The sequence below is a fragment of the Priestia sp. TRN 1309 genome, from assembly GCF_050846875.1.
GTDB lineage: Bacteria > Bacillota > Bacilli > Bacillales > Bacillaceae_H > Priestia > Priestia zanthoxyli.
Genome location: NZ_JBOZGM010000001.1, coordinates 739264 through 796934 on the forward strand (window position 1 = coordinate 739264; position 57671 = coordinate 796934).

Consider the following 57671-nt stretch of genomic DNA (forward strand, 5'->3'; position numbering starts at 1 on the left):
CAGGTACGTTATCCCAATATACGATATCACCTCTACAGCGGAAACGAAGAAGATATAACGGAACGGCTTGACAAGGGGCTGCTTGACTTTGGCATTTTAATTCAACCGGCTGATATTTCAAAATACAATTATCTTAATATCCCTGCCAAAGATGTTTGGGGCGTTGTGATGAGAAGAGACAGTCCTCTTGCCCTCAAAGAAAGCATTCAAGCTGCGGATTTATTGAACGCTCCACTAATCTGTTCACGACAGGCCATGAAGCAGACATTTTCAAAAAATGAATTTTCGGATTGGTTTGGCGAAGACTTTCATAAATTAAACATCGTTACTACATACAATCTTGCATATAATGCGGCCATTATGGTTGAAGAAGGCATTGGGTATGCCATAACACTTGATAAAATAGTCAATACGTCTACTAACAGCAACCTTTGTTTCAGACCGTTACAGCCAAGACTTGAATCAGGTTTAAATATTGTGTGGAAAAAGCATCATGTTCTTTCAGCTGCAGCTGATGCGTTTTTAAAAGAACTGCAGGGGGAATTTTCACAAACTCTAAACTGACAGCGCGTCGGTCTAGTTCAAACAAATGGAGTAAAAAGACTTATCTATACGGTATGGTAGATAAGTCTTTTTACTGCGGGTATGGAGGTGATGTTAAGAGCCTTAGGATGTTTTATTAGGATGTATTAACTCCCATTCGCCAGGGTTAGTGTCATCTGGCGATAAACCGTTAATAATATCAAGATAATGATTAGCTTTTTCGTCCATATATTTTACAGTTCTTTTAGCTTCCTTTACGGAGAGCGATTGAAGGTAAAAGAGACGTACCTAAAAATAGCAGGCTTGAACGAGTAAGCGCTGATTAGAGACCGGTTAACTTTCATAGATCTTAATGGAATATAGATGTATAAAAGCGTAGCCTGTCACGAGTTCACGCTTTTATAGTGAGAGCTTAAAACGTAGACTTCATTTTTCAAAGAAGAAATTTTTAAAAAGATAAGTGAGACGAACATTTCACTAATTTTTCACTATTAGATGCTAGTATAAATATCAGTAATGCAATACAACATTTTCTATAGAACTCCCCTATTTAGGCTGACCTTTTAAGGTGAGCTTTTTTTGTGTCTGCAATTAATATGCTCCATAGAATATGGAAAAAAGTAAATATAGGCACTCCAATAAAAGCGATAAAAGCTGAAGCAATAAGAGAAGCAATCCAATAAAACTTCCATTTGCTAAAGAATTGGTAAACTAATGTAAGTATAACCGGGATAACTGCAAAATCAACGGAATTAAAACGATGAGTAAAGACCAATAATTGATGAGGGTAGCTCCATACGCCAAAGAACTTTCCGAGTTCATCCACAGTACCAACTAAAACAAAGCTAATGAAAAATACTAAGAGAATAAATATTATTCGTTGTCGGTCAATGAGGAGATAAAAAACGAATAGAAAAGCGCACTTAAAATGATAATTAGCCACCATTGAGCACTAAATAAATCATGATGAAGCCAGTAATCGTATTGTTTATCATTAACACGCTGGGTAAGAACTTCTAACTGATTAACCATAAACACCACCTCCTTACGAGTATGTGTGAAAAAGAGGTGGTTCATGCAATTAGTCACTTCGTTAGATTTTTTCTTTTTATGGGTTTTGTAATGTATTAAATAAAAAAGGAAATCTACAGCGCTTGTTCTGAGCTTACGTTATTTTGTTTAAATGTCGTATGAATCATAAAGGCAATAAGAATGGAGGCTAGGACTAGAGAAGAGCCTGCCGTACCTAAGTCTAAACCACCTTTTTCATGTGGCTTTGTCAAAAGATCTCCAAATGTTGCTCCGAAAGGGCGAGTCAAAACGAATGCTACCCAAAATAAAAATACACGAGAAATCTTTGTATAGAAGGTACATATAACAATGAATGCTAGTAAGCTGCCAATTAAAATAGCTCCACCTATATATCCAAGGCCAGACGTATCAGACAAAAAATCTCCTAAAGCTGTACCTAATGTGTTTGAGAAAAGGATGGCAATCCAATAAAGTATTTCAGCCTTGCGGTTTCTAATATAGTTGATATTTAATGAACGCTCGCTAAAATACCAGTATGCAAATATCGACAACAATATAGTGATTAATATCATCGAGCCTTTTGCGTAACCTAATGCCAGTGTACGATCCATAAAATCAGACATAGTTGTGCCAGCTACGCTAGTTGACAGAATAACAGTCCAATAAAGGGCCGGAATATACCTCTTAGAGCTTAGTTGAGCTACAAGTGTAATTAAAAATATGCTAAAAAAGATCAGCGTACTAACTGCATATCCAACTCCTAATGTTTGTGCTAACAAGTCACCTGCGGTTTCACCCAGTGTCGTAGCAGAAATCTTCATAATCCAAAAAACAAGGGTAATTTGTGCAATTTTATTCATTGGCAAAGATGCTTGCATTTTTAATTTTTTTCTCCTTCCTGTGCTAACTGTTTATTCTCTTAAATAAACGGCACACTTGCCTAACGTTTTTCTTAAAGAAATTTTTAAAAAGCTTCATCGCTGCAATTCAAACTGTACAGTCTTTTTCTAAAATCAAAATGAAAAATAAATAAGAATTTAATGAGATTTTTATAAAAAACTTTTTATTAATGTTTTATCAACTCTGTTGCACCATGATGTTTTTATAAAAATAAAATATTTATTTTTTATCGAATTCTCATTTTAATTTCATTTAAATTTCATTACACAGTATTAAATTTAAATTATGTGAGCCAAGTTTTTTAAACATAACGTTATGCCTTCAGCTTTTGAAACTAGAAAATAAGTACAATTCATTAAAAGAAGGAGAACGTTGAACAGTTGTTAAGAGGTCAAAGATGATGATACTTAAGAAATTTTTAAGAAACAGCTAGTAAGATTATAAATAGCATGACTATTGGTAGGAAGGTGCCATTTTGATACGTTTTCAAAGAAAGAAGAAAAGACATACATATATTTTGATAGGAGGGATTCTTACTGTAGGAGGACTTATTTTTGTTGGAACCTTGTACAAAGGTAGCTTACTTTCTTTAGACAAGCTTTCTTGGAGTGAACCTCAACAAGTGAGTCAATTATTTTCCACTTACAAAGAAAACTCTATCTTAAAGAATAAGCTAGCCACTGAAAATCAGGAGGAAGCAAATGCTTATAAGTTGGAATATGAAAACAAAGTCTTAAAAAAAATTTTAAAAACAGAAGATCAGGTGAAAACCTATAATCCTGTAACAGCTACCGTAATTGGCCGCTCAACGAACAACTGGAACAATGAATTAACAATTGATAAAGGAAAGAAGCAGGGGTTAAAAATAGATATGAATGTGCTAGGTACAAATGGAGTCGTTGGGAAGGTATCCAAAGTTTTTTCGTCAACCTCTATCGTAGAACTAATTAGCTCAAACCTTAGGACAAATCGTATGGCGGTAATGTTAAAGGATAGGAAAAGCGTGAATGGAACATTAGAAGGCTACGATGATAAAAAAGGTAATTTAATTATTAGAAAAATCCCTAGTGAGGCTGAGGTTAATGTAGGAGATAAAGTTCAAACCTCTCCTATCAGTTCAATCTTTCAAAGGAAGTTAGCCTTAGGAAAAGTCATCAAAGTAAAGCCTGATGAATATGGATTAACGCAATTGGCCGTTGTAAAACCCTCATCCAACTTTAATGATATTAGTGAAGTAATTGTTATTAAAGCAAAGAACAATGGGTAGGGAATTTAATATCACATTCTAATAGAAGTCTTTTATCTTATGTTTTTATGTTCAGCACTTAAAACTTCTTATTGTCCACTGAGATGTTGGTTTGTGATAGCTATACACTTCTCTTTATTATTGGAAAGAGCGATCGATATGCAAAGCAAAAATATAGAGATTGAAAAGAGGGGTTAGTTAGATGAAAGAAAGTATTTTAATTGTGGAAGATGAAGTAGAAATAGGCAATATATTAAAAATGGAACTTGAACATGAAGGTTACCAAGTGAAAATTAAAAACAATGGAAGAGATGGTCTCGAAATGGCCTTATCAAATATGTTTGATTTAATTTTACTTGACATTATGCTACCGGAAATGAGTGGTATAGAGGTCTTGCGTAAAGTAAGAAAGAGAGAAAATTACGTGCCTATTATTCTTTTGACAGCTCGCAAATCAACTCTAGACAAAATACTGGGGTTAGATCATGGCGCAAACGATTATATAACTAAGCCATTTAAAACTGAAGAATTGCTGGCTCGGATACGTTCTTTACTACGTTATAAGCACCTTGTTATTAGGAATAAGGTAGAAAAAGACTCGTTATTATTAATTGAAGATATGGTTATAAATACTGAATCAAGAGAAGTAACTAGAGCTGGGCAAAAAATCAGCTTAACCCCTAAAGAGTATGATTTATTAATTTACTTAGTCATCCATAAAAATAAGACGGTTACTCGTGAAGGAATCTTACTAAATGTATGGGGATATGAATACGAAGGAGATACAAATATACTTGATGTTTATATAAGTTATTTGAGAAAGAAAATTGAAGAAGGATTTAGTCCCTCACTCATTGAGACTGTTCGAGGTATAGGATACACCATTAAAGAAAATTAAAGAAACAAGGAAAGCAACTTTATATGATTCATTAAAGAAGATTAAGAAATAAATTCATTTATTCTTAATCTCTTTTTTATTCAAATCTAATTTTTATTTGATAAATTGAAGAAAAGCCTATAAAGAAGAAAGTCATAGAAAACTTATTTCATATTTCTTCTTATTATCTTTCAAAATTGAGGGATATAGTACTAGTACTCATATTCATTTGTAGAAGCAGTTTTTACGTTTTTAATTTTTAGACAAAGGAGAGTACTTTATATGCAAAAGGTACTAATTGTAGAGGATGAAGAAGGATTAGTAGAATTTTTAGAATTAGAACTAAAATATGAAGGATATTTAGTTGACGTAGCTTACGATGGTCGTACTGGTTTAGATAAAGCAACCAAGCAGAAGTACGATATTATATTATTGGATTTAATGATGCCTGGATTAAATGGAATTGAGGTATGCAGAAGACTAAGAACAACTAAGGATACTCCTGTTATTATGCTCACAGCTAAGGATAGTGTCATGGACAGGGTAATGGGGCTTGATAATGGAGCTGACGATTATTTGTCCAAACCATTTGCAATTGAAGAATTATTTGCAAGAATGCGAGTCATTTTTAGACATCAAGAAAACAACAAGATGCTGAATCAGAAGCTACTATTAACATTTAAAGATATTGAACTTGATTTGGAATCAAGAACAGTGATAAAAGAAAAAAAACTAATTGAACTCACGAATAAAGAATTTGAACTCCTAGCCATTTTTATGCGTAACATTAACAAAGTATTAACGAGAGACATACTTTTAGAGCAAGTGTGGGGGTACGATTCAGTTGTTGAAACGAATGTTGTCGATGTATATGTTAGATATTTAAGAAATAAATTAAGTGCGCAGGACAAAGAGTTATATATTCAAACCATCAGAGGGGTTGGGTACGTGATGCGTGATGCGTGATGTTTAAATGAGAAAGTGGATAAATTGTATAAAAGATTTACCTATAAGATGGAAGATAACGTTATGGTCTTCCATGTTTTTATTTTTTCTTTTTCTCTCTTATAACCTCTTTCAATACATTGTGATCGATAACGGTATTTTAAATTATGAGAAGCAAAATGGTATTCATCAATTAAACGAGGTTCTCGCTTTTATTCAATCTGATGATGAACCTTTATCCTTAAAACAAATTGAAAACAGTGAAGGATACTTATCGAAAATTAATGAAAAGAATCAGTTGATTCGTGTTCTTGATAGGAAAGGGAACATTATAACCAGTACCTCAAACAATGTTTCACCAAACTGGCAGCAACCGAAGGCGGTGAAGCACAAAGAGTATAAAGTGATTCGAAACCACGATGAACGTCTACTCGTTCTTCGTTCTCCAATTGTCACCGACAACTTCACTGGAACGGTTGAAATTGTTAGAAATATGGAGATGTCTGATGCTTTTATGGACAAGATTTTTTTATTAATGCTTGCTGCAGGGATAGGCTCACTAATCTTTAGTATTCTAGGTGGAACCATTCTAGCAAAGAAAATACTATCTAACGTTCAAGCGTTAACATTGACGATGAAAAAAATAAAAACAAATGGCCTTGAAGAACGTGTTCCAGTTAATGAAAAAAACGATGAATTTGCTCAATTAGGCAGTTTATTTAATGAGTTGATGGATAGCCTCGAAGACTCTTTTTTACAGCAAAAACAGTTTGTAGAGGATGCTTCACATGAATTAAGAACTCCGTTAGCCATTATCCAAGGACATTTGACATTGTTAAATCGCTGGGGGAAAAATGATGCAGCAGTATTAGATAAATCCTTGAAATCCAGTCTGAAAGAAGTAGAGCGTTTAACGAATCTTGTGCAAGAATTATTGGAGCTATCCCGAGCTGAAAATAGTCTGATAAATCCTGTAGATGTTGAACCTATTAACGTATTGGCCACTGTTCAACATGTTGTAAGGAATTTTGAAGTACTGTATAACAACTATGAGTTTAAAATAAGACACTCACATGAAAATCTGTACGTGAATATTTCTTCTCGCCATCTAGAACAAATATTAATCATTTTGTTAGATAATGCAGTCAAATATTCTAAGAAGGAAGAGAAAGAGGTAGTTATAGACTGTTCTCTCATCAATGAAAAGGTATCCCTTAAAATAATGGATAAAGGAATTGGAATTCCAGAAGAGGATATACCTTATATTTTAAATAGATTTTACCGAGTGGATAAGGCAAGGAGCAGAAAACAAGGAGGACTTGGCTTAGGACTGGCTATAGCCAAACGATGGATTGAAAAGTACCACGGTACGATTAACATCGAGAGTAAAGAGGGCGAAGGAACAAATGTAACGGCTGTATTGCCTCTGTTTACTAACTCTCTATAAATGTGCATATAAAACAAGCTCTTTATTTTTAATACTCCTAACTTCAAAAGCAAAGAAGCATCAAAATCTAAAAGTAAAAAGACCTTATCACATTTCATCAAAAGTAGCTTGATAAAGCACAGAAAGTAGAGGTGTCTAGTATGAAGTTGAAGTTTCAATTTACACTTGCTTTTATATTAAGCTTGTTGTCCCTTATTTGTTTTAGTGGGATGGCTCTTTTAATTAATGGATCAAAAATTGTCGCATTTGATCGGTCTATTATATCGCTAATTCAAGGGTTCGAAACTCCTGGGCTAACGACTATTATGAAATGCTTTACTTTTATTGGCTCTACGCCATCTGTTGCAGTGATTTCTCTCTTTAGTTTGTTTTTTCTCTATAAAGTATTAAAACATCGAACGGAGCTTATTTTATTTATCGCGATTATTGTAGGTTCTCCAATCCTCAATGAGCTGCTAAAACTACTTTTTCATCGTGCACGTCCTGATTTCCATCGATTAATCGAAATCAATGGTTATAGCTTTCCAAGTGGGCATGCTATGAGTGCTTTTGCTGTTTACGGCGTCCTTTCATTTTTGCTCTGGCGTCATATTTCTACTCGCTGGGGACGTACACTTCTAATCGTTATTAGCACTACAATGATTCTAGCAATAGGTATTAGTCGTATTTACTTAGGCGTGCATTATCCTAGCGACGTTATTGGAGGCTATTTTGCTAGCGGCTGCTGGCTAGCTATTGCTATTTGGTTCTATCAACGCTATCAGGAGAAGAAGATTGAGCAAAGAAGATCTACTCAAAGTAAAGAATGAATACGATGATATATCAACGCGGAAATAACCATATACCATATAGGGTACGGATGCAAGTGACTGGCTTCATAATTAAGTGTGGATTATCAAAAGTACTGATATGAACAGCCAGCATTGATTTATGGACGTTTTTTCAGTAGGGGGAATAAAAAACGAATTTATAAGAACTGCATTTTTTATAAAGATGATACACCACCTAGGAAATTAAATTTTTGATAGCATTCTACTTAAAACAGTCATAAAATTGACTGTTTTTATTATTAGAAAATGTAAAATAACGGTTACTTTTTTCTTGAACTTATTACAAAAAAATCAAATGAAACTGATCCATTTCTATCGATTGTGGCAGAAATTGTTAAATTTTATCTTAAAAAGTGATATTCTTACAGTAATTCAATCAATATACTTTCAAAGCTATTTGTGGATTGAATTTTTACAGTATAAAAAATATTGAGAGTCATGATTACTGTATTACTCTGAGACTAAGGATGAGCAATGTATGAACAAACTTATAATACCAGCCATACTCGTTATATTCGCTTTGTGGATCTTATTACAATTAGCTTTAGACGGGAATATCTTTAAAAACCCGCTAAATTATTTTATCTTAATTACGGTTTTCTTTTTATTTATCAAGCAAGCAAAAGAAAAATAGCCTGACATCGCTGCTGAGTAGTCTATAGTTATAGGCTGCTTTTTCTTTTGGCCGCGTTAAAAATAATTTCATATATAAGCTAATTAGAAAAAGAAGGTTGAACCTTGCTTTATAAAAAATGCCTTACGACTGTAAAATGATTAAAATTTAAAAAATATTAAACAGTACCTTGCAATAAACAATAGCTGGTGATATATTGTAATTATTAGGAAGTTATTATAAATCAGTACTATACAATAAACAGTAGTGGACTGTGAAAAGAAAAGGGTGAAGAGCAGTGAACGTGCAATTTAAAAAAGGGGTTTTAGAGCTGTGTGTCCTTGTGTTACTTGATAAGAAAGACCGCTATGGATATGAATTAGTTCAAAAAATCTCCGATCAAATTGAAATATCAGAGGGGTCGGTATATCCTCTTCTGCGCCGATTAACAAAAGAAGAATATTTTACAACGTACTTAAAAGAATCTACAGAAGGTCCTTCAAGAAAATATTATCAGCTTACAGCTAAAGGAAGGGAGTATTTATACGAACTTATCGATGAGTGGAACGAATTTTCAAGAGGTGTTAATCAATTAATTAAAGAAGGTGTGAACAATGTCGAAGAGTAAATTTTTACAGCAATTAAATGAATCCTTAAAACCATTGTCCTCAAAAGAACGAGCGGATATTTTACAAGATTATGAAGAACATTTTTCCATTGGCTTAGAAGAAGGAAAAACAGAAGAAGAAATTGTAGCGTCGCTAGGATCCCCGAATCAAATAGCCAAAGAATTACTGGCAGATTATCACGTTGAGCAAGCAACAGCTAAGGCAACAACTCAAAATATTTTGAGAGCCACTTGGGCCGTAATTGGTTTAGCTTTTTTCAATGTAGTAATTGTTCTTGGTCCGGCCGTTGCATTAGCTGGCTTTATTTTATCAGCTTGGGCCATAGGTCTATGTTTCTTGCTATCTCCTATTCTAGTTCTCGGTGAAGCTATTGTACATTCAAGCGGCTTTTTTCTCTTTAATTTATTTATGTCGTTAGCATTTTGCGGAATTGGATATTTTATTATGCTAGGTATGTTTGTTGTAACGAAGCTAGCTATAAAAGGCTTTGTACGTTATCTGAAATACAATGTATCACTGGTGAAAGGCGGTTTAAAACGTGCTGAATAAAAAGAAACTCTCCGTTCTTGCAGGCATTCTCATTCTTATTGGGGTTATAGGAAGTCTCCTTACTTATCGTGCTATTGATCCTGAACCTATTTCAAAAGAAAAAGTTATTAACAGCAATCAAGTATCAAAGGTAAACATTAATACGGATAATACTCGTGTTCATGTGTACCCTATCAAAGGCAGTGATATCAAAGTAACGTTAAAAGGCGAAACATCTTCTAACATAAAAAGAGACTTCACTACTAATGTTAAAAATTCAACCCTTTTTATCTCCTATAATGAACAGCAGCGCAGCTGGGTCAATTTTGACATTGTTAGTGTATTAAAACCGCTATCCATCAACGTTTATCTGCCTGAAAAACAGTATAATTCATTGGGGATTTCCAGCAACAACGGATATGTGTCTGTTAAAAAATTACGCGCAGCAGATGTTTCTGTTCGTGCAAACAATGGACGTGTAGAATTAGAGGACATTGATTCACAAAACCTGAACACTAGCGTACATAATGGACTTACAAGCATAAAAAATGCTGCAGCCACAACAGTTCAAGCAAAAGGAAATAACGGAAAAATAACGCTGAGTAACGTGCAAGGTAGTTTAGAAGGTGAAACCCATAACGGAAGTATCGCTCTTGAAACAGAAGAACTTGATCGAGACATTGACTTTAAAACGCACAATGGAAAGATTACGATTACGACAGAAAAAGAACCAAGAAACGTTCAATTTAACGTTTCTGTTGATAATGGAAAAGTCGATATTCTGAATAAATATGATCGTAACGCTGTTATTGGAAATGGAAAGAATATCATTAAACTAGCTACTCATAATGGCAATATTTCAGTAATAAAGTAACTGTTTGAATAAGCTTGCCTACAAAAAAGCAGAGACACAGCTAGCCTGAGATAATCAAAAAAGGGTTTCACTCATTGAACGTTGATGAGTGGAACCTTTTTTCTATGCAAGATTAATAAGCTAAAAGCTTGTTACTACACAAAAAATAGATAGTAATATTATATTATTTTGAATTTTTATTCATTTTAATTTATAATTTGGTAAGTGAATGCAGAATAAGGTTCTAATAGAACAATTACTCCAAAACTTGCGTGCTAGAAAAACAAGCTGTATTCATTTTAATCTGAATATTATTAATAGTTTAATTAATTTTGATATCACGCAGGAATGAGAGGGAGAAGCATTCAAAAAAACGACTTTAGGGGGAACAACATGATATTCGGTGTATTGAAAGATAATAAAGTGGGAGAGTATCGAGTAATTATGACGCCTGTGGAGGCTGCTGCTATTAAAGATGATGGTCATACGGTTCTTGTTCAAAAAGATGCGGGCGCATTAGCGGGATTTACGAATGAACAGTATGAAAAAGAAGGGGCGGAAATAGTAGAAACAACAGAAGAGATGTATGAAAGATGTGACTTTATCGCAAAAGTTAAAGAGATTGAAGAAAGTGAATATAAGTTGCTTAAGGAAAACCAAATTATCTATACGTGTATACATCCAGCTGCACACAAAGAGCAGGTACAAGCTATACTCGATAGCAAATGTATTGCATTCACAGCAGAGGATTCTCATAGATTTGGTTCAGTTAACTGTGAAGCAGCGGGAAAACAAGGTGCATTAATGGGTCTGCAGGCAATGCTGACGATTAACGGAGGGAAAGGAAAATTTGTTAGTGGCTTAGCCGGAGCCCCTGGTATGAAGGTGCTTATCCTTGGAGGAGGACTAGTAGGAAGGTCGGCGCTGCAAGTGCTACATTCTTTAGGCGCGTGGTGTACTGTAATGGATATCAATTACGGAACATTAAGAGATATTGGCAAAACGTATAATGAAAAAGTAAATACGCAGCTATCAACTAAGCAAAATATTAAAAAATTGCTTCCTGAAATTGATATGGTGATTAACTGTGTTAAATGGCCAAAGGAACGCGAAGATTATTTAATAGATCGTGATATGCTCAATTTAATGGAAAAAGGATCAGTTATTGTAGATATTAGCAATGATACTGACGGTGCGATTGAGTCCTTCCGTGAAACAACTCATGAAAATCCTACATATATCGAAAATGGTGTCGTTCATTATTGTGTCAGCAATATTCCTGGAGCTATTGCTAATTCTACTTCTGTAGCTTATGCGGCATCTGTATTGCCACATATCCAATCCATCCTAAATTCAGGTGTGAAATCAGCCTGTATTAAAGACGGATTTTTAAGACGAAGCTTAACCGCTTATAAAGGATACCTTACACATGAAGAAACAAGTGCTATCCAAAATAGACCTTGGATCAAACCAGAAGACGTATTACATATAAAAGAAGAAAAACTAGACCCAGCACCACCGGCTACATCAACAAGATCAACTAATTTTTTAAGCATGTAACGTTACGAAAGGAGGATATGAATGACTGTATATACGATACTAGTAGATTTTGCTTGTGCCAGCGTCCTGATTCTAATAGGCATGCTGCTTCGCGCAAAATTTAAATTTATTCAAAGAAGCTTTATTCCAGCAAGCTTATTGGCAGGTTTTTTAGGTTTAGCACTAGGACCTAGCTTTCTAAATGTTCTACCTTTTTCTGAAGATATTAGCTCCTATGCAGGAATCATCACCATCTTTGTATTTGCGGCAGTTGGGATAAACGGGTTTTCTTTTTCACCAGGCAACATGAAAAAGGATATTAATCGAATGGGCGCATATGCCACTTATAAAATTCTTTGTATAGGTCTTCAAATGTCTATTCCAATTGTTTTTTCAATTTTAGTGATTTCAAAGTTTGCCCCGGAGATTAATAACGGATTTGGTTTACTTTTAGCAGCTGGATTTTATGGAGGTCATGGAACGGCGGCAGCGGTAGGTACAACCTTTGAAAATTTAGGATGGGAAAATGCGACTGACTTAGGAATGACAGCTGCTACTGGCGGTATTTTAGCAGGTATTTTTGGCGGATTGATTTTTATAAAATGGGCAACTCGAAAAGGTTATACTCATTATGTAAAAGATTTTTCAGAAATTTCGGAGGATCTAAAAACAGGATTAGTTCAGCCTAAAAATAGAACGGCAATGGGGAATGACACGATTTCACCAATTGCCATGGACCCATTAGCTTTTCATTTAGCATTATTAGTTGTGCCGTCAGGTTTGGGCTATCTATTAAATAACTATATTGCTACTGCTTGGGGACTAGAATTCCCGACGTTTACAATAGCATTTTTGATAGCACTGCTTATGTACATATTGCTAGGCAAAGGAGAAAAAGGCGTTTACAAATACGTTGATAGTAAGATAGTCGATCGTTTAGGAAGTGCAGCAACCGATTTTCTTGTATTTTTCGGTGTAGCGTCAATTAAATTACCGATTGTTGTTGAATATGCACTTCCACTTGGTTTATTAATGCTTTCAGGCATAGTAGTAGTGGTGGTGATGCTAGTCGTAATTGGACCTGCTATGAACTATGAAAGCTGGTTTGAACGTTCTATATTTGTGTATGGCTACTCAACAGGTGTATTCGCTATCGGACTTACATTACTAAGAATTATTGATCCTAACAATAAATCAAAAACACTTACAGACACAGCGGTAGTTGGACCGCTTAATACGCCGTTAGAATTATTTGCATGGTCAGCGGGCCCTGTTATGCTGCTAAGCGGACAGCACTGGACGTTTGTTGGGATCTTTGCAGGCATATCTATTCTATGTTTCGTCATCGCTCGAATCTTCAAATGGTGGCACTGGAAGGTTCCTTTAGGCGAGCGCCCTCCTGTTCCATTAGATAGAAATGAAGGCTTTATTCGGATATCGGGAGAACATATTGAAAAATAACGTAGGTTAAATAAAATATGTATACTTGACTAATTATATTTATATTTTATGAACGAGAAACAAGAGCCCGTAAACATATGTTTACGGGCTCTTACAATCCGATGAGAAGTTTGTGATGGAGAAGGATAAATTCGTCCGTTTTCTACCATGATTTATCTCTTGTTTTTCTTAATTAATGGATTGTTAGTGCTTGACCTATATTAAGCCAATTGTCTAGAAATTTGTAGTCTCCGTAGGTAGAGATCTTTAAAAATATACCTTCTTTTACTCGGAAACCGGAATATTTTTCAGAGTTGTACGATACTATTTTCTGATACAACCTATTCTTACAACAGGTGGTTTCTTTGTTTTACCTATAAATCGCTATTGAAAGGAGCAAAAGTAAATGAAACGAAATGTTGTGTATGGCTTATTACTAACAGTGTCTTTAATATTTGCGCTTTTTTTAATTGTTGATTGGCGTCAATATGAAACTGGGTTAGAACACGCTATTAAACCTGCTGATCAAAACTATGAAAACAGCGAAAACTATATTTCTGACAAACGTATGATAGATGTAATTGTAAAGCTAACGGAAGAAAGTCCTGCAACATTTGGAACGAGATTAAAAAGTGCGCAAAGAATAGATGAGAAGCGTGTCCATGTGAATACCAATAAGCTAGAAAGCGTTATCGAGTTAAAAGATATAGAAGGTAAGACCTTGGTATGGCGTGTGCTAGACGCCACATCCAATCATTTAATTATAGAAAGCAAGAACTGGGGAAATGAATAAGGGACCTGCTGATGTTTCTTCTTATGAAAACAGGCTGAGACAAAAGTATGCTAGTGGTGGTGTCTCGGCCTGTTTATACTTTTGTTACCGATTGTTCTTAAAGCACCAAAATAGAGGAGGAGAGATATTTTTGATTAATACTCATTAAAATATTCTTGAATCTTTTTAGGATCCTTTGTTTTCGTTAAAGCAAGCATTAAAAGAATACGGGCTTTTTGTGGATTTAATGAATCCGATGTAACAAACGTATCTTTATCATCTGATTCTTCATGTGTCACAACCCCGCTTCCTACGCGGCTAGATCTCACAATAACTACGCCTTTTTTTACCGCATCTCTAGCACCTGTTAGGGCAGCATCCGATAGCAGCCCATTTCCTGCTCCTGCGACGACTATTCCTTTTGCTCCGGCTTTTACGGCTGCGTCATAAAAGTTCCTAGAGTCGTTTTGATACCCATATATGATGTCTACTCGAGGAAGCTTATCTAATTTTGATACATCGAATAGTGATTGCGTTGTATGCTTACGAGTTGCTTTATTATAAAATAATACCTGATCTCCAGCTATTTCTCCTACATATCCCTGTTCAGGGGATTTAAACGTATCCACTGCCGTTGTATGTGTTTTCGTTATATAACGAGCTGCGCCAATTCGATCGTTAAGCGCTACTAAAACGCCGTTATTTCGTGCTTCTTTTTTAGAAGCAATTTTCACCGCATTATACAAGTTTAGCGGTCCATCTGCACTTATAGCGGTAGCTGGTCTCATTGAACCAACCACAACCACAGGCTTGTCACTCTTTACTACTAAGTTTAGAAAATAAGCTGTTTCCTCCATCGTATCAGATCCGTGTGTCACGACAATCCCGTCAACATCCTTAGACGCTAATAGTGTATTAATTCGTTTGGCTAACTTTAACAAAATGCTGTTATTTATATTTTGACTTCCGATATTTACGACCTGTTCTCCGCTTACATTCGCTAGTTTTTTTAACTGAGGAACAGCTTTAATGATGGTTTTAATATCAAGGGCTCCTGATTCATATCCAGTTGTGTCTGTGCTGCTTTCAGAAGAACCTGCAATCGTACCTCCAGTGGCCAAAATCTTTATATTGGGCAACTCTTCTTTCACTGAATGTTTTACAGTCATTTTAGAATCATTTACTGATGCATTGACCAATGATAAAGGTCCCGAAAATAAGATAACGCTTGATAAAAAGGTGACGCCTATTATTCTTTTCAGTTCCATTGTTACGTAGCTCCTTTTACGCCAAAGACATGTAACGGTATTATTAGTAATTTGAGTTTGAAATATCCAATCATTTGTCCGCACGAAGAATAAATAGATAAACGCATTATTTTTATGAGATTTCTTTTTGCTTTTTCTCTTAACAATTTTCTAATCTCCTCACATAAGTGAACTTGGGAATCAAAAATCTTTATTTCGTTTATATCTTCCATTTGTTTAGACATGAGTTGGGCTCCTTTATAACATTTTAAGGAACTATTCTGTTCTAAAAAATGGAAATCATTTCGCTTTTTTACCCATTTAACATAAGGTAGTCTCTATATAGGGATGAAAATAATGATTTTAATAGGAACGTTTATAAAAAAAATCCTTGCTGCCGCAGGTAAGGAGTCATTATTGATATAAGACATGCTTGACATTTATACGGTGAGAGTTGTCTTATTTACTAAAATTCAGGTATATAATGCTTGTTCAAAGTCACATATTACTATAGTATTTGAAATTAAATTTTAAGATTTTAAAATAATTGTTGAAATTTAATTTCAAAGACGTTATTCTGTACTTGAGAACGATTTCAAACAAAAACAAAGATAGGATGATAAGTAATGCTTGAACATTTAACTACTGAGACTCGTAATGAAAAAACAATGAATCTAGATGAACTGTCCATTTTTGATTTTCTTACAACCATGAATGAAGAAGATGAAAAAGTTGCGAGTGCGATAAAAAAAGAACTTCCTTCTATTGCAAAAGCTGTAGAAGCTATTATAGAAGCTAAGAAACAAGGGGGGCGCCTTATTTATATAGGTGCAGGAACCAGTGGCCGCATCGGCTTGCTTGATGCTGTTGAGTGTCCGCCTACATTTGGTACAAACCCAGATGAAGTAATAGGCTTAATTGCCGGCGGAGAAAAAGCTTTTATCAAAGCAGTAGAAGGAGCAGAAGATAGTAAAGAGTTGGGCATGGAAGACTTACAAAACATTCGACTTACTAAGGTAGACATTGTTGTAGGGATTGCAGCAAGCGGTCGTACACCTTATGTCATTGGAGCATTAGAATATGCTAACTCAATTGAAGCTCGAACAATAGCAGTTAGCTGTAATAAGGGCTCTGATATTGGAAAAGTAGCAAACATTGCAATTGAAGTAGTAAATGGTCCTGAAGTATTAACAGGTTCTACTCGCTTGAAAGCCGGAACAGCACAAAAATTGGTTTGTAACATGCTTTCGACAGCTTCTATGGTAGGTATCGGAAAAGTGTATGGAAATCTAATGGTAGACGTTCAGCTGACGAATGAAAAGCTCGTAGAACGCGCAAAACGAATTGTGATGGAAGCAACTTCATGCACGTATGATACGGCAGAAGAGTACTTAGCAAAAGCAAATTGTAATTCTAAGCTTGCTATAGTCATGATTTTAACAGGACTTTCATATGAGGAATCTTTACATCGTTTAGAACAAACACAAGGGTTTATCCGTCAAGCAATCGTGAATTAAGTAGCGAAACTATAAGGGAGATGGGAACAGCTATGAGTAAACATCATCAAACAGCTAAAGAACTGCTTCAAGCTCTTGGAGGCAGTTCTAATATAGCAAATTATACACACTGTATGACAAGACTCCGTGTCACCCCAGTGAATCATAATAGAATCGATGAAGCGAGTATAAAACAAGTGAAAGGAGTGGTAGGGGTTGTCGATGATGATACGTATCAAATTATTCTAGGACCAGGAGTAGTTACGAAAGTTGCTGAACAATTTGGTATTGTACTTCAAGAAGATTCTGCAGCTCCTTCACAAGAAAAAGCTTCATCTGAAGGTTTGACGTCAAAAGGTGCAGGTATGAAATCTGAGCTAAAAAAGAAAAACAATACGCCATTTAAAAATTTTTTACGGAAAGTTGGAAGTGTTTTCATCCCTCTCATTCCAGCTTTCGTAGGCGCAGGTTTAATAGCTGGCATTGCTTCTATTTTAGCCAACAGCATAACCGCGGGAGACCTTGATAAAGATAATTGGCAACAATACGTTACGATTCTTAATGTAATTAAAAATGCAATCTTCAGCTATTTAGTTATTTATGTAGGTATTAACGCAGCAAAAGAGTTTGGTGCTACTCCGGCCCTAGGTGGAGTTATCGGAGGTATCACCCTTTTAACGGGAGTTACAGAAGAATTCCCTATTATGAATATCTTTACCGATCAGCCTCTAACTGCTGGGCAAGGCGGGGTTATCGGAGTTTTAATTGCTGTATGGTTACTTTCATTTTTAGAAAAATTCTTACGTCGATTTATTCCTGATGCAATCGATATTATTGTTACACCTACAATTGCTCTTCTGATTGTCGGATTACTAACGATTTTCTTTATTATGCCTTTTGCAGGTCTAATTTCTAGTAATTTAATTGGAGGCATAGATTGGACTCTTGAACGTGGAGGGGTTTTTGCAGGTTTTGTACTAGGAGTGGCATTTTTACCATTGGTGATGCTAGGTCTGCATCAAGTATTAATCCCTATTCATATTGAAATGATTAATACAGCTGGTATGACCATCTTGCTTCCGATTCTTGCCATGTCTGGTGCTGGACAAGTAGGTGCAACTTTAGCACTTTGGGCTCGTTGCCGTAAAAATAAATCACTTGTTACCATTATTAAAGGGGCTCTTCCTGTCGGAATATTAGGTATTGGAGAACCACTTATTTATGGAGTTATTCTTCCATTAGGACGCCCATTCATTACTGCTTGTATCGGTGGAGGAATTGGAGGAGCTGTAATTGGAATGTTCGGAAACGTTGGTTCCATTGCTATCGGTCCATCTGGCCTAGCTTTAATTCCATTAATTGCTCATGGTTTATGGCTGAAATATATCATCGGCTTACTTGCAGGATATGCTGGAGGATTCATCTGCACATATTTATTTGGCATACCAAAAGAGGCTATTACAGAAGGATCTAATAATAAAGAAGTATCTGAAACAAAAGCAAAAGCTGAAGTTGCTGCAACAGGTGAGAAAAAAGAAATGAACGATACAACTTTAGAAAGCGCATTCAAACTTCCGTTTGATGGATATATTGTGCCTCTAGAAGAAGTCCCTGATGCCGTTTTTTCTTCAAAGATGATGGGAGACGGTTTTGCCATCGAACCAACTAATAATACTCTTGTTTCTCCTATCAACGGGGAGGTTGTTAGCATCTTTCCTACAAAACATGCCATAGGTCTAAAAACAGATCAAGGTCTAGAGTTATTAATTCACGTAGGGTTAGAAACAGTGAACTTGAATGGGAAAGGGTTTACATGTCTAATTAAAGAGGGAGAAAAGGTTACACAAGGAACCCCGCTTTTAAAAATAGACCTAAACTACATTAAAGAAAATGCTAAATCACTTGTTACACCAATCATTTTTACAAATTTATCTGAACATAATCAAATACAGTTATTAAAAACAGGGTACAATGAGCAAGGTATAACAAATATTATTGAGTTAGTTTCTAAAAAACAGTAAGTTAATTAAATCTAATTGATTATTTAAGGGTACTTTTCTAAATAGAAGAGTACCCTTTTTTACTGGCGGCAAGTCATCACTTCTAGAGAGTAGCCAGGGCTGGATTGGCTATTAGTTCGTTTTTGTAATATTAAACATTAAGTAATGATAGGTTACTTTTACGCCATTTTCGTCACGATGATTATTTTCGTATAGGTTGATTAATTTACGAAAAAAGGAAGGGCGCTGACAGTAGCTTTCCTCGTTACTGTTACTTGCTCCAATCTTTTTTATTGATGTAAAAAATGCCTTAACCGTCGGAAAGTATTGAACCTCTAGCTCCTCCGTTTTTGATAGTTTAAATGGATGCTCTCTCAATGGAACTAATGCTTGTTCACAAATTTGAGACAACTCTTCAAGAGAAAAAAACGATTGGCCAGGTGAACTGTTACTGAAAAGACCAAGCTTTTGTTTCACATGGCTGTAGCATGAATGAAGCTCTTGAAACGTACGGTTACCAAAGGTTGAAAATAGCAGGTTGCCTGTAGGCTTAAGTTGTTTATACAATTTTTTAATTGTCGTATGAAGACTATTAAACCACTGAAATGTTGCATTAGAAATAATAAGGTCATAATGTCTTTCTATACTTAGTTCCTCGATATCTCCGCATATGAAAGAAATTCGATCTTCCCTTACTTTTTCCTTTGCTAACTCAATCATTCCTGATGACAAATCAACTGCTGTAATAGCAGCCTTAGGGAATTTTTTGCACAATAATTGTGTTAAATAACCCGTGCCGCAGCCAATTTCAAGAATAGCTATTTCCTCGTTAAAGAAATTGGTGGAAAGCTGATCTATTAATTGGTTTGCCATGCTTTTTTGTACATCGGCATAAGCATCATAAGTTTTAGCATGATTATTGAACCTTTTCTTTAAAAGTTGCTTATTAATCATAAATGAGCTCCTTTTCGATAAATTTTTCTATAAGTTGCGTACAGTGCTGAGGCTTTGTAAAAAAAGGAATATGGCCAGCTTTTTCTAGAATACACAGCTGCGCTTTTCCACCAATTCTTTCAGCTATGAAAGAAGAAGACTCAGGTAAACATATTTGATCATCTTTTCCATGGATCAACAAACAAGGAGTTTGAATTTGATTGAGTTGCATTCTAACATCTTTTTGGAGTAAATAATCCAGCCCTGTAAGGAGGGAGTACATACTGTCTCCTTGATAATCACGCTGAACAACTTCCATAAATTGATGATGAAATTCTTCTTCTTTTTCAGATTTAGTGAACATAGCGTTATAAAATGAAGTAAGGGTTTCTTCTTTATTACGCTGTAGTTGTTTTTTCATACGTTCAACGATGCGTTGCTCCCATCCAAATGTATTATGCATGTCGTTTATAAAGCGACTAGTTCCGCCAATTAATATGAGTCCTTCTATCTTGTTAGGGTATAAATTTGCAAGTTCAAGCGTTACAAGAGAACCTAATGACCAACCCATTAAATAAACAGTACCTGGAGTAGAAATAAGCAATTGGATTGCTCGTTCTCTAAAGTCACTTAGTTCTTTTACGCCTCTCCAGTCTGTACACAAAACGTTACATATAGTAGATAATGATTTTATGATTGGTTGAAACGCTGCTTTTTCCATTCCCCATCCGGGAAATATTATAATAGTGGATGGTTTCATTGAATCACACTCATTTCTTTTCCAATTAGAGAAATTCTCTTTATGGCCCAATCTAAATCTTCTCGCGTATGATCGGCTGTTACAGTAAAACGAATTCTTGCTTTATTTTCAGGAACAGTAGGAGGCCTAACTGCAATAGCAGCAATTCCTTCTTTCTGTAAACGCTCTGCAAACTGCATTGTTCTTTTGTTTTCTCCCGTTAAAATTGGAATGATTTGAGATTGACTATTACATGTGTTAAATCCTTCGTATGTAAGTGCCTTCCTAAAAAATAGTGCATGTTCTTGAAGAAGTGCGCGGCGCTCTGTGTCTTGTTGCACCTTTTCAATTGCAGCCGTTATTGCACCGAGTATAGCAGGGGGAAGAGCAGTTGAATAAATGAGTCCTCGCATTCTATTTTTCAAATAATCTATGAGCCACTGTTTTCCCGTAACATAAGCTCCAAATGACCCTAGCGCTTTACTAAACGTTCCCATTTGAATATCAATTTTATCTTGCAGATTAAGAAAATGTGCATATCCTTCACCATTTCTTCCGTATACACCGCTTGCATGAGCCTCATCAACCATTAGTAGGGCGTTATATTGCTCTTTTAATTTAACAAGCTCCTTGAGCTTGGCGAAATCACCATCCATGCTGAAAACAGTATCTGTTACAATTAACTTCCGTGACTCCAAGGGAACTTTTTTTAATGAATTTTCTAGGTGGTTCATATCGTTATGGCGATAGCGCTGAAGTTTTGCACGGCTCAGTAGGGCCCCATCAATGATGCTTGCATGATTTAACTTATCGCTGAAGATGAAGCCATTACGCGGAACCAAGGCTGAGATGATTCCTAGGTTTGCATTATAACCACTATTGATAATAAGTCCTGCCTCAGCTTTTTTCCAATTAACAAGTGCTCTTTCTGCTTTCTCGTAAAGAGAGTGATTTCCTACTATTAAGCGTGAAGCTGTTGCTCCTACTCCATACGTCATCACAGCATCACTCATTGTTTTCTTCAGTCCACTATCTCCTGCATAGCCTAAATAGTTATTAGAGGCAAGGTTTAACATTTTACGGCCATTGACTGTAAGCCATGGTTGTTCAGCAAATTCTGTAGTAACAAGGTGCCGTTTTTGAAAAATTTTATCTAAATAGGCAAGTTCTCTCTTAATATCTTCTTCCCAATACAATACACTCTCACCACCGACAATGAAATTAGTTAACTTTAATTTTTAAGCAGTTAACATATATATCTAATCACTCCTTTAGAAGAGTGTCAAGATGAGAGAGGTTATAAAAACTCTTGAATAAAAGAAGCAAACTCCTAACGGTAGGGAGTTTGCTTTTTTTGTTCTTTAAATATTCCTGTTTAATAACAAACGTCTTTTCTAACATGTTTTGGATTTATTTACACGCATCATATTAATCTAGCAATTTTATTTGCTTTACTAAACACTTCATATTGATTATCCTCATTTTCTTAGTTATAATGTAATTGTTACATTTGTAATAATAATGTAATATAATTGTAACTTATATACATTTTTACGGTGTTAGATAGAATGGTAGCTAATTTTAAAAAATGAAAAGCTATTTATGGATAAGCCCTTAGCGATTGTGGAAGCAGCCGCGAGGGGAAAACTTTAGATAAAAAGGTGAGGACGATGTTGAAAAAAATATTTATTTTAGTTGTTCTAGGGTATATATTCTTGAGTAGCAAGTATTTTCTTCAAAATTATGTGTATGCGGGCGCGTATGAGCAGGATATAAAGGTTAACGATGACTTAGTGTCGAGTCTTCTTTTAGAAGAAGCTGTTTTTTGACGGCTTTTAAGGCGCTAAATTTTATATAAAGAGGTAATGGGTAGAGCTGTAATTTCTTAATGTTGTCGATCTCTTCCCTTATCTTCACAGGTAAAAAGCAGGCGGTAGTTAACATAATTGCAGGACTTCGGGTCCTAATAGATTTTTACATTGCCTAGACAACAACGAAGTAGAGAAGAACGATGTAGTTGAGAAGAGAAGGCTGAGGGAGTAAGAATAAAATGAAAAACTATTTAAATGTGGAAGAAGGAAAAAATAGCTGGAAGCGTTATGTAAGTACAACAATCCTTGCTTCTGTGTTTATGCTGTTAGGATCCATTATTTATATTATTGCTGAAATGATAATGGTTGCAGCTGATGAAAGTGGAAAATCATATGTTGATTTTGATAGCAGATTAGCTGTAGGAATCAATGCTAATCTTGATTTTCTGTTGTCTCATATTATGTACATATGCTGGATTTTTGGTTTATGGATCGGGATTCGTTTTATTCACAAACGAAAAATGAAATCACTAATCACTACTAACAAACGTGTGAACTGGAAGAAAGTAATATGGTCTTTTGGAGCTTTTAGTCTGTTACTAATCGTTTCACAGTTAATTGATGTCGTGTTTAACCACTCGGATTATTCATGGAATCATGTAAGTTTAAAAGAGTATGCCCTGTTAGTACTGATCACGCTTTTATTAGTACCTATTCAAACAACAACCGAGGAGCTGTTTTTTAGAGGTCTTCTTCTTCAATGGGTGGGTAAGAAAGTGAAGCGTCCAATTTTACTTGCGATTATTGTGGGACTAATGTTTTCAATAGGTCATTTTGCTAATCCCGAAATGAATAAATCCATTATATTGGTGGGACTAGATTATATTGTAGCTGGTTTTGCTCTTACATATATCGCGGTTAAAACAAAAAGCTTAGAAATTACCATTGGCGCACACGCAGCCAACAACATGTTTCTCGCTCTGTTCCTTACAACGAATGATTCTGTTTTCGGGTCTATACCGAGTTTGTTTAAGGTAGCTAACACTGAGCCAGGAGCTAACCTTATTTGGTCGATTGTTATGTTCAGTGTTTTCTATATCTTATGTAGAGGGAAGATAAAAAAGGAAGAAGCAGCTGACAAAGATCAGCTTATTGCTTAAATTGGCAGAACCAATACCTAAACAGGATAGGAGATGTAACAGAGTGAGTGGAAATCACGATGAAAATAAACCATTGACTCGTGCAGAAATGAAGCGGGGCCACTTAGCTACTCAACATCGTATTTTAAATGTGCTTATCGTTCTTGCATCGATTGCTGCAGTATATCTAGTAATAAAAACCATACTTTAAAAGAGCAGCCTTAAAGGCTGCTCTTTTTATTTTGTAAAAACACGCGCACGCAACTACCAATTGAAAAAAGCTTTTAACGAAATCATTGTAGCCGCGTAGACAAGAGATGAGATTAAAAAGGTTGGCAAATGCGCATGTTTTTCAAAAGGGAGCTCTTTACTGATGACGTTAAATAACATTGCACCTGAACTAAAAGCAATCATCGACTCAATAAGCAGGCCTGATGAGGGGCCAAAGACGCCCAAAATTGACCCAAGAAAAGTTGCTCCGGCAAGCATATAGCGACCTCTATTTTTGTGTAAGCGCGGATGTTTTTTTCCTAGATGGTAAGACCACCCGATAAAATGAAGGCTGATAGCCAGTCCGTAGAATACTGATTCAACTCGCTTAACATCGGTTGAAAACACGACATAAGAAATGATAAAAGAATAAATCATAAAAAAACTAGCCTGTACCATATAAACGGTCAGTTCCGTTAGGTGAGTGGCTGCTTTTGTCTGAGCAAATGAATACACTGAAAAATAGACGAGTAAGCCGAGAAGACCAAGAAAATATAGTTCAGTATCAAGGGCTAGCGATCCTCCAAACTCTTCTTGTTTCTTATGAAGCGTCGGTAAGATATAAATAAATACATAAGCAATAGCTACACCACCTGATAATGAGAGCAGCTTTTGCTCCCCGATTGGAGAACGTTCGACAATCGTTAATGCGTATAATTGAATGAGGATAAAAACAATACCTATGATAATTGATTCAATTGTAACCATGGTGGTCTCCTTTTAAGGTTCACTTTTAGGGTTTAATTCCCTTTAATAGAAGAAGAGAAACCATGATTTAGATGGAAACATTGCTGAATTATAGGTAGATGTTCGTAAACGTCAGACTTTTAAGAATGGTGTTAGTTTATAGTATATACATATTTTACTTACTTATTATTAGCTAGAGAAAGGGTATTTATTATAAAGGAAAGCTGTTGAGTTCGTGGGTGAAGGCATATTCATTCTGTATTTTGGTATAGCTAGAACGTTTAAATGGCCGCCCTGAAGGTTTCCTTTAAGAGAACACTTTCCTATTCCTTTTATTTATTATGTTAACTAAGAAACAACATTATGATATAAAATATAGAAAAAATGTTATTATATAGATATTATTCTGAAAATAAAATGATGTATGGGGGATATCAGCTAATATGTTTTTTGTCATTATAGGATTTATAGCCGTCTTTATCACTTTATGTTCGTTAGAAGCTAAGCTAAGAACGATAGTGAAACAAAATGATAGATTAATTAAATTACTTGAAAAAAAGAACAGATACTAACAAAAAATCACCTAATAGGATAGTTGGGTGCTTTTTTATCGTGTAGGAGGATTTAAATTGAAAAGGAAGTTTTTGTTTTTAGGACTTATATCTATTTTTTTATTAGTATTGGGTAGCTGTGGCAGCAAAGAAGAAAGTGTGCGTTTCGAAGGTGAAGGAGATCATTGGAAAGCTTTATATCTTTTAAATAAAGGAGAGAATACTGAAAATGGGCAAGGCAGTATCATCTATAAAGGAAAAGACAAGGAGAAAGTAGGAAAAGTTTCTTATGTTGTTGAAGGGGAAACAAGCAAATTATCAGGTACGGATGACGAGACAGAAGGGAAAATTAATTTAAATGGAAGCTGCAGCGGGTGTTCGACTCAAAGCAGCAACGCTCCTTATCACGTGACAATAAAATGGAATGGGAAAGAAGATAAATTTGATTTAACATCAAAGTAGAACGATAAAACGTTGTATGTATATGAAACTAAAAATCTGGCCACGTTAATAACATATTTTTCCTATTCTAATCAAGTTAAAAATCCTTTGCCTACATCAGGGAAGGATTTTTTTAAAAAATTTTGCATTTATTGGTTGTTAATCTGAATAAAGGGGAATTACATCTAGTAAGAGCATACAAAGGGGATAAATAGTAGTGACAAATTATAGGTACTATACGGGATCCCTGTTCGTCAGGGAATTAGAACGTTTAAAAGAAGAATATATTCAACTTGATCTCGATGATATGAAAAGAATGGTTGAAGAAGATATTTTACTGTTGGAAAAAGCGGTTAATATGCTGTCTACGAATACCATTTCTTAAGTTAAGCAACTTACTCAAGAAGCAATAAAGCATTATTTAATGACTGCTGTTCATTCAATTTTTAAAAAAAGCTACCTCTTTTGACTGGGAAGAGGTGGTCTTTTTCAATTTCTAGACTGGATAGGGCATATGAAATAAAAAAAGCGTTTGAAAGAAGTTTTATAACATTTCCTAGTTTATAACAAATGTTGCCCAAACAAAAAAAGGACATTTCTTCTATGCCCTGTTCCCTCATATCAGCCCCGCCTACGCTAAATACTATGACAGCCACTCATGCCATCCAACCTATACTTAGTATAAACGAAAACGTTTACAAAGTAAAGATATTAATGAAATATTCTGTCTATTTTTTTAGATTAAACGTATCTATTTGGAATAATATCAAATATAATAGATGAAATTTTTAATGTCTAGAGATTAACTCACTCATTAATCTGTTTAAAGCAATGTGTAATATATCATGTTCTGTATACTCTTGTTCAAAGGCTAGACTTCTTTTTTCTTTTTTCCTCAACAACTTTCTAATTTCCTCACATAAGTAAATTTGAGAATCCAAAAGCTTTATTTCTTTTCTATCTTTTGTTTGTTTAGACATGAAATCAACTCCTTTATGATTCTTTAAGGAACTATTCTATCTTAAAAAGTAAAAATCCTTCTTCTATTACATCGGATTAACGTAATGGGGTTTATTAGAAGGACCAACCTTAGATTAGAGAAAATTGATTTAATAGCTCAAACCGATGAATTAACCCTAATTAAAGACAAAGATTAACTATACGTAAAATGTAAGAGAGGGTTTTTTTATTGATTCCAGAATTATATACAAAAGTGTTCTATTTAAACAGATTAATGGCTTCATTCAATTATGCACCTACTTATTTTAATTTGGCTGTTGTATATCGTAAGTAGAAATACACATTTACCTTTGTCAGCGATATTTATGGAATCAAGTATGGAATGAATTGTAATTTGTGGTTGCATTTCTTTAGAAGGAGAAGATAAATCAATGAGTACAAAAAGAATACATCTTACGCCATTTGAAACTACTCACATTCAATACTTACATAAATGGTTAAATGATGAACGGGCAATACGAATGATAGGCAGAACACCTTTAACTTATGAAGAGGTGGTACAAGAAGTAGAAAACAAAAGAATGAACAACGATTTAATTTTAGGAATTGAAAGCGATGAAAAAGAATTAGTCGGATGGGTATTTTTGAAGGATATAGACTATGCACATGGAAGAGCTAGTATAGGAATTCTCCTATCTTCAGAATCTAGAGGTCACGGATATGGTCGAATGGCTATGGAGCAAATGATTGATTTAGGGTTTAAACAGCTCCGTCTAAATAAAATCTATTTAACCACAAGAGGAATAAACGAACAAGCCATTGCACTATATGAAAAGATTGGTTTTGTTACCGAAGGAAAATTAAGAAACCATGCCTATGTGGATGGGAAATACGTAGATACATATTTTATGGGTATATTAGCTTCAGAGTGGAATAAGTAAGCTTACCGGCCATGATGAAATTTTTAAAAATAGTGCTTCTTAAGGTATGTATTTGATTTTAGACAACGGGAGGGGTATAAATGAAATCTTATAACTATTTTTGTTCTACTCAAATTGAGGTAGGAATGGGGAAAGCTAGAGAATTACCAGAAATGCTGACATCTTTAAATATTGGTTCATCAATTTTAGTCGTGAGTGACCCTGGTGTAGTTCGTGCAGGATTAGTTTCACCAATTGTAACTGCCCTGGAGAATTCTGGTTACCGGGTGCTGGTATTTGATTCAATTGAACAAAACCCTCGAGATACGAACTGCTTGGAAGGTGCTAAGTTATTTCGTGACTTTAGTGCGGAGGCAGTTGTGGCCATTGGTGGCGGGAGTGCGATGGATACAGGAAAAGCTATTGCGCTGTGCGGCCCAAACGGCGGGGAACCATCTGACTATGCAGACGGCCGACTTCTGTATTCAAACATTGCACCAGTTATTTGTATTCCAACTACTTCAGGTACTGGCTCAGAGGTTACTCGGTCTGCTGTAATTACGGAAGCATCTACACATCGAAAGATGACGCTCAAACATGCTTCATTAAGACCTGTCTTGGCGATTCTTGATGCTGAACTAACATTAAGTCTTCCTCCTTCTGTTACGGCTGCGACTGGCATTGATGCACTCGTTCATGCGATTGAAGGTTATACATGTAAAGTAACAAATCCTATTTCACAAGCGCTTGGGGCTCAAGCAATGAGAACGATTGTTTCAGCATTGCCTATCGTTTTCCGCGATGGTAAAAATGAAGCGGCTCGTCAAGATATGCTGGAAGGAAGTCTCTTAGCTGGCTTGTGTTTCGGATCTGCAGATGTTGCTTCGGTACACTGCTTAGCAGAAGCGCTTGGAGGGCTTTATGATACCCCGCATGGAGTTGCTAACGCAGTGTTTTTACCATACGTATTACGTTTTAATTCTATGGAGAATAAGCAGCTGCATGCTACATTAGCAAGGTATATGAGTTTTGCCAAAGATTTAGATTCAGATGAAATAGCTGTTGAAAAATTAATTCAAGGAATTATAGAATTAACAGAATCATTAAATATTCCTAAATTAAAAGAGCTAGAGGGTGTAAAGAAAGAAGACTTTCCGAGCATTGTAAAGTTGGCTATGCAAAACAACTCAACGCCAAGTAACGTCCGCTTAATTACCGAGGCTGATTATATGCAAATTCTTGAACAAGCTTACTTTGACCGTGTAGATAAAAAACGGCATTCTGAAGTAGAGAGCTTGAAGTAAAGAATGAAAATTAAAAACTAGCCCTAATTGTCAGACAGTGTCTAACGATTTGGGGCTAGTTTTTAAGTAGTGTCTATTTTTAATAAGAAGATACGTAATACCAGTTCTTATGTACTTTTTCTATCTGTTTAAAATCTCCGTCAAAATCGCTTTTTGAAGGTTTATGATCATTTGGGTCATAAACAAATCCTGAGAAATTGTCTAGCATCCCGCGGTACGTAAAGAAAAGAATGGATGTCGACTTTCCTTTTGTTTCTACTTCAATGTCGCCTCCGCCTTTAGACAATTGAGTATACTCTTTTGGCAATTGAATAAGTGATGGACTATCGGGTACGTTAGGTTTAATCACGCCATTTTCTATTTTAGCCGCAGCTTCTTCTCTCTTCTCTTGATGGATTTTAAAGTTCAAATCCAAGTTGACTTGAGTAAAGGGAAAGAAGAACCATAATATAATAGTAATGAGCTGAATAACAAGCGGCTGCCACTTTCTATTTTTAAAAAGATGAATCAATGCCCATACAGTTATGATGATAAAAAAGGCATATACAAATAACCAAACAGGCAACATTAAAAATTCCGTTATCATATCAACCAGATCCCACTGGAACAACGATACTGAAATAATTAACAAACTACTCATTAACGATAAAAGCAACAAACGACTACGTTTCACACATTTTCCTCTTCCTGAAATCATTCTTTTTTAGTGTTCATTATATATCAAAATCCTTATAAAGACGTATGTATTATAATGTAATTTGTCGATAGAAACAAAAGCAGATCTTTAATTAAAGATCTGCTTCTTTTCTTTGGCAAAAACTAAATATGTTCCCACTATAAGCATAATGCCCAAGCCAATAAAACCTAACCAATATACCCAAGGGTAACTATACGAAACTGTCACTGCTCCCGTATTGTTATTCACTGTTGTAGTTGTATAAGGAGTATAAATCATATTAATAGTTAAGTACGTTAATAAAGCTTGAGCAATAAGAAATATTCCTATTGCACGTTTCATTACCTTGCCTCCAGACCCATCGATATTTCTATGTACAGTTTAACATAGGACTAGTGGATGTTGGTTCCTATAATACGCATTAGTCCCATTAAAAAAGGATCTTTCGTTAGAAGATCCTTTTATCTGCTTATTTATTTACTTAAAGTGTCTTTAGAAATGAAAGATAAAGGCCGATACAACCAAGTAAGCTAATGAGAATAAACTCAACAGAAAAACAAAAGATGCAAAGAGTAAAACCTTTGACTTTTTATTGATGGTTGTACCGTTTTTGAATAAGGTAGAGAACCCTAATAACAAACCTCCTAAAATCGATACTAACCCAAAAAATTGGTGAACCGTACTTGCCGTCCACATCCCTACAACAAGGACTATTAAAGCAAAAAATGGATTAAAAATCATATTTACAGCCATATGAATCTATCCCTTTCCAATAAGCTTTTCTTATCTTTTACAACTCAAATAACTCCTCTGGATTATTTCACAATAAAAACGATCCGAAAGTAAATTGCTAATGTCAAATAAATCGGTGGATTAGCTTTACCCAGCCCAAGTAGGAGATTCCTAAAATAAAAGCCCAAAGAAATGCTACACGAATATTTCTAGGTATAGAAATCCATAGCTTTAACATGTTCCAAAGTAAGTGATCTTTATTCGATTTTTTCATAGTTCGTCGATCCTTTCTTAACTAAGGCGTTCTAAACCATTCTTGCTTACGTAATAGACTAAGTTTCTTTTTAGCAGCCATTGTTTCCTTGGAAGGCAAAAAGGGTAGTGTTCCTCCAAATAAATCTTCTATCAACAAAATCACCTCTTATACAGTTAAAGGTAATTATATCATTAATTACCATAAGTGGAGTTCTTTTTTTATTAACTATCATATGAATTCCTTAAAATGTAGTATGTACAGCAACGACATAATAAAATTCTTGTTTTTTCACACATTGTTTACATATATACCTTACTAGAAGGGGATTCTTTCTATCTAAAATTGTATGACAACCTTTCAATTAATATGCTATAGTTATTTATAGACCTAATCTTTCTTAAACTTTTGCAATGCTTAAAATTCGAAAAAGCCATCTCACTTTTTAATATCAAAAGAATGAGGTGGCTTTTTATTTTATTTTATGATGTAGTTTATTCCTCTTCAGGAATCTTAATTAAAATAGTGATAGCAACTGTTGTCAGAAATATAACCCCTAAAATGATCAATAGATTTGTACTCATATGTCCCATCTGCCCTTCTGCTATAATCCCTATAATTTCATTGTAACAAAGGAAATGAGTTAATAGAATAAAAAAATGAAAGCGTTTTATTTTTTGTTTTTATCCATGAACTCTTTTGAAAAGATATATACTTTAGTTCCATATATTATTAATAGAAGAAACTCATCAAAAAGAAGCCCTTGCTACAATTAGCAAGGGCTTTCAAAATTACGAGAATCACATTTAATAAATATTTTTCCTTGTTCTAAGCAGTAAGCTTTGAATCATTATTATCTTTAGATGCTTGATTGTTGTTTCTTAAAAGAAATGCACCAAATAGAGTAAAGACAGTCACGATAACTCCCATGATTAAGTATGTGTGACGAAAGCCAATGGAATCGTATAGGTTTCCTACAATAGGGGAGAGTATAACCGCTCCTAGTTGCATTGCGAATTGGTATCCAACTAAATATAAGATGGAAGAGAATTTCGTATCAAAATGTGTAGCCAGATATTTAAATACAGAAACGATGATAATGGCAAACTCTGGTGCGTTAAGAAGCTTGATAAAGGAAATGCTGTATGGATCGGATACTAGCCCTGAACCTACTACGCGTAAAATCATAATGATTCCCGCTAAAATTAAACCGCCTTTAGGACCTACTTTGCGCACAATGAATGGAGCAACTAATAACATCCCGGATTCTAAAAAGACTTGACCTGCATTCAAGTAACCAAAGATTTGATTTCCTAATTGTTCTGTTGGGAACAGGGAGGCATAATATACAGGAAATTGCTGGTCAAAAACATTATAAATGCAGCCAGTCCCGAGCATAAAAATCATAAAAATCCAGAAGTCTTTTCGTTTAAATAAGCTACCTAAATCTTGAATAGAAAGGGACTTTGCTTTCTTTTCTTCAATAGTGGATACTTCTACTTTTGTAAGGAAAATCACAAGTAATAAGATAATGCCTGATCCCGATGCAATCCAAAAGTTGATATCAGGGTTAATATTAAGCATTCGTCCTCCAATAGCAGCAGCAACGGCAGCTCCTATTGATCCCCAAAGTCTTGCACGACCGAATTCAAACGCATACTTTCTGCCAACTTTTTCGATATATGACTCGATGACTGAGATTCCAGCTAAAAAGGTGATGGCAAGATAAGCTCCGCCTGTCAGAGCTCCTACCCAAAAATTCCAGTTTAAAAGAGGTTGATAGATGAAAATTAGAAACGGTCCAGATAAAATAACTAAAATTGAAATGAAGTATAATAAATTCTTTCGTAACCCCAATTTATCAGAGATATATCCATAAAGAGGTTGAAAAAGCATAGTAAAGACAGCGTTTACAGAAAAAACAATACCTGTTTGCGCTCCGGAAAGGTTAAGGCTTTGTCCCAACCAGATAGCAAAAAAAGTAAAAATAGAGGCAATAGATAAGAAGAATAAGAAAAAGAAACTGCTTAGTTTCCAATAAAGTTTATTGTTTTCCATATTTAAATCCCCTTTGCTGTTTATGTATCTAAATATTATTTAGAAAGCGTTTTCGATTGATTGTATTATATATGGTACCGATTTCATATGTCAACAAGAAAATAATTAACAAAAATACCTTCCAGGAAAGGTTTGTTTAAGTGTAATGTGTTTTTTTAATATGGTACTGGTTTCTTACATATAAAATAAACAATTTGATATGTACTGATTTATTAATCATGAAACATTCTATATAAAAAGGGCTGTTTCAAAGACCTATAGGGATTCTACTGTATTCTTATTGAACAGATAGTATAGAGTTGCAAACGAATTCATTCATTGCATTTTGCCTCTTTTTTAACGTAAAATAAGTATGAAACTGATTTCAGTTAGTGATGGAGTGATAAACACATGCCTACAATATACGACGTAGCCAAATTATCGGGGTTATCAAAAACAACGGTTTCCCGTGTTATAAACAATCATTCGTATGTTTCAGAAGAGAAAAAAAATCGTGTGCTAAAAGCAATGAAAGAGCTTAATTATACGCCAAATCCTTCGGCAAGAAAGTTAAGAGGACAGGTAACGACTACAATTGGTGTTATTGTACCGAGGATTATAAATCCATTTTTCTCTTATTTAGTCGATTCAATTGAACAAGTTGCTTATAAAAAGGGCTATCATGTATTAATCTTTCAAAGTAATGAAGATAAAGAGAAAGAATTAGCATTTTTAAAATTACTGAAAACAAAGCAAGTTGACGGAATTATTATGACGTCCATTGAAAATGACTGGAGTCTCATAGAGCCGTTTACTGAGTATGGTCCTATTTTGTTGTGCAACGAATATGTAAACAACGCAAATGTTCCAATCGTTCGATTAAATCAATATAAGGGTGCGTATATAGGCGTAAAGCATTTACTTGAAAAGGGACACCGGAAAATCGGGTACTGTACAGGTGGATTGTTCGCTGAGGAAGGTAAGGACAAGGACCGTAACCAAGGTTATCAAAAAGCACTTCAAGAGGCAGGAATTCAGCCGGATCCAAAATGGATTTTTGTTAATCAACATAGTATTGAAGACGGAAAACAAGTAGTTAAAAAAATCCTGTCAATGGAGGATCGCCCAACGGCTATATTTACAGGAAGTGATGAAATTGCTGGAGGAATGATGATCGAAGCCAAAGAGTCTGGTCTAAGTATACCTAATGATTTGGCGATTATTGGATTTGATGACCAACCTCTTGCACAAATGTTAGATCCAAAGCTAACAACTATACGACAACCGATTGATCAAATGGGGATTAAAGCAATGGAAATCCTGATCGATATGCTGAATGATTCTGAATCGACAGTAGAAACGTTTGAACTCCCAATCGAGCTAGTTGTTCGAAGCTCAACGTGATAGGAGATAACAGATGAAGGTGAGAGCTAAATCTATTAGTTCTCACCTTTTTTGAAAAATTTTCAGAAAAGTAATTGAAACCGTTCCCATAATATAATACAATAAATTTACCTTAAAGCAGAAGACAGTTCCTCTACATTCAGCTATTTATCGCATACTAGAACAAAGAGTTTGAGGTAAGTATAGAAGCGTGAGGTATAAAGGGTTATATCAGATTTTTTAATAACATAAATTTTTTTAATTACATATGGTATCGATACCATAAAAGCAGAAGAATATATACATCATTTTAATATAAATACATAGGAGCTGATAAGCAATGGTTCAACTAAGCGAAAGAAAGAATCCAGAAAGCGCTATAACGATGAATAAACAGTGGTGGAAAGAAGCAGTTGTATATCAAATTTATCCGAAAAGTTTTTACGATTCGAATGGTGATGGAATTGGCGACTTAAAAGGAGTTATTCAAAAATTAGATTACTTAAAAGAGTTAGGTATCGACGTTATTTGGCTAAGTCCAGTTTATCAATCTCCAATGGATGATAACGGATATGACATCTCTGATTATCAAGCCATTGCAGAAGAATTTGGCTCTATGGAAGATATGGATCTACTGATTGATGAAGCCAAAAAAAGAAATATAAAGATTATTATGGACCTAGTCGTTAACCATACTTCGGATGAACATGAGTGGTTCCTAGAATCAAAAAGTGATGTAAATCATCCGAAAAGAGATTGGTATATTTGGAAAGATAGAAAAGAAGATGAAAACCCTCCTAATAATTGGGAATCTATTTTTGGCGGTTCATGCTGGGAGTATGATGAACAAACAGAACAGTATTATCTTCATGCATTTTCTAAAAAGCAGCCTGATCTTAATTGGGAAAACCCTGATCTTCGAAATGCTGTCTATAACATGGTCACATGGTGGTTAGAAAAAGGAATTAGCGGCTTTCGAGTAGATGCCATTACATTTATAAAAAAACGACAGGACTTTGCTAATTCGGATGGTGAAATGAATGTAATTGAAACAAATCAAGAAGGCATTCATGAATTTTTAAGTGAACTAAGTAAAGAAGCTTTTGCTTCACATGATATCTTAACTGTGGCGGAAGCTCCTGGAGTATCACACAAAGAACTGCCTATTTACGCGGGAGAAGAAGGACATTTTAGTATGCTTTTTGAATTCGATCATGTCGATTTAGACGTAGGAAAAAAAGGAAAATGGTATGAACCGCATAAGTGGAATCTGCTTGATTTCAAAAGAGCCATTTCTGATAGTCAAACGTTCTATAACAATACAGGGTGGGGAGCGCTTTATTTAGAGAACCATGACCAGCCTCGTTCTTTAAATAAATTTATTAAACCAGAAGATATAGGACCTACGTCAGCAAAAATGTTAGCTACGGTCTATTTTTTACTAAAAGGCACACCATTCATCTATCAAGGACAAGAAATCGGAATGACAAATGTAGAGTATCCGTCGATTGAGCATTACAATGACTTAGCTTCAATTGATCAATATCACTCTGCGCTGAAAGAAGGATTTTCAAAAGAAGAAGCATTAGCAGCAATTTGGAGACGCAGCCGTGATAATTCCCGAACACCTATGCAGTGGAATCATTCTCAATATGCAGGGTTTAGCCAAGGCACACCGTGGCTAGAGATAAATGCTAATTACTCTTCTATTAACGTTGAGAATGCTTTAAAAGATGATAATTCTTTATTTTATTTCTATAAAAATTTAATTAAATTAAGAAAAAGCAGTCCATATTCAGAGGTTATCGCTTTTGGTAAATACGAAGATTTGTTTGAAGATAGTCTACAAATCATGGCTTACGCAAGGGAGTTTAATAATAAAAAAATAGCGGTAATCGCTAACTTTGATCATAAAGAAGTAGCTTTAAACTTAGATTTTACTATGAAAGAAGTTATTTTATCGAACTACGATCATTTGGAATTACACCCAAATCAACTAAAATTGCGACCTTACGAATCCATTGTTTGTGAGATTGATTCATCGTTTTAATCTCTTTTTATCACACGTAACTCATTCACGTAGAGAAAGGCAGGGAGAAATCGGTTGAAAACATTAAAAAATCAACATCAAGAAAAAATCTCAAAGGCAATGAAGAGTGTGTTAAACGAGCAGGAGGCTGTTAATCAGAATTATTGGCGATTACAATACCATGTGTCTACACCGGCATATTGGATGAATGACCCGAACGGATTTTGCTTTTACAAAGGTGAGTATCATTTATTCTATCAGCATCATCCATATTCTCCCGAGTGGGGGCCAATGTTTTGGGGGCATATAAAAAGTAGAGATCTCACTCATTGGGAACATCTCCCTATTGCTCTTGCTCCGAGTGAAGAATATGACCAAGATGGATGCTTTTCAGGAAGTGCAGTTGAAAAAGATGGAAAGCTTTATGCCATGTATACAGGGAATGTGTGGACGGGAGCTAACTATGATACGGACTTACGACAAGTTCAGTGTCTTGCTGTAAGCGAAGACGGCGTTCATTTTAATAAAGCAGTTCAAAACCCAGTTATTGATTCAGTGCCTGAAGGGAATATTCACCCTGATCATTTTAGAGATCCAAAAGTATGGAAGAAAGATGACTATTATTATTGTGTTCTTGGATCACGCACGAAGGATCATGAGGGCCAAGTTCTTTTGTATCGTTCAAGAGATCTAATGGATTGGGAGTTTATAAATATAATGGCCAAAAGCCAAGGGAATCTTGGTTTTATGTGGGAATGTCCAGATCTTTTTAGTCTCGACGGACAGGACGTGCTTGTCATGTCGCCTCAAGGAGTAAAACCAGAAGGAGATCTCTATCATAACTTACATCAAGCTGGATATATAAAAGGAAAATTAGACTATAAAACGGGGCTGCTTCAACATGAAGATTTTCAACTTTTAGACTATGGGTTTGACTTTTATGCTCCTCAAACAACAGAAGATGAACATGGCAGACGAATTATGATAGCGTGGATGGCTATGTGGGAAAGCTGCATGCCTGAACAAAAATACAATTGGGCAGGAGCAATGACTATTCCACGTGAGCTTTCTATTAAACAAGGGAACATAATTAGTAAACCAATTCCAGAGCTTAAGCAGCTTCGTCAACATCACGTGCAGTATAAAAATATTATCGTTAGTGGAGAACAAGAACTTGCAGGTATTTCAGGTGATTGTTACGAACTTGAAGTGAAAATTAACGCAAAAGCCGCTTCAAAATTCGGAGTGAAATTGCGAACAGATAACGAAACTCACCAAGAAACGCTTTTAACCTATGATAGATTAGAAAGTTTGTTTATCTTTAATCGCGATAACTCAGGTGAAGGTGATGGAGGAGTAAGAAAAGCACCTGTTGGATTAAATGATAACCACCTGCATCTTCATCTCTTTGTCGATAAATCGTCCATTGAAGTTTTTATTAATGAAGGCGAGAAAGTGATGACGAGCAGAATCTATCCTGTAGAAAATGCAAAAGGTATTTGTTTCTTTGCTGATCAAGAAATTGAATTGATTACCTTAAGCAAATGGAACTTAAGTAAGGGCGTTTCCCCGCTGATGTTTAAAGGATAATTAGATTCACTTGAAGAACAGGCTTCCTAGAGAGGTGCTGTTCTTTTTTATAGAGTCAAAACTCCCATTCGTTTTCAGAGTTTATTAAATGTTTATACTCATTAAGAACAGGTAAATCAGTAGTAAAAGACGTTTTCAAGGAGGAATACTATATGCCTTACAATTCATTAAAAGAATTGCCTGATGGAGTAAAAGATAACCTTCCTCATCATGCTCAGGAAATTTATAAAGAAGCATTTAACTCAGCGAGTGACGAATACAAAGAAGAAGCTACGGCGCATAAAGTTGCGTGGAATGCAGTGAAAACAAAGTACAAAAAAGATAGTAATGATAACTGGGTGAAAAAATAGCGAGAAAAGAGCTTAAAAGTAGTTTAGTGGAAGGAAGATCCGAACGATAAACTGTTCGGATTTTTTTATTATGAGGGTGAATGTAGGTGCTTGTAGCCGTTAATTGGATAGCAAGGCGAAAGACTCCTGCAGACTCACTTGCCGCCTGCGAAAAGCGAAGCCTTGCATGGAAATTAACAGCGGTGTAACAAGCCATTCATACTCGATCATTTATCCCTTTTATATCATTACTTATTCTTTTTCAGCTACGGTAAAGTATTGAACGCTGCTTTTAACGAGTACTAAGTCATTTGCTAAGTCCAATACTTTACTTTTATCTTCAAATCTATATTGTATGTAGTTCTTTGCACGAATAAGTGATTTAGTTTCAACTATATGACTGATTTCACCATTGATTAAATGAAACGTTACTTCAAACTTTTTCATAAGAAAACACCTCCATAATATCAATTTTTACTATTACCTCATTTCTAATACCATTTCTTTTGAACGTTTTTTACAAAAGATTTCACGCAATCCATCTCTAACAATGGAATGTTTTAACCCTACCCAATTTTTGATATTGACAGATTGGCAATACTTTGTGAGACTTAATATACATGATGTTCATTAGTTTACATTATGTATAAAATGTATGTTGACGATACAGGATAGTTTAAATAGTCCATCGTATGTCTTAATAAAAGTGATACAAGGAGATCAACTATGACTAAAAAAGTAGATCCTAGGATAAAAAGAACAAATAAATACTTAAGAGACGCTTTAGTCGAACTTCTTAAGGAGAAAGATGTCACGTCCATTACGATTCAAGAAATTACGGAAAAAGCGGAATTAACGCGAGGAACATTTTATTTACATTATCAAGATAAGCAAGACTTTCTTGTTCAGATTATGAATGAAGTTTTAGAAGAGCTAATAGAGCAAGTAAAGCCTAAACAAAATAACGAGGTTTCCTCAGAAGTGGAAGAAAAAGATGAGTCTGTTTCTTTTTTAAAGCTTTTTGAATTCATCTACGAACACGCGGATTATTTTAAAGTCATGCTAAGTGACCGAGGATTGCCTCAATTCAGAAGTCATATGACGGAAATTGTAAAGAAAAGAGTGTACGGAGAGCTAATCTCTTCGATTGGAGAAGAAGAGGATGGACTGGATATTCCTAAAGATATCCTGATTAGCTATATTACATCAGCTCATATAGGTGTCATTTGTTCTTGGTTAGAAAGCGATATGAAATTTAGCCCTGCATTTATGGCTGATAAATTAACCCGTTTAACTCTTCTAGGGCCAATTCGAGTGGCAGGTTTAGAAAATAAAATAAAGCTTCCTTACTGAAGCTTTATTTTTTAGTTTGTTCAAATAAAGATATTTTACAATCATGAAAGGCAGAAAGGAATTGTGGTATGAAAATAGAAAAACACTGGGGGATTTCCTTACTGGCAGTTTTAGCTATTGGTCCTGGTTTAATGTTAAACACGTCATTAAATTCTATACGTGACATTCTCCAACAAACGTTTCACAATCAATCTTATATTTCGATAACACCGGTTTTAATAGGGGTTATAAGCTTTGCATTTTGTATTCCGTTTGGACCTATCCTTCGACACAAGTTAGGGGAGAGAAGGAATTATGTTCTTTCGATGTGTTTGTTTCTTATAGGAGCTATCGTAAGTATTGCTTCTAACAGCTTCTTAGGAATGGGAATTGGTCGTTTTTTACAAGGGATAGGAACGGGTTTAGCACTTATGATGATGATTCCAATGCTGGTTCTTTCTTTTCCGATTCAGAAACGGAACTTGGCATTACTGATTCTTATTGGCGGATTTTATGGCTCTAGCGTTGTGGGTATTTTTCTCGGAATGTTAGTGAAAAGCTACGGACACTGGAGATGGTTATTTTATATAGCGGCCGTACTTTCCTTACTGGGAATAGGTTTTAGCTACAAATTTTTAACAAATGATCATGCCAAGCAACAGCAAAAACATCATGAACCATTTGACATCATCGGTGCAGCGTTAATGTTTATGGTTACTGTATTTATTACGTTTACATTACTTAATCTCCAAAAATCAGGATGGGCATCTACTTATGTATGGATAGGCATAGTAGGAAGCATCATTTTTTTATGTTTTTTATTTATAGCAGAATGGCATATTAAAAATCCTTTAATTCCCTTTCGATTAGTGGCTTCTCGAAAACCAGCTCTCGCTATCTTAATCGCTGTTATAGGAAATATTAGTATGAGTCTCACTCTTTTATCCCTACAAGGATTGCTTAAAAGTGAATCTGGTTTTGATAAAGGAGAGACGTCACTGATCTATATCGGGCTTTTTGCGGGGGTAGTAATTGCGGCCATATTAAGTGCCGTACTATATGATAAAGTTGGGCCGGGCGTATTAGGTATTATAGGAGCCGTCATTATTATGGGAGTAAACATACAGTGGATGTATGTGGACGGTCATGCTTCAGCTTTTCTCTTTATTATCAGCTTTGCCGCTTTAATCGCAGGAGTAGGATTCACAGTCGCTGCAGGTCTGATGGGTGCTGCTTTAGGCGGACCACTACCAAGTTTAGTCCCTCGAATGGTCACGGTTCAATTTATAAGAGTTACAGTATCGGCAGTCATCCCTGTAATCAGCAGTATTGTTTTTGCAAAGGTGTATAAAGATCACCTGGCGACAGTAAGCGCAGAGAGCCAAGTTGCCAGTAAAGAAAATTTTACTCAGTCTCTACATGTAAAATCTGAAATCATTACGTATCATACCTTTTCTACGTTTTCGTGTGTATTAAGCATTGTGGTATTCATTCTCTCGTTTTTGATGTTTTTAACAGGTAAAGGACACAAGCTGGCTCACAAGCCGCATGATAAAGAAAAAAATAAAGAAAAGCTGAGTACTGAAAAGGTTCACAGTAAAAAAGCTACTCCCGTTTTTAAGCGTTCGCCTAAAGAGATTGTTTCGAATGGAGTCATTGGTGACAGCGAGTATAGAGAAGCTTTGAAAAAGTTTGGTCAGCCTAAACCTTCTCCTGATAAAATGCTGCATATGAGAGATCAAGAATATAGAAAAGCTCTCAAAAGGATGAAGGATATAGGACAATAAGTTAAACTGAAGAAATTGGAATAAAGAAGAGAAAGAGCAAACTCACGTGCAAGGAAGTTTGCTCTTTTCATTTCTACATGTACGCTTTACAGGTATGTTTTATGTAAATTAATAACTAATACAAAAAACACAGTGCAAATATAGGTGGATATATGTATAATTATTTATAAAATAGAATAAAAATCCAAAAGGAGAACCTAGATGAATTCCTTCATAAAAGAAAGCATTGAATCCCTTGATACACAATTGGATATAGTCCAAACTTGTATTAGTAGATTAACAGATGATGATATTTGGAAAAAGCTCCGTCAAGAAACGAATAGTATTGGAAACTTATGTTTACATCTTGCCGGCAGCGAATATGCATTTATCGCCAGCATAATTGGTGGTAAGCCTTTTATTAGACAGCGATCTAAAGAGTTTACTGACAACAGAGTAATGAATGCTGATCAGCTGATAGAAAATTTAATCCTTACACGACAACAAAGTAAAGAAGTTATCGGGAATTTTGATTTTAACGATTTAGAAAAATCCATACAAATGCCCTCTACAACAAGTACCTTAATTCCAGAACCAAGTAAAATACAGTCTTGCTTAAGTGTTATCTTATATGCCGTTGAACATTATGCCTATCATACGGGACAAATCGTTTATATGACGAAGCTGCTTCAAACGGAAAATGAACATATCTTAAAATGGAGACACTGAATTCAATCATTCTGTTCAGAACTATTAGTTATTCATAGGTATATAGATATCATTATTTAGTGTATTTTAGATAGAAACAGTGCTTATAGCTGTGTTACAATATTCCTGGATACAAAGTGGAAATTCATTTTTCCTTTGTGCAGGGGAATGGTATAAATATGTGCCTTTCCTCTTTTCATTTTTTGGTTCTATCTTGCTTATTGAAAAAGCATATACATAAATGGGAAACAGTTTACATACGTAATTTAGAAATGAAATGGAGAGAGAGGTATCTGTGGAAAGAAACGAATTTAGAAGACAAAAAGCAATCCGGTCAAAAGAGAAGAGAAGGAAAAAGCTTAATCAGCACAATGTCTTAAACTTATTACTAATCTTTATATCGGTATGTATCGTTTGTCTGCTAATCAACTTATCATTGAGATAGAAAAAAATTCACCAAAAAGAGTACGTAAAAGAGAGGAAGACAATTTAATATGAGTAATCAACAAACAGTAGCCGAAAGCTCTAACATCAAAGCGCTGCCGATTATTACATCGTTTCTTATTGCCGGGTTTATCGGTTTATTTAGTGAAACAGCGCTAAATATGGCGTTAAAAGAGCTAATTTCAGGCTTTGGTATTCACGAAACAACGGCACAATGGCTAACAACAGGGTATCTATTAACGTTAGGAATTTTGGTACCTATTTCAGGTTTTATTCTTCAGCGGTTTACGACGAGACAGCTTTTTATAGCATCGCTAATCTGCTCGATTATCGGAACATTTATTGCTGCTATCGCACCAACATTTGGGGTACTCATGATTGCCCGTGTCGTGCAAGCTGTGGGAACGGCCTTGCTTTTACCGCTTATGTTTAACACCATTCTTGTTATTATTCCGCCGCATAAGCGTGGAAAGTCAATGGGAATCATCGGCCTCGTTATTATGTTTGCCCCAGCTGTTGGACCAACTGTATCAGGCTTAATCTTAAAAACATTAACGTGGCACTGGATTTTCTGGATTTCACTTCCGTTATTAGTTGTTGCTTTAGTGTTTGGAGCTTTCTTTATGCAGAACGTTACGACACCAACAAAGCCAAAAATCGATATGATTTCTGTTGTTCTTTCAACGATAGGTTTTGGAGGAATTGTATTTGGATTTAGCAGCGCTGGAGAAGGCGGGGGCTGGGGAAGTCTACAGGTTATTCTAACTCTTGTCATTGGAACGATCGCGTTAGTTGCATTCTCTATTCGTCAAACGAAGATGAAAGAGCCAATGTTAGACCTTAAAGCCTTTAAGTATCCAATGTTTACAATTGGTCTTTTATTAATTCTAGTCTGCATGATGGTACTGCTGTCTGCGATGATGATTTTACCTCTGTACTTACAAACATCATTAGCTTTATCAACCTTTGCCGCTGGCCTAATGCTTCTTCCTGGAGGAGTGATTAACGGAATTCTTTCACCAGTTATGGGCGGATTATTTGACCGTTTTGGTCCTAAATGGCTAGTTATTCCTGGACTTTTGATTGTAGCCGGCACTATGTATGGTTTTTCAACCGTAACGCTGGAAACGTCAACAGGGTTTATCATTGGGTTACACATTGCGCTTATGATTGCCATTTCGATGATTATGATGCCAGCTCAAACAAATGGTTTAAACCAGCTTCCACCAGAGCTGTACCCGCATGGAACAGCGATTATGAACACCTTGCAGCAGGTTTCTGGAGCAATCGGAACAGCTGTTGGAATCTCGATTCTGTCATCAGGTTCAAGAAGCTTCCTTGAGACGGTGTCAGATAAAATGGATCCATTAAACCAAGTTCTTGCCTTTACCAACGGTGTTCAACATGCATTCGTCTTTGCGATTATTGTTTCCATTGTTGGATTGGTTATCTCGTTCTTTATCAAGAGAGTTAATGTTGAACAAAAAGCGCATTAATAAAAAAACACAGACCATTATAGATGGTTTGTGTTTTTTTTTGTGATAGGCGGACACTATAAGAAGAACTAGATGAAGTATATTGAGGTGAGTTCACTTATGATATCAAGAAAACACTTAGGATTTAACTCATCTATAATAGCAATTCCGTGGTTATCGTTGTTGTTTATAGGAAAACGCAGCATAAGACGTTATTCGTTAGCAGGGATTTTTATTATTATCTTTGAAATTATTAATCATTTGTATGGGCATCAGAAGAAGTGGTGGAAATTTTATGATAAAAAAGATTCGTTTATAAAAGATGAACTTCCTTTTAGCATTGGGCCTTATATGCCTCTTTCAATGTGGCTGCTTAAATGTTCATATGGAAACTTTAAGAAGTTTTTATTGCTGAATGTTATAGCTGATGGAATCTTTGCTTTTTACTTTATTGATGTTCTTAAAAGGTTGAAAATTGTAAGTTTAAACCGAATAAATCATTTTCAATTTTTTATCTACCTTCATTACAAAGCATATTTGTTATATGGAGTGCAGTATTTATTTGAAAAGGTGAAAAGATGGAATTAATCTTATCTTTTGCTTTTAAACCTAAAACTCACGATATAAGCTATTACTAACGAAATAACAGCAGCAACACTAATCTTTATATAAGAAATCTCTAAAGTCCAAGGACCATATTGATTCGCGTTCAAATGATACATGGACCACCATTGGCCATCTTGCCCGTTAGAAAAAGAGAAGATGATCCATAGAAGGAACAAGAAAAGGAACCACACAAAAAAGACGATAATATTAGCGATTTTCTTATTTATTGGTTAGCCCTCCAACTTATAATTTATAGGTAATGTGCTTCTTTCTTATTATAGTAACAGTAATCGGAAAAACGTAAGAGGTTTTATTGAAAGAGGCTGAGTAATCTAATTGATGTCTGCTTTGTGTAATACTAAAATTAAATGTAGCAACCTAAAAACATATTTCTACATAAGTAGTAAAAGCATGGAAGGGAGGAGGAATAAATGAGTGATTTTGAGTTCTCTGAACGGACCTATACGATCTCTAACTTCAAACAAAATGGGTATGAAAAACTTGTTCTATCTAAACCACTTGATGAAAATGAAGCTGAAGTCCCAGTTACAAGGCGATGGTTTTGGAGTACGGATATAGGAGAATGGGAAGAAGTTGAAATTACGATAGAGGGAAATAGTGAAAAGCCATACGAGGAATTTGTTGAAATGGCGGATTGTATATTGAAACAATTACATATCTATCTTAAAAGGTCATTCGAGTATTTAAAGCAGTTCATTTCTGCACAAAAATTTAGTGTCTATTATCTGTCCGCTGTAAGTTTTGGGCAGCTTTTAAATTTTGACGGACATATTCTTGCAGGATGTTCTTTAGCTTTTGTTTACGGCGATTATCCCAATGTATTTCAATATAAAGTAAAGTTCAACAGAAGTGGATGGCCTATTGGTTTTGAAGGTGGACCGCTATAAAGAGATAAAAGCAGAGAATTAACATATCAGTTTGTGACTATATATTTAGGGCGAATTTTTCAACAGCAGTTAAAGAGGGGAATGTATATTAAATGAGTGAATTCAATGAAAAAAAGACATTTGAAAAAGAGTTCTCAGAAGACGTAATTGACATAGCAGCGGTTACAGGTTCAGTAGGGATTGGTGCTGGAATGTCCAGTGAAGAGACGTTATGGACAGCATCAATTGATTTAATCGCATGGAAAAGTTTAGATGAAAATGAAGCTGTCAAAAAAGAAGAGATACAGCTTAGATGGCTAGTGGACGAGGAAGAAGTGGAAAAAGCAATGAATCTACTGCAAAGTAATACCGTTGTAAAGCTACAAGTACGTACGGGAACGGATTCAATGATGCTCGTTAACATTCTGGAACCAGAGTATGAAGACGGAGAGTTAGAAACGATAGTAAAAGAATCAGTAAAGCCGGTTTATTATCATGATGAGATATTTGGCAAGTTTACACTTGAAAAGGGTATTAAAGTTTTTGAAAGAAACATTGCTTGGGAGAATGAACAGTGCGAGCTGTATTTCGACTGGCATGAAGATGAAAGTATGATGAAGTCTGCGCTGAAGACAGCACATACACTCTTTGAGAAGCAGGATAAATGGAGCCGGAAAATTAGAATGTATGCCGCAGCGGAACTGGTCGATTTAGCAAACGATTGGCTACAGGAAAAGGATGAAATAGAGGAAATTACAGAAGAAATGTTTATGGATTTTATGAGTTTAGACACTATATCCGTTTATCCAGAAGGTGATTTTGATTTTTATTTTTCTGATGGAGATATGTTTGCAGGACATAGTATCGTTGTAGAAGGAAATATAAATGGGACTTTTACTAGGGCTCAAATTGCAGGATAAATAGAGTGGTTGAATGATAGTTTAAAAACAATTATGTAGTGTAAGAGAAGGAGTTTATCCTTCTCTTTTTTTATTCAATCTTGTTTTTACTCTTTTTAGGGCTTGGAGCATATACGAATTACTATGCTGCTTAAACGGATTTGTATGAGTTTTTCATGATAGTAAACGTTTACTACTAAATTATTCTGTGATAATTATATTTTTGCTGGATTTTTTAACGATTAAAAGCAGTTTTTATCTTTATTTATCAGAAAATAAAAATTATATTGACAATTAAACGTTTACATTTTATGATTAATTACGTAAACGTTTACTATAAGTTTAAAGTTAAAAATTAAAACAACAAAGGGGATGTTTTTAATGAAAAACAAAGTAAAATGGAGTGGCGTATTTCCAGCAGTTCTTATCCCATTTAAGGACGATTATTCGATTGATGAAGAGGGCTTTCGTTCTTTAGTTCGCTGGGTTGCAGGTCACGAAGGGGTTAATGGAATTGTAGTAAATGGTCACACAGGGGAAATCATGACTTTACTACCTGAAGAACGTGCAGAAGCTGTAAGAATTGCAGCTGATGAATTAAAAGGACGTATTCCTGTTATCTCTGGTGTTTCAGCAGAGGGAACAATCGAAGCTATCCAACACGCGCAAGCTGTAGAAAAAGCTGGAGGAAGTGGGATCCTTCTTATGCCTCCACATTCTTGGCTGCGATTTGGAATGCAAGAAGAATCACCAGTACAGTTTTTTAAAGACGTGGCAGAAGCGATCAACATCTCAATCGTTGTTCACCAATATCCAACTTGGACAAAAACTTCGTATACAACCAGCCAATTATTAGAAATGGCTGCGATTCCAAACGTTGTGTCTATTAAAGTCGGACAACGAGATATTGCACAATATGAAGTAGATATTCGAGCTCTAAAAAAGAATGCGCCTGATGTTTCACTGTTAACGTGTCATGATGAATACTTGTTACCTACTTTAGTTCAAGGAATCGACGGTGCATTAGTTGGATTTGGTTGTTTTGTGCCAGATTTAATCGCGGAATTAGTGAAATGTGTGAAAGATCAAGACTTAACGGCTGCGAATGCTGTGTATGACCGTATCTTTGAATTAAAGCAGGCTGTATATAAAATGGATGAACCTTCTTCTACTTCTCACTTGCGTATGAAAGAAGCGATGTATCAACGTGGATTAATTAGTAGTTCATTAGCGAGACGTCCAGTATTACCTTTAAAAGAAGAGGAAGTAGAAGAAATTCGTCAAGGCTTACTAAAAGTCGGATTATTAAAAGATGAAGTGAAAGCGTAATAAACATTGTAGATAGTGGTTGCAAGATTGCAACCACTATTCTTTAGTATTTAGGTGGGACTCGTTTATAATAGATAGATATACTTGACCCACGGAGGTATGTACTATGAGCGTAAGTATTAAGGACGTGGCACTTAAAGCTGGTGTGTCAACAGCTTCTGTCTCACGAGTATTGACAAATAAACCTGGTGTTGGAGCGAAAACCGCAGAGCGAATTCGTAAAGTAATGGAAGAATTAGATTATCGTCCTAATTTAGGAGCTAGAGGACTTGTTAAACAAAACACAGGAAATATTGCAGTTGTGGTTCCACGAGGATCATTTATTTTGAACAATCCATTTTTTTCAACCGTTTTAGAAGGAATAGCGAAAGGAATCGACCAAACAGACTATAATATGATGATGTCATTTACCTCTTCTCAACAGAAGAGGTTGCTTGAAACTCAAGCTGTAGATGGGGTTATTCTTTTTGCACCTAGAAATGAGGAGCTAAGTCTAGAATGGTTAGAAAGTATCCGATTACCGATTGTCGTAGTAGGGAGCTATTTAGAAGGGTCTCCTTTCCCATGCGTGCGACCGGATGATGAAGATGGTATCAAACAAGCAGTGGATGCTCTTTATCAGCTAGGACATAGGAATATCGGAATCGTAAATGGGCCGATGAGTTCCATGCATAGTGTCAGGTGTTTAAATGGATATAAAAAGAAAATGGATGAACTAGGTTTACCTTTTTCTTCTGAAAACGTATTTGAGATTGATGAGTTTGACGCTTTAAAAGCAACAACAGAAGTAGCGACATTTTTAAAGAAACATAGCAACATTACAGGGGTCGTTTGCTCATCTGATTATTTAGCCATCGGGGTTATTAAGGCAGCCAATATGCTTGGACTATCTGTACCCAAAGATTTATCAGTGGTCGGGGCAGATGATGTTCCAATTTCAGATTTTATCACGCCTGCTTTATCTACAGTGCATGTCGATTTATTAGGTATTGGTCAAAGAGCAACCTCGATACTGATGAATATGCTCGAAGGAAAACAGATTCGAAAAAAAGATGTCGTATTCAATATGGAGTATATTAACAGATCTACAACTGATAGTCCAAAACATAACTAAGATTCATACCTAGGCTCTAAAAAGATTTTAGAGTCTACTGTTTGCTGCCTTTAACTGTAAACCCTTTCATTGAATTCCTGATTTAATAAGTTTTGTTTCACGTATCTTAGGGTGATTGTCATTCCGATTTGAGGGAATTGCTATTAAGGAGGATTTATGTATGAATACAGAATTGAACAGAAATTCTTCAGAACCCACTAAGAATATCAACTATGATCACGAAGAAATTGGTTTGTCTAATCGTGCTACCGAACTGCTTACACGGATAGAAAGCGTTCCCTTTTCACGTTGGCATATTAAACCGCGCGTAATTATGGGTTCAGCCACGTTTTTTGATGCTTTTGACGCGTTATCTCTGGCATTCGTTTTACCCGTGTTAATTGGAATATGGAATTTAACCCCTGGTCAAATCGGTATTCTTATCGGTTCTGGATATCTTGGACAAGCAATTGGAGCTATCTTCTTTGGGTGGTTGGCGGAACGATTTGGACGTGTCTATAGTGCTAAATGGACCATTTTTTTAATGTCAATCATGAGTATTGCTTGTGCATTTGCAGGTAATTTTCATGCGCTACTGTGGTTACGGTTTGTACAAGGTATCGGAGTAGGTGGTGAAGTTCCTGTTGCCGCAGCTTATATAAATGAACTTTCAGTTGCACAAGGGCGCGGACGTTTTTTTATGCTATATGAAATGATTTTCCCTCTTGGGTTGATGATATCTGCACAGATTGGTGCTTTAGTTGTACCTAGCTTTGGATGGAAGTGGATGTTTTTGATTGGGGGTATCGGCGGGTTAATTGTTTTTTTATTTTTCTTTAAGCTGCGTGAATCGCCTCGTTGGCTAATTTCAAAGGGCAGGTTTGACGAAGCAGAACGAGTAATTGAAGAGATTGAATCGAGTACAGATAAACGTATAGAAGCAAAAATTAGTGCACCTCAAGCTGTAGTAAAAGGCGATTGGAAAGAATTGTTTTCTCCTTTTTACCGGAGTAGAACGCTCATTGTCTGGACACTTTGGTTTTCTTCTTACTTTGTTGCGAATGGACTTAACAACTGGCTTCCAAGTTTATATAAAACAGTGTATAACCTTCCATTGAAGGAATCTCTACATGCAGCGTCATTAACGAATGTGATTCAAACAGTAGCTGTATTTGCGTGCGCTTTACTTATTGATAGAGTTGGACGTAAAAGATGGGCAACTATTGCTTTTCTAGTTGTAGGATTACTTTTAACAACGCTTTGGTTTAACGGTGCCAAATCTGCTGAAAGTGTTATGTATTTAGGTTCAGCAGCATACGGCGTTATGGGAACCATTACAGTTCTTCTCTATCTCTATACGCCAGAAATTTATCCAACACGTATGAGAGTACTTGGAATCGCGTTTGCAACAGCATGGCTGCGCCTAGCTTCGGCTATTGCTCCTACAATACTTGGCTTTGTGTTAGGAGCTAAGGGAATTACCTCTGTTTTTGTTCTGTTTGCTTGTGTAGCTGCAGTAGGTGCATTTATGGCGTTTAAGATGATTGAAACACGTGAAAAGGTTTTAGAAGATATTGCACCATAAAAGAGCAAGTTCCAAGAGGTAAGGTTAAGCCAATCTTACCTCTTTTATTAGTGAATGCTGCTATTCATTAATTCTTACAATCTTTAAAACGTTCATTATAAGGCAAGGTTGCTTTTTTGATTGCCATTATCTTTTATAAGTAGCTTTATAAAGAAAAGGGGGTAAACCATCAAGTACAAATTAAAAGCCCACCACGTGAAATCGAAATCTTTAATAAATGCCCAATATGCAATAGCCTGTAGCCCTGAGCAAAATGTTAACACTAGAGAAATTAAAGCGTATCCTTTCCATGATTCTCTATGCAGCTTGTACAAATATAGGCTAAATAAGCCAGTGAATGAAATAAGAATATCTAAAGGGAAGAACGACCAGTTCCAGGCTATCACTATGGGGTTATCATAATCTTTGAAGGCTGCACTTTTGGGTATCCATTCAAAGTAAGTAATAATCCAATAAACAATAAATCCTATATCTGTGACAAGAAAAAAAGGTTTTAAATATTTCATCTTTTTACCTCATGTGTTCTTCCAAAGTTGATTTACTAGTATTAGCTTCTTTTTCCCCCGTCATATTTAATGTCATTACGCCGATAATGATTAGAGCTATAGCAACAATTTTTAGTAGGCTTACACTTTCATTAAAGTACATAAATCCAATTAGCGTAATAATTATAATCCCCATCCCTGACCAAATAGCGTAAGCGATTGAAACCTCTAAACTTTTTAAAGTTAACGTTAAAAAGCACAAACTACAAATATAAAAAAGTATAAGTAGCACACTTGGTATAACTTTAGTAAAGCCTTCTGATAGTTTCATGGATGTAGTACCAGCTACTTCAAAAAGAATAGCTAAACATAGATAAATCCATTGCAAATCTTTTCGCCACCTTATTTTTTTATAGAAATGCCATTCAAAAGAATATCCATAACAGATTTTAATATTTCACTCATTGTTAAGTTAGTTTTTAGCGAAAAGTTTGGCTGATAAATTTGGTTGATTGCGCCCAAGTATAGCTCTACAAACAGTTGTAAATTAATTTCACGTATAACTCCGGTTTCTATGCCTTCTTCCATAAGTTTTACCACTAGATCCCACTCTTGCTTTAGAAAGTCATCTATCTTAACCCATTGATTATAGTGAAGCCGTTTTAAATCTGCTAATAGGCGAATGTCCATTGTGCTAAACTCTTCAGGAACACATATAAGAACTTGAGTAATCTTTTCCGGTAAACTTAGACTTTCATCATGGAAGATTTCTTCTTCTTTGTTCTTGATCTGTAGGATGAGATTTTCGATTATCGAGTCAATGATGTCGTCTTTGGAGTTGAAATGTTGGTACATGGTTCGTTTGCTCGTTCCTAAATTCTTAGCCAAATCGCTAATAGTAAAAGACAAACCTTTTTGCTGAATTAAAAAAATAGCTTCTTGTGTAATCCTTTCTTTCATAAAAAACCTCCATTTGGTACCAAAAATAATTTTATAGTACCAAATGTATTTTACAACATATTTTTCCAAAAATAAACATTTTTATCTTGTGTTTACTTTTTTAGATGTGAAGAATCTGGGCTCTTATTATTTTGGTTTTAGAACGATTTATCAATATTTTTAAAATTAAAGTTAATATATTTAATTTTTAATATAAAATTATTTAATTTTATTGTTTTTAATATTAAATAATTGTTGTATAATCAAATTAACTAAAAGAAGGGGATTTGATTATGGCTTATAAAGTACTTACAAATTGTCCTGTCTGCAGTGAAACGTTAAAAATTACAAAGCTACAGTGCAGCCATTGTCACACGACGATTGAAAATGAGTTTGAATTATCTAAGCTGGCATCTTTATCGAGTGATCAGCTTCATTTTGTAGAAGTGTTTTTAACGTGCAGAGGAAATATCAAAGAAGTTGAGAAAGAACTGGGCGTTTCATATCCAACGGTTCGAGGCAAGCTGACTGACATCATTTCATCTCTTGGGTATGTAGAAAAGAAGAAAAACGAAGTAGACGAGAAAAAAGTTGTGTCTATGTTAGAAAATGGTGAAATTACAGCAGAAGAAGCCATCAAGCTCTTAAAAGAAGAATAGGGGGGATTTTTGTGAAAGAGGAAATTACAAAAGTGTTAACAATGGTTCAAGAAGGAAAAATTGATGCAGAAAAGGGATCAGAACTGATTCAAGTGTTAAAAGAAAAAGAAGAAACAAGCAATAAGCTTTTGAAGAAACCGAATACGTATTTAGATAAAACGTTAAAAGTTCGAGTTGTTTCAACTGAAAATGATAATGTGAGGGTTAATTTGCCAATAAAGCTTGTCAAGCTGGTATTAATGGCTGGACACAGCATCGCAGCAAGTATTCCTCAATCAGAAAAATATGTAAAAGATATAGATATAAACCTGATTGTTGAAGCAATTGAAAACGAGTTAGATGGCCAGATTGTTGATATTAAATCGGCGAACGGAGATACCGTTTCAGTCATCATTGAGTAACGGTGCGCTTATGATTCATGTAAAAGTGAAAACCAAAGAAGCTCGGTTTAGTATCCCAATTCCATATGCTCTTTTAAACGTTGCTATTAGCGTTGCTTTTTCGAAATTTATCCAGAAGCATATAGATAAATGGACAAAAGAACATTTTAAAAGAAAAGAGCTGAACTTTACTTTTCCGCTAATAGATAAAAGCGTGCTAAAGCCTATCGTCAAGGAACTAAAGAAACATAAGGGAATGGTACTAGTAGATGTTAAAGCTACTGATGGTACGGAAGTTAGAGTGAAACTATAATTTAGCTTTGGAGAATTAAAGTGAAAATTGCTTCAGATGTCTACGCTTATGTAAGGATAAAGCCTTATTCGTCTATATAACTGTGAAAGAGCTGAAAAAAGAGACCATACAGCGTGCTAACGTACTGTATGATTTCTTTTTTTATTTGCTTCTTTCCTTTTTTTGTTTAATCTATACCCGGAGTATGCGCCCCAAAAGATGGCGACAAACATAGCAATCCAAATTCCTATCCAAATCGACATCGTATCGAAGCTCCCCTTTGCTGCATGATTTTATTAAGTCTTTCTTTTTTAGCCTTACTACAGTTTAATGCTATAAAAAATAATTAATTCCTTTTTATGTAAGCCGTGATGCGGTGTTTACTTTACGTGCCAACGAATGTATGGCCAAAGCTGTATTATCCGCACTGCATGACGCAGGATTTCGTTCAGGTTTTGTGATTGCGAGAAATGATAGTGGAGGACGTGCGTTGGCGCAAAGCTATGGGTATGGAAGGCGGTCCAGAAGAAGATGACTTATCCTTCACACCAAAGGTTATTGATGCGGCTGAGACCATCTTTGATGTAGTTGCACTCCCTCCAGAGACGCCTCGATCCGCTATGCAAGCAGGAAAGGGAAAAAAGTCATTACCGGAGCAGAAGTTTTCGCCATTCAAGCATGAGAACAGTTCGTCCTTTATACAGGTGTAAGGCCTAACGACGAACAGTTTGAACGAGCTGCAGCTTATGCTCGGGACGGTGCTGTTTCAAAGCCGGCTGCTAGTTTAAAGAAGTAATAGATTTGTAGAGGAATACTCCCCTTTTTAAAGTTTATATAACGAAAGCAAAAGGGCAGCCAGTGATGCTAAATGGCTGCTTTTTGCGCTGACGAAGAGTGAGAGGTTTTGCTGCTAAAACAAATAGCAAGCTGTGAATTTCTAGCAAATTCCTTCATTTACTCTCAACTCTTAAAAGTGACTCTAGAACGAAAAGAGCTTACACTCACATCATCACCATTCTTTTTGTTATTACACAACAGGTAGATAAAGGTCTCAAAATAAAAGAAAGATAGTAGCAATAAAAAAGATTCTATTTTTTAAGAGTAATCCTATGTTGAATCATAGGGTTACTCTTTTTTATTATGGAGAAGGTTGTCATTTAAATGAAATTTTATAAGGGAACAAGTATTGCACGGGTAATAGTAACAAACTTCAAACATTGACTAGATAAAAAGGTTAATAGAAAAATCTCTTTTACTTCATATACTTTTAAAAGAATTTCTAAACTAAAGTTTTATTATACTAAATCATTTGTTTAGATAATTCTTAAAATTTTTTAAATAATTATAAAAAAAGTCTTGAAAAATTGTATCCGTTTTCATATTATATTAATAAAGGTACCTACTTTTAAAAAAAGATAGTTATGAATTAGGAGGAGTTAAAGTGAAATATTTTTTAGACAGTGCCATTATTAATGAAATTCGTTATGCATATGAAAATTGGTCAATTGATGGAGTAACAACTAATCCACGTCATATCATGAATAGCGGTAAGCCTTTTCTAACTGTATTGGACGAATTAGCAAGTGAGTTTAAAGGAGTAGAGAACTTTCCTATCTCAGCCGAAATTAACCCTCATCTAGACAATGCAAAAGAAATGGTAGAAGAGGGGAAAAAAATTGCAACATTATCTTCTAACTTTATCATTAAAATTCCTTGTACAGAACCTGGTTTAATTGCAGCTAAGGAGCTTGAGAAAGAAGGGATTCGTACAAATGTGACACTTGTATTCTCACCTTCTCAGGCATTACAACCCGCAAGAATTGGAGCGAAATTTGTTTCTCCTTTTGTTGGCTGGAAAGAGAATAGTGGAGAGGATACAAGTCAATATATCAAAGATATTGTAGATGTTTATAAAACATATAACTATGAAACTGAAATTATAGTCGCAGCATTACGAAATGGTAAACAAATCGTAGATGCAGCTAAAGCTGGGGCTCACATTGTAACATGTGGATTTGATGTATATAAAGAAAGCTTTTATCATGCGTTTACCGACTATGGTTTAGACAAGTTCCGTAAAGCTTGGGATAACACGGTAACAGAAGAACTTTTATTAAAATAATAGCCGGTTGTTAAATAGAAGGTGCCTCTTAGATTAAATAGTTATCATCTTTGAGGGGCCTTTTTTATAGAAAAAGGGAAGTGAAGGATAATGACCAATTTTAAATTGTTAAAGAGCTTAAATGAACATTTGTCTTTTTATCATATAGAAGATATCCAATTTAAACCATATGGAAAAATAATTAGCCACTACGATTTTAGCGAGTTACAATCATATATGGAGCAAACAACTGTACCTAAGGATCAAAACGTATATGTAGCTTCCGTTTCAGAAATGGAAAATACAAAGGTGAAAGAGCAAATTCAATTAGCTTTTTATGGTGATATGCCAGTTCAAGTTGGTTACTGTAATGGGCCAAACTCCACTTTAAATGGGTTTGAATACCACAAGAGCAGTGAGATTAATATAGCGTTAACGGACCTTGTTCTTCTTTTGGGGAAAGTACAAGATATTGATCAAAATGGCTATGACTCAAAAAATGTAGACGCTTTCTTTATTCCGGAAGGAACAGCTATTGAGCTATATGGAACAACACTCCATTTTGCTCCTTGTAAAGTAACAGATGAAGGCTTTAAAGCGATTGTTATTTTACCAAAGGGAACAAATGAACCGTTAGACCAAAGAGTGCCTACATTAACAAGTGAAGATGAGTTACTTTTTATGAAAAATAAATGGTTGCTTGCTCATCCAGAACGTAAAATGCTTATAGACAAAGGGGCACATGCTGGAATAAAAGGTGAAAACCTAGAAGTAAAATACTAAATAGTTCAAATATCCAGTAGGTATGAGGGGAGAATGCAATGGGAAATCACAATGTTTTATTTACTTTGCTTTCATGTGTATTTTTTATGGGGTTAATTGGATGGTGGACGTATAGAAAAACTAAAGGAACAAATACAACGACTGAAGGTTATTTTCTAGCAGGGCGTGGATTATCAGGAGGATTTATTGCAGGTGCATTAATTTTAACAAATCTATCTGCAGAACAGATGATTGGACTAAATGGCCAATCGTATGGGGCAAATATGACAAACATGGCCTGGGAAGTAACGGCAGTTCTGGCCATTGTTATTATGACATTAATCTTGTTGCCAAGGTACTTAGGCGGCGCATTTACAACGCTTCCGCAATTCCTGCGTGATCGTTATGATGAAGGAGTTAGACGTTTAGCAGTTCTTTTATTCATGTTGGGATATGTATTAGTGACAATTCCTTCGACCCTGTATTCAGGTGCATTAGCAGTCTTAAAACTATTTGATGTACCAGGTCTATTGGATCTTTCTTATACACAGTCAGTATGGCTAATGGTTTGGGTAATAGGCATTATTGGCGCTTTTTTTGCTATATTCGGTGGAATGAAGGCAATTGCGGTTTCTGATACACTTATTGGAGGCGGATTGATTATTGTTTGTTCCATAATTCCGTTAGTAGGTCTTTTCCAACTAGGAGATGGAAGCATTTCAGAAGGTTTGAAAACGATTACAACTGTGCATCCGGAAAAAATGAACGCAGTTGGTTCTAGCTCTGATTCTGTACCATTTCTTACTATATTTACAGGAATGATTTGGGCAAATTTATTTTATTGGGGGACAAACCAGTACGCAATTCAGCGAACATTAGGGGCGGCCAACTTAGCAGAAGGACAAAAAGGTGTTTTATACACAGGTTTCTTTAAGCTGTTAGTTCCAATCTTTATGATGATTCCAGGGATTATTGCCTTTCATTTGTATGGTGGAAAAATGAATCCAGTGGATTTAGCATTTCCGACTCTAGTATCTAATATATTGCCTTGGTATTTACAAGGGTTCTTTTTAGTTGTTTTATTAGGAGCCGTATTTAGTACGTTTAATGCATTAATCAATTCTGCAGCCACTATGTTTGCATTAGATGTTTATAAACCACTCAACCCTAACGTAACAGATCAAAAGCTTCTTAGATTAAGTAAGTGGTTCGGTGCAGTGTTAGCACTTGTCAGCTTCTTTGTATCACCATTATTAATGTATGCTCCAGACGGATTATGGGAGTTGATTCGACGCTTTACAGGATTCTTTAATATACCAGTTATTGCTGTAGTCCTTATCGGTATCTTTGCTAGAAGAGTTCCAGCGATCGCTGCTAAAGTCGCTATCTGTTTCCATGTAATTGCCTATTATATGTACCTTTGGGGTACAAAGCAGCTATTTGGAGTACAGTTAGAGATTAATTATATTCATGTATACGCAATTTTATTCTTTATAGAAATTGCCATGATGTTAATTATTGGGAAAGTCTCTCCGAGAAAAGAAACATGGAGATTCACTCCGAAACCAAGTGTTGATATGAAGCCTTGGAAATACTCACTATTAGTATCTGTTATTCTAATTGGCTTAATGTTTGCATTCTATATTGTATTCTCACCAATTGGATTAGCCTACAAAAATGGAGTAGTATCACCTTATTTTATACCTGCTCTCCTTGGTTTAGGGGCTATAACAGGTTTATTGGGATATCTGTCTGTTTCAAAATGGAATAAAAAGTATAGTAATTACGTTGAAAAGCAAACCGTGCCATCAGAAGAAGATAAGAAACAATTTCCTGCGTAATTATATAGATATTGAGGAGGAAAACTAAAGTGTTAGACACACTAGTGAAGAATGAAAAATTACATGTAGAAATATTTGATGAAGGATTCGAAGTACTTTTTAATAGTGTCCCCTTACTGCATCATACACTACAAAATCCGATGGTATTCGTAGGAAAAGGTGAAGAAACTATTGAGATGTATCGAGGCAACTTCGACATCAAGGATTATTTAACAGAACGCATACCACTTAAATATGCTAAGGTCGAAAAGAAGGAGAAAGAATATATAGTTAACCTTGCTAAATTTGAAGAAGGGAAAATACTACTCTCTCTAACAATTAAAGAAGAAGATAATCGTTTAAAAGTTGAATATAATCCAGTTGATGA

General features: G+C 35.3%; 60 protein-coding genes and 2 pseudogenes (2 of these 62 only partly in view). 44 read left to right on the forward strand and 18 right to left on the reverse strand.

Features of this window, described 5'->3' with window-relative positions:
- Positions 1–564, forward strand: the 3' portion of a protein-coding gene (locus ACRPLQ_RS03900; RefSeq protein ID WP_028414894.1) for a LysR family transcriptional regulator. Its footprint begins 339 nt before the window's first position; only the last 564 of its 903 coding nucleotides appear in the window; its start codon lies off the left edge, out of view; it ends in the stop codon at positions 562–564.
- A 529-nt stretch (positions 565–1093) separates the two neighbouring features.
- Here ACRPLQ_RS03900 and ACRPLQ_RS03905 read toward each other — a convergent pair.
- From ACRPLQ_RS03905 to ACRPLQ_RS03915, 3 genes are all read right to left on the reverse strand, one after another.
- Positions 1094–1369: a hypothetical protein gene (locus tag ACRPLQ_RS03905; protein WP_140451129.1), complete on the reverse strand. Its 276-nt coding sequence runs from the start codon at positions 1367–1369 to the stop codon at positions 1094–1096.
- Positions 1370–1416: 47 nt separating this feature from the next.
- A complete protein-coding gene (locus ACRPLQ_RS03910; RefSeq protein ID WP_155017460.1) occupies positions 1417–1575 on the reverse strand; it encodes a hypothetical protein in 159 nt (52 codons plus the stop codon).
- Positions 1576–1688: 113 nt separating this feature from the next.
- Complete coding sequence (locus ACRPLQ_RS03915; RefSeq protein WP_367076901.1) at positions 1689–2453, reverse strand: COG4705 family protein; 765 nt, start codon at positions 2451–2453, stop codon at positions 1689–1691.
- A gap of 497 nt (positions 2454–2950) precedes the next feature.
- Here ACRPLQ_RS03915 and mreC point away from each other — a divergent pair, with 497 nt between their 5' ends.
- From mreC to ACRPLQ_RS03975, 12 genes are all read left to right on the forward strand, one after another.
- On the forward strand, positions 2951–3742 hold the full coding sequence (mreC, locus tag ACRPLQ_RS03920) for a rod shape-determining protein MreC (protein ID WP_221817746.1): 792 nt from the start codon (positions 2951–2953) through the stop codon (positions 3740–3742).
- Between the two features lie 181 nt (positions 3743–3923).
- Positions 3924–4619, forward strand: coding sequence for a response regulator (locus ACRPLQ_RS03925; protein ID WP_165636206.1), 696 nt, complete (start codon positions 3924–3926; stop codon positions 4617–4619).
- A gap of 261 nt (positions 4620–4880) precedes the next feature.
- A complete protein-coding gene (locus ACRPLQ_RS03930) occupies positions 4881–5564 on the forward strand; it encodes a response regulator transcription factor (RefSeq protein ID WP_432235689.1) in 684 nt (227 codons plus the stop codon).
- 7 nt (positions 5565–5571) lie between these two features.
- Positions 5572–6990, forward strand: coding sequence for a HAMP domain-containing sensor histidine kinase (locus tag ACRPLQ_RS03935; protein ID WP_048019311.1), 1419 nt, complete (start codon positions 5572–5574; stop codon positions 6988–6990).
- A gap of 140 nt (positions 6991–7130) precedes the next feature.
- On the forward strand, positions 7131–7799 hold the full coding sequence (locus tag ACRPLQ_RS03940; RefSeq protein WP_155007743.1) for a phosphatase PAP2 family protein: 669 nt from the start codon (positions 7131–7133) through the stop codon (positions 7797–7799).
- A 499-nt stretch (positions 7800–8298) separates the two neighbouring features.
- On the forward strand, positions 8299–8454 hold the full coding sequence (locus tag ACRPLQ_RS03945) for a hypothetical protein (RefSeq protein WP_028414887.1): 156 nt from the start codon (positions 8299–8301) through the stop codon (positions 8452–8454).
- 277 nt (positions 8455–8731) lie between these two features.
- On the forward strand, positions 8732–9061 hold the full coding sequence (locus ACRPLQ_RS03950; RefSeq protein ID WP_034267458.1) for a PadR family transcriptional regulator: 330 nt from the start codon (positions 8732–8734) through the stop codon (positions 9059–9061).
- Positions 9048–9611, forward strand: coding sequence for an HAAS signaling domain-containing protein (locus ACRPLQ_RS03955; RefSeq protein WP_140451133.1), 564 nt, complete (start codon positions 9048–9050; stop codon positions 9609–9611). The genes ACRPLQ_RS03950 and ACRPLQ_RS03955 overlap by 14 nt, the downstream gene beginning before the upstream one ends.
- Positions 9601–10464: a DUF4097 family beta strand repeat-containing protein gene (locus tag ACRPLQ_RS03960; RefSeq protein ID WP_432235690.1), complete on the forward strand. Its 864-nt coding sequence runs from the start codon at positions 9601–9603 to the stop codon at positions 10462–10464. Before ACRPLQ_RS03955 ends, ACRPLQ_RS03960 begins: the two co-directional genes overlap by 11 nt.
- Before the next feature lie 372 nt (positions 10465–10836).
- Positions 10837–12003, forward strand: coding sequence for an alanine dehydrogenase (locus tag ACRPLQ_RS03965; protein WP_337050562.1), 1167 nt, complete (start codon positions 10837–10839; stop codon positions 12001–12003).
- Between the two features lie 21 nt (positions 12004–12024).
- The gene (locus tag ACRPLQ_RS03970; RefSeq protein WP_033580029.1) at positions 12025–13443 is read left to right on the forward strand and encodes a sodium/glutamate symporter; all 1419 of its coding nucleotides are present in this window, start codon (positions 12025–12027) and stop codon (positions 13441–13443) included.
- Positions 13444–13828: 385 nt separating this feature from the next.
- Entirely contained in the window at positions 13829–14215 is a 387-nt protein-coding gene (locus ACRPLQ_RS03975) for a hypothetical protein (protein ID WP_165636212.1), read from the forward strand.
- 134 nt (positions 14216–14349) lie between these two features.
- Here the strand turns inward: ACRPLQ_RS03975 and ACRPLQ_RS03980 are convergent, their stop codons facing one another.
- Positions 14350–15462 carry a type II asparaginase gene (locus ACRPLQ_RS03980; RefSeq protein ID WP_432235691.1) on the reverse strand — a complete coding sequence of 371 codons (1113 nt, stop codon included), beginning with the start codon at positions 15460–15462 and terminating at the stop codon, positions 14350–14352.
- A gap of 2 nt (positions 15463–15464) precedes the next feature.
- Entirely contained in the window at positions 15465–15686 is a 222-nt protein-coding gene (locus tag ACRPLQ_RS03985) for a hypothetical protein (RefSeq protein ID WP_367076903.1), read from the reverse strand.
- 381 nt (positions 15687–16067) lie between these two features.
- On the opposite strand from ACRPLQ_RS03985, the gene murQ reads away from it, so the two are divergent.
- The 3 genes and pseudogenes from murQ to ACRPLQ_RS04000 form a co-directional block, all read left to right on the forward strand.
- On the forward strand, positions 16068–16958 hold the full coding sequence (gene murQ, locus ACRPLQ_RS03990; RefSeq protein WP_325077466.1) for an N-acetylmuramic acid 6-phosphate etherase: 891 nt from the start codon (positions 16068–16070) through the stop codon (positions 16956–16958).
- Positions 16959–16990: 32 nt separating this feature from the next.
- Positions 16991–18397, forward strand: a pseudogene (locus ACRPLQ_RS03995) (PTS transporter subunit EIIC); the annotation flags it as partial.
- Between the two features lie 120 nt (positions 18398–18517).
- Positions 18518–18958 (forward strand): annotated as a pseudogene (locus tag ACRPLQ_RS04000) (PTS sugar transporter subunit IIA); the annotation flags it as partial.
- A 111-nt stretch (positions 18959–19069) separates the two neighbouring features.
- Here ACRPLQ_RS04000 and bioC read toward each other — a convergent pair.
- The 3 genes from bioC to bioF are packed head-to-tail and all read right to left on the reverse strand — an operon-like array spanning position 19070 to position 21805.
- On the reverse strand, positions 19070–19891 hold the full coding sequence (gene bioC, locus ACRPLQ_RS04005; protein WP_337050564.1) for a malonyl-ACP O-methyltransferase BioC: 822 nt from the start codon (positions 19889–19891) through the stop codon (positions 19070–19072).
- On the reverse strand, positions 19884–20630 hold the full coding sequence (locus ACRPLQ_RS04010; RefSeq protein ID WP_337050565.1) for an alpha/beta fold hydrolase: 747 nt from the start codon (positions 20628–20630) through the stop codon (positions 19884–19886). Before ACRPLQ_RS04010 ends, bioC begins: the two co-directional genes overlap by 8 nt.
- Positions 20627–21805, reverse strand: a complete 1179-nt coding sequence (gene bioF, locus ACRPLQ_RS04015; protein WP_337050566.1) for an 8-amino-7-oxononanoate synthase — start codon at positions 21803–21805, stop codon at positions 20627–20629. The genes ACRPLQ_RS04010 and bioF overlap by 4 nt, the downstream gene beginning before the upstream one ends.
- A gap of 854 nt (positions 21806–22659) precedes the next feature.
- On the opposite strand from bioF, the gene ACRPLQ_RS04020 reads away from it, so the two are divergent.
- The gene (locus ACRPLQ_RS04020; protein ID WP_432235692.1) at positions 22660–23580 is read left to right on the forward strand and encodes a CPBP family intramembrane glutamic endopeptidase; all 921 of its coding nucleotides are present in this window, start codon (positions 22660–22662) and stop codon (positions 23578–23580) included.
- 43 nt (positions 23581–23623) lie between these two features.
- Complete coding sequence (locus tag ACRPLQ_RS04025; protein ID WP_014458831.1) at positions 23624–23770, forward strand: hypothetical protein; 147 nt, start codon at positions 23624–23626, stop codon at positions 23768–23770.
- Positions 23771–23823: 53 nt separating this feature from the next.
- Here the strand turns inward: ACRPLQ_RS04025 and ACRPLQ_RS04030 are convergent, their stop codons facing one another.
- On the reverse strand, positions 23824–24537 hold the full coding sequence (locus ACRPLQ_RS04030; RefSeq protein ID WP_034267430.1) for a hypothetical protein: 714 nt from the start codon (positions 24535–24537) through the stop codon (positions 23824–23826).
- A 608-nt stretch (positions 24538–25145) separates the two neighbouring features.
- Between ACRPLQ_RS04030 and ACRPLQ_RS04035 the strand changes: the two genes are divergently transcribed.
- Together ACRPLQ_RS04035 and ACRPLQ_RS04040 are read left to right on the forward strand one after the other, a co-directional pair.
- Positions 25146–25529, forward strand: coding sequence for a hypothetical protein (locus ACRPLQ_RS04035; protein WP_028414874.1), 384 nt, complete (start codon positions 25146–25148; stop codon positions 25527–25529).
- Positions 25530–25725: 196 nt separating this feature from the next.
- On the forward strand, positions 25726–25893 hold the full coding sequence (locus tag ACRPLQ_RS04040) for a hypothetical protein (RefSeq protein WP_165573610.1): 168 nt from the start codon (positions 25726–25728) through the stop codon (positions 25891–25893).
- A 403-nt stretch (positions 25894–26296) separates the two neighbouring features.
- Here ACRPLQ_RS04040 and ACRPLQ_RS04045 read toward each other — a convergent pair whose 3' ends face one another.
- Positions 26297–26488, reverse strand: coding sequence for a hypothetical protein (locus ACRPLQ_RS04045; protein WP_034267423.1), 192 nt, complete (start codon positions 26486–26488; stop codon positions 26297–26299).
- A gap of 411 nt (positions 26489–26899) precedes the next feature.
- Here ACRPLQ_RS04045 and ACRPLQ_RS04050 point away from each other — a divergent pair, with 411 nt between their 5' ends.
- Positions 26900–27409: a GNAT family N-acetyltransferase gene (locus ACRPLQ_RS04050; protein ID WP_098112467.1), complete on the forward strand. Its 510-nt coding sequence runs from the start codon at positions 26900–26902 to the stop codon at positions 27407–27409.
- Positions 27410–27489: 80 nt separating this feature from the next.
- Positions 27490–28692, forward strand: coding sequence for an iron-containing alcohol dehydrogenase (locus ACRPLQ_RS04055; protein ID WP_432235693.1), 1203 nt, complete (start codon positions 27490–27492; stop codon positions 28690–28692).
- A 79-nt stretch (positions 28693–28771) separates the two neighbouring features.
- On the opposite strand, the gene ACRPLQ_RS04060 is transcribed toward ACRPLQ_RS04055, so the two are convergent.
- The 4 genes from ACRPLQ_RS04060 to ACRPLQ_RS04075 all read right to left on the reverse strand — a co-directional run bounded on the left by ACRPLQ_RS04060 (position 28772) and on the right by ACRPLQ_RS04075 (position 32411).
- Positions 28772–29365 carry a hypothetical protein gene (locus tag ACRPLQ_RS04060; RefSeq protein ID WP_325078313.1) on the reverse strand — a complete coding sequence of 198 codons (594 nt, stop codon included), beginning with the start codon at positions 29363–29365 and terminating at the stop codon, positions 28772–28774.
- 111 nt (positions 29366–29476) lie between these two features.
- Complete coding sequence (locus tag ACRPLQ_RS04065) at positions 29477–29710, reverse strand: hypothetical protein (protein ID WP_028414869.1); 234 nt, start codon at positions 29708–29710, stop codon at positions 29477–29479.
- A 150-nt stretch (positions 29711–29860) separates the two neighbouring features.
- Positions 29861–30121 carry a hypothetical protein gene (locus tag ACRPLQ_RS04070; protein ID WP_115654627.1) on the reverse strand — a complete coding sequence of 87 codons (261 nt, stop codon included), beginning with the start codon at positions 30119–30121 and terminating at the stop codon, positions 29861–29863.
- Between the two features lie 1060 nt (positions 30122–31181).
- On the reverse strand, positions 31182–32411 hold the full coding sequence (locus tag ACRPLQ_RS04075) for an MFS transporter (protein WP_257041681.1): 1230 nt from the start codon (positions 32409–32411) through the stop codon (positions 31182–31184).
- A gap of 390 nt (positions 32412–32801) precedes the next feature.
- On the opposite strand from ACRPLQ_RS04075, the gene ACRPLQ_RS04080 reads away from it, so the two are divergent.
- The 4 genes from ACRPLQ_RS04080 to ACRPLQ_RS04095 all read left to right on the forward strand — a co-directional run bounded on the left by ACRPLQ_RS04080 (position 32802) and on the right by ACRPLQ_RS04095 (position 37742).
- Entirely contained in the window at positions 32802–33794 is a 993-nt protein-coding gene (locus ACRPLQ_RS04080; protein WP_432235694.1) for a LacI family DNA-binding transcriptional regulator, read from the forward strand.
- Positions 33795–34113: 319 nt separating this feature from the next.
- Positions 34114–35823 (forward strand): glycoside hydrolase family 13 protein, encoded by a 1710-nt coding sequence (locus ACRPLQ_RS04085; protein WP_432235695.1) that lies wholly within the window; start codon positions 34114–34116, stop codon positions 35821–35823.
- Between the two features lie 54 nt (positions 35824–35877).
- Positions 35878–37392, forward strand: coding sequence for a glycoside hydrolase family 32 protein (locus ACRPLQ_RS04090; RefSeq protein ID WP_028414865.1), 1515 nt, complete (start codon positions 35878–35880; stop codon positions 37390–37392).
- A gap of 152 nt (positions 37393–37544) precedes the next feature.
- Entirely contained in the window at positions 37545–37742 is a 198-nt protein-coding gene (locus tag ACRPLQ_RS04095; RefSeq protein WP_033580050.1) for a ChaB family protein, read from the forward strand.
- Positions 37743–37973: 231 nt separating this feature from the next.
- Here the strand turns inward: ACRPLQ_RS04095 and ACRPLQ_RS04100 are convergent, their stop codons facing one another.
- Positions 37974–38168: a hypothetical protein gene (locus ACRPLQ_RS04100; RefSeq protein ID WP_028414863.1), complete on the reverse strand. Its 195-nt coding sequence runs from the start codon at positions 38166–38168 to the stop codon at positions 37974–37976.
- Positions 38169–38447: 279 nt separating this feature from the next.
- Here ACRPLQ_RS04100 and ACRPLQ_RS04105 point away from each other — a divergent pair, with 279 nt between their 5' ends.
- The 10 genes from ACRPLQ_RS04105 to ACRPLQ_RS04150 all read left to right on the forward strand — a co-directional run bounded on the left by ACRPLQ_RS04105 (position 38448) and on the right by ACRPLQ_RS04150 (position 49845).
- Positions 38448–39074, forward strand: coding sequence for a TetR/AcrR family transcriptional regulator (locus ACRPLQ_RS04105; protein WP_325077543.1), 627 nt, complete (start codon positions 38448–38450; stop codon positions 39072–39074).
- Between the two features lie 68 nt (positions 39075–39142).
- Positions 39143–40840: an MFS transporter gene (locus ACRPLQ_RS04110; RefSeq protein ID WP_432235696.1), complete on the forward strand. Its 1698-nt coding sequence runs from the start codon at positions 39143–39145 to the stop codon at positions 40838–40840.
- A 201-nt stretch (positions 40841–41041) separates the two neighbouring features.
- Complete coding sequence (locus ACRPLQ_RS04115) at positions 41042–41548, forward strand: DinB family protein (protein WP_028414860.1); 507 nt, start codon at positions 41042–41044, stop codon at positions 41546–41548.
- 473 nt (positions 41549–42021) lie between these two features.
- Positions 42022–43467 carry a DHA2 family efflux MFS transporter permease subunit gene (locus ACRPLQ_RS04120; protein ID WP_432235697.1) on the forward strand — a complete coding sequence of 482 codons (1446 nt, stop codon included), beginning with the start codon at positions 42022–42024 and terminating at the stop codon, positions 43465–43467.
- 99 nt (positions 43468–43566) lie between these two features.
- Complete coding sequence (locus ACRPLQ_RS04125; protein WP_432235698.1) at positions 43567–44034, forward strand: hypothetical protein; 468 nt, start codon at positions 43567–43569, stop codon at positions 44032–44034.
- A 449-nt stretch (positions 44035–44483) separates the two neighbouring features.
- Positions 44484–44960 carry a hypothetical protein gene (locus ACRPLQ_RS04130; protein WP_432235699.1) on the forward strand — a complete coding sequence of 159 codons (477 nt, stop codon included), beginning with the start codon at positions 44484–44486 and terminating at the stop codon, positions 44958–44960.
- Between the two features lie 92 nt (positions 44961–45052).
- The gene (locus ACRPLQ_RS04135; protein ID WP_432235700.1) at positions 45053–45859 is read left to right on the forward strand and encodes a DUF2262 domain-containing protein; all 807 of its coding nucleotides are present in this window, start codon (positions 45053–45055) and stop codon (positions 45857–45859) included.
- A 360-nt stretch (positions 45860–46219) separates the two neighbouring features.
- Positions 46220–47167 carry a dihydrodipicolinate synthase family protein gene (locus ACRPLQ_RS04140; RefSeq protein ID WP_028413776.1) on the forward strand — a complete coding sequence of 316 codons (948 nt, stop codon included), beginning with the start codon at positions 46220–46222 and terminating at the stop codon, positions 47165–47167.
- Between the two features lie 106 nt (positions 47168–47273).
- Positions 47274–48281, forward strand: a complete 1008-nt coding sequence (locus ACRPLQ_RS04145) for a LacI family DNA-binding transcriptional regulator (protein WP_034267372.1) — start codon at positions 47274–47276, stop codon at positions 48279–48281.
- A gap of 160 nt (positions 48282–48441) precedes the next feature.
- Entirely contained in the window at positions 48442–49845 is a 1404-nt protein-coding gene (locus ACRPLQ_RS04150) for an MFS transporter (protein WP_034267369.1), read from the forward strand.
- 95 nt (positions 49846–49940) lie between these two features.
- On the opposite strand, the gene ACRPLQ_RS04155 is transcribed toward ACRPLQ_RS04150, so the two are convergent.
- From ACRPLQ_RS04155 to ACRPLQ_RS04165, 3 genes are read right to left on the reverse strand one after another with little or no spacing between them, the layout of a single operon-like run.
- A complete protein-coding gene (locus tag ACRPLQ_RS04155) occupies positions 49941–50351 on the reverse strand; it encodes a YvaD family protein (RefSeq protein ID WP_432235701.1) in 411 nt (136 codons plus the stop codon).
- A gap of 4 nt (positions 50352–50355) precedes the next feature.
- On the reverse strand, positions 50356–50718 hold the full coding sequence (locus tag ACRPLQ_RS04160; RefSeq protein ID WP_432235702.1) for a DMT family transporter: 363 nt from the start codon (positions 50716–50718) through the stop codon (positions 50356–50358).
- A 14-nt stretch (positions 50719–50732) separates the two neighbouring features.
- Positions 50733–51290: a TetR/AcrR family transcriptional regulator gene (locus tag ACRPLQ_RS04165; protein ID WP_047750134.1), complete on the reverse strand. Its 558-nt coding sequence runs from the start codon at positions 51288–51290 to the stop codon at positions 50733–50735.
- A gap of 272 nt (positions 51291–51562) precedes the next feature.
- Between ACRPLQ_RS04165 and ACRPLQ_RS04170 the strand changes: the two genes are divergently transcribed.
- The 8 genes from ACRPLQ_RS04170 to ACRPLQ_RS04205 all read left to right on the forward strand — a co-directional run.
- A complete protein-coding gene (locus ACRPLQ_RS04170; RefSeq protein ID WP_028409887.1) occupies positions 51563–51928 on the forward strand; it encodes a DUF2089 domain-containing protein in 366 nt (121 codons plus the stop codon).
- A gap of 11 nt (positions 51929–51939) precedes the next feature.
- Entirely contained in the window at positions 51940–52329 is a 390-nt protein-coding gene (locus ACRPLQ_RS04175) for an SHOCT-like domain-containing protein (RefSeq protein ID WP_165636226.1), read from the forward strand.
- 10 nt (positions 52330–52339) lie between these two features.
- Positions 52340–52621, forward strand: a complete 282-nt coding sequence (locus tag ACRPLQ_RS04180; RefSeq protein ID WP_028409889.1) for a hypothetical protein — start codon at positions 52340–52342, stop codon at positions 52619–52621.
- Positions 52622–53076: 455 nt separating this feature from the next.
- The gene (locus ACRPLQ_RS04185; RefSeq protein ID WP_165636227.1) at positions 53077–53310 is read left to right on the forward strand and encodes a hypothetical protein; all 234 of its coding nucleotides are present in this window, start codon (positions 53077–53079) and stop codon (positions 53308–53310) included.
- 731 nt (positions 53311–54041) lie between these two features.
- Positions 54042–54722, forward strand: coding sequence for a transaldolase family protein (locus ACRPLQ_RS04190; protein WP_165636228.1), 681 nt, complete (start codon positions 54042–54044; stop codon positions 54720–54722).
- Positions 54723–54812: 90 nt separating this feature from the next.
- Positions 54813–55484 carry a DUF4867 family protein gene (locus tag ACRPLQ_RS04195; protein WP_165636229.1) on the forward strand — a complete coding sequence of 224 codons (672 nt, stop codon included), beginning with the start codon at positions 54813–54815 and terminating at the stop codon, positions 55482–55484.
- 38 nt (positions 55485–55522) lie between these two features.
- Entirely contained in the window at positions 55523–57304 is a 1782-nt protein-coding gene (locus tag ACRPLQ_RS04200) for a solute:sodium symporter family transporter (protein ID WP_165636230.1), read from the forward strand.
- Between the two features lie 29 nt (positions 57305–57333).
- A protein-coding gene (locus tag ACRPLQ_RS04205) for an alpha-glucosidase (protein ID WP_165636231.1) crosses the window boundary here: on the forward strand, positions 57334–57671 show its 5' end (the start). It continues 1702 nt past the right edge of the window; the window shows 338 of its 2040 coding nt (coding positions 1–338); the start codon lies at positions 57334–57336; the stop codon falls past the right edge of the window.

Coding starts and splice junctions, on each gene's coding strand:
- ACRPLQ_RS04145 (WP_034267372.1), top strand. CDS start 47,274: ATGAGCGTAAGTATTAAGGACGTGGCACTTAAAGCTGGTGTGTCAACA.
- ACRPLQ_RS04075 (WP_257041681.1), bottom strand. CDS start 32,411: ATGGAAAACAATAAACTTTATTGGAAACTAAGCAGTTTCTTTTTCTTA.
- ACRPLQ_RS04115 (WP_028414860.1), top strand. CDS start 41,042: ATGAATTCCTTCATAAAAGAAAGCATTGAATCCCTTGATACACAATTG.
- ACRPLQ_RS04110 (WP_432235696.1), top strand. CDS start 39,143: ATGAAAATAGAAAAACACTGGGGGATTTCCTTACTGGCAGTTTTAGCT.
- ACRPLQ_RS04030 (WP_034267430.1), bottom strand. CDS start 24,537: ATGGTTACAATTGAATCAATTATCATAGGTATTGTTTTTATCCTCATT.
- ACRPLQ_RS04180 (WP_028409889.1), top strand. CDS start 52,340: ATGATTCATGTAAAAGTGAAAACCAAAGAAGCTCGGTTTAGTATCCCA.
- ACRPLQ_RS04195 (WP_165636229.1), top strand. CDS start 54,813: ATGACCAATTTTAAATTGTTAAAGAGCTTAAATGAACATTTGTCTTTT.
- ACRPLQ_RS04080 (WP_432235694.1), top strand. CDS start 32,802: ATGCCTACAATATACGACGTAGCCAAATTATCGGGGTTATCAAAAACA.
- ACRPLQ_RS04155 (WP_432235701.1), bottom strand. CDS start 50,351: ATGAAATATTTAAAACCTTTTTTTCTTGTCACAGATATAGGATTTATT.
- ACRPLQ_RS04070 (WP_115654627.1), bottom strand. CDS start 30,121: ATGGCTGTAAATATGATTTTTAATCCATTTTTTGCTTTAATAGTCCTT.
- ACRPLQ_RS04150 (WP_034267369.1), top strand. CDS start 48,442: ATGAATACAGAATTGAACAGAAATTCTTCAGAACCCACTAAGAATATC.
- ACRPLQ_RS04120 (WP_432235697.1), top strand. CDS start 42,022: ATGAGTAATCAACAAACAGTAGCCGAAAGCTCTAACATCAAAGCGCTG.
- ACRPLQ_RS03985 (WP_367076903.1), bottom strand. CDS start 15,686: ATGTCTAAACAAATGGAAGATATAAACGAAATAAAGATTTTTGATTCC.
- ACRPLQ_RS03945 (WP_028414887.1), top strand. CDS start 8,299: ATGAACAAACTTATAATACCAGCCATACTCGTTATATTCGCTTTGTGG.
- ACRPLQ_RS03965 (WP_337050562.1), top strand. CDS start 10,837: ATGATATTCGGTGTATTGAAAGATAATAAAGTGGGAGAGTATCGAGTA.
- ACRPLQ_RS04125 (WP_432235698.1), top strand. CDS start 43,567: ATGATATCAAGAAAACACTTAGGATTTAACTCATCTATAATAGCAATT.
- ACRPLQ_RS04065 (WP_028414869.1), bottom strand. CDS start 29,710: ATGAAACGTGCAATAGGAATATTTCTTATTGCTCAAGCTTTATTAACG.
- ACRPLQ_RS03980 (WP_432235691.1), bottom strand. CDS start 15,462: ATGGAACTGAAAAGAATAATAGGCGTCACCTTTTTATCAAGCGTTATC.
- ACRPLQ_RS04095 (WP_033580050.1), top strand. CDS start 37,545: ATGCCTTACAATTCATTAAAAGAATTGCCTGATGGAGTAAAAGATAAC.
- ACRPLQ_RS03970 (WP_033580029.1), top strand. CDS start 12,025: ATGACTGTATATACGATACTAGTAGATTTTGCTTGTGCCAGCGTCCTG.
- ACRPLQ_RS04165 (WP_047750134.1), bottom strand. CDS start 51,290: ATGAAAGAAAGGATTACACAAGAAGCTATTTTTTTAATTCAGCAAAAA.
- ACRPLQ_RS04085 (WP_432235695.1), top strand. CDS start 34,114: ATGGTTCAACTAAGCGAAAGAAAGAATCCAGAAAGCGCTATAACGATG.
- ACRPLQ_RS03915 (WP_367076901.1), bottom strand. CDS start 2,453: ATGCAAGCATCTTTGCCAATGAATAAAATTGCACAAATTACCCTTGTT.
- ACRPLQ_RS03955 (WP_140451133.1), top strand. CDS start 9,048: ATGTCGAAGAGTAAATTTTTACAGCAATTAAATGAATCCTTAAAACCA.
- bioC (WP_337050564.1), bottom strand. CDS start 19,891: ATGATTAATAAGCAACTTTTAAAGAAAAGGTTCAATAATCATGCTAAA.
- ACRPLQ_RS03975 (WP_165636212.1), top strand. CDS start 13,829: ATGAAACGAAATGTTGTGTATGGCTTATTACTAACAGTGTCTTTAATA.
- ACRPLQ_RS04020 (WP_432235692.1), top strand. CDS start 22,660: ATGAAAAACTATTTAAATGTGGAAGAAGGAAAAAATAGCTGGAAGCGT.
- ACRPLQ_RS04170 (WP_028409887.1), top strand. CDS start 51,563: ATGGCTTATAAAGTACTTACAAATTGTCCTGTCTGCAGTGAAACGTTA.
- ACRPLQ_RS04055 (WP_432235693.1), top strand. CDS start 27,490: ATGAAATCTTATAACTATTTTTGTTCTACTCAAATTGAGGTAGGAATG.
- ACRPLQ_RS03935 (WP_048019311.1), top strand. CDS start 5,572: ATGAGAAAGTGGATAAATTGTATAAAAGATTTACCTATAAGATGGAAG.
- ACRPLQ_RS04135 (WP_432235700.1), top strand. CDS start 45,053: ATGAGTGAATTCAATGAAAAAAAGACATTTGAAAAAGAGTTCTCAGAA.
- ACRPLQ_RS04010 (WP_337050565.1), bottom strand. CDS start 20,630: ATGAAACCATCCACTATTATAATATTTCCCGGATGGGGAATGGAAAAA.
- ACRPLQ_RS04050 (WP_098112467.1), top strand. CDS start 26,900: ATGAGTACAAAAAGAATACATCTTACGCCATTTGAAACTACTCACATT.
- ACRPLQ_RS04140 (WP_028413776.1), top strand. CDS start 46,220: ATGAAAAACAAAGTAAAATGGAGTGGCGTATTTCCAGCAGTTCTTATC.
- ACRPLQ_RS03925 (WP_165636206.1), top strand. CDS start 3,924: ATGAAAGAAAGTATTTTAATTGTGGAAGATGAAGTAGAAATAGGCAAT.
- ACRPLQ_RS04130 (WP_432235699.1), top strand. CDS start 44,484: ATGAGTGATTTTGAGTTCTCTGAACGGACCTATACGATCTCTAACTTC.
- ACRPLQ_RS04105 (WP_325077543.1), top strand. CDS start 38,448: ATGACTAAAAAAGTAGATCCTAGGATAAAAAGAACAAATAAATACTTA.
- ACRPLQ_RS04045 (WP_034267423.1), bottom strand. CDS start 26,488: ATGTCTAAACAAACAAAAGATAGAAAAGAAATAAAGCTTTTGGATTCT.
- ACRPLQ_RS03930 (WP_432235689.1), top strand. CDS start 4,881: ATGCAAAAGGTACTAATTGTAGAGGATGAAGAAGGATTAGTAGAATTT.
- ACRPLQ_RS03940 (WP_155007743.1), top strand. CDS start 7,131: ATGAAGTTGAAGTTTCAATTTACACTTGCTTTTATATTAAGCTTGTTG.
- murQ (WP_325077466.1), top strand. CDS start 16,068: ATGCTTGAACATTTAACTACTGAGACTCGTAATGAAAAAACAATGAAT.
- ACRPLQ_RS04200 (WP_165636230.1), top strand. CDS start 55,523: ATGGGAAATCACAATGTTTTATTTACTTTGCTTTCATGTGTATTTTTT.
- ACRPLQ_RS04100 (WP_028414863.1), bottom strand. CDS start 38,168: ATGAAAAAGTTTGAAGTAACGTTTCATTTAATCAATGGTGAAATCAGT.
- ACRPLQ_RS03910 (WP_155017460.1), bottom strand. CDS start 1,575: ATGGTTAATCAGTTAGAAGTTCTTACCCAGCGTGTTAATGATAAACAA.